Here is a 44,072-nt window from a genome sequence, read left to right as displayed (position 1 = left end):
TAAACCCTATTGAGAAAAAATGGGCTCAAGTAAAGTCTCTACGCCAAGGGTGGATGGAAAATGACTTATCCAAATTATTTTATGATGTTTGTCCTAGCCATAACACTTTTGTTTTGAACTGACTATACCTCGCATACTTGGATGTATAACTACCCTATCCCTATAAAAATTCCTAGCCAGCTATAAGCAACTGTCCCTTAGCGGCGCTCATAAAAGCGATACACAATGACCTAGTACGTAAAAAGGGATCTTACTGAGCTTTTTAAAAGGTATTTAAGGCTAATAAGTAATCAAAGTGACATACGAACATAGAAAGACCGCTCCAATCGAGCGGTCTTTTATTATCTTACCCATTATTTATGGTAAGTAGCCCTTTATAGGGCTGATATCAGCTGGCAAATCAGTTTCACCCAAGGCCTCTAACAAATTGATTTCAATCGTGCGCGATAAAGCCGTTAATGGCAGCTGATTGTCCGCCAAGCCAAATGGTGACTCTAACTCTTCACTTAGCGCATCAAGTCCAAAAAAGGTATAGGCAATCACGCTGCAGATTAAGGGTGTCACCCAGCCCAAAGAAGATACCAAACCAAACGGCAGCATAAAGCAATAAAGATAAGTGGTTCGATGTACAAGCAAAGTATAAGCAAATGGCAATGGCGTATTATGAATACGTTCACACGCTGCCAGTACCACCGTCATAGAGTTCAGACGCTCATCCATATTTTGTACCATCTGCTCTGATAGCAAATGCTGCTGTCGACAATATCCAAGCTCCTTACCCATCAAGCGCATCAGATAATCAGGCAGATTTTTTGCCTGCCGCATTTTGCTATGATATTTCGGATCAACAAAGCGCTCGATATCCTCCCAAGGCGAGGTGTTTCGCAGTCGATGACGCACCGCATGAGTAAAAGCAATACTCAGATGAATCAGACGGCGCTGAGTATCTCGCCCTATTGGATTGTCTTCGTCGATATAAGAGAGCGCTTGACGGCACAGGCTGCGCGCATCATAAACCAATTGTCCCCATAGCCCCCTTGCTTCCCACCAACGCTGATAGCTGGCATTATTACGAAAGCCCAAAAACAACGATAAGGCAATCCCAAGCAAGGTGAAAGGCGCAACGCCATAAGAAGAAAAAGAGCTTGGAAAGCCGTGCTGAATATTGGTAATAAGCGCACTGATAAGACCAATCAGCAAAATTTGAGGATATACTTTGGGAAGAATTGAGCCACGCAAGGTAAAGAATAGTTTGATGGCGCTTGGGTTTTGCTTGACGATCATATTGACTTCCTAACACTGATACTTTTGCAGAGCGAAATGATAACAGACTCACCATAATGAGGTGCAAAAAGATGCTTATCATTGAACTGTGAATAAGTATTTATCGTAAAAATACATCACTATTTTTATCACCTTGTTGTGCAATAGATGCCTAACAAATCATTGGTTGTTATAGTGATGTAATGATAGCAAAGACAAAGGTAGATAGCAGATGCCATCGCACAAAAATTCGATTATAGTAGACATAGATATGCTCATATAAACAAAATAAGGAATAAATGATGAAAAAATTAGGATTATGCGCCGCAGTGGCACTGAGCTTGAGCGCATGTGCTGGCGGGATAAACGGTGGCACCATTGGCAATAACAACCAAAATACTATCGTCACTCAATATCCTGTTGAAGCAGCGATGCTCAACATTTATACCAAAGCTCGCAGTCAAAGCTTGGTAGCGACCGTCGGCAATCAAACTGCCTCCGCTGATATTACAATTACCCCAAAAGGCAGTATGGTATTCAATAATAAACAAGTACAAGCTGCCGAAGTAAATACTATTAATAAAGTAAATAATCAAATCACTGATCAATCTGTTGCCATCAATTACTTTACGTTAAATCCATTAGTTTTCCATGGTTATACTGATAGCTCAGGCAAATACTCACTAGCGACCCAGAGCACGACGCTTCCTAAGCTGGCAACCGTTGGCTCCTCTAGTCAATTGATTGCAGAGGACGTATACGCCGATAGAAGTATGCGCAGAAAGATAGGTAGCTACAGACAAGGCTGGTCATTGACCAGAGACACCAACAACACTGCATGGTTTTGTGTCGACACCTCAGCCAATCTACTCGTCGCAAATGATCCCAATGGTGTCTCATCAGAATGCTATAAAATCAATGCGCGCGGTGATATCTTAGATAGCAAAGTGACGATTAGCCAACCGACAAACAACGGTACGAAAGCGATTGTATTTACCAGCCGCTAAATAATTCGTCACTAAATCACTTAACGTTGCACAAAAAAACGCCCCTTAAATTAAATAAGGGGCGTTTTTTTGGAATTTATTTATGCTGTTATAATATCTATTATATTAAACGGCAATTTTATAAGCTGATTTTTTAATACGCATATCACCCGTTTCAACATAACGCTGATGCCATGATAATGCTTCGTCTAAGATATGCGGCGTTTGCATACCAGCCGTATCTGAAGCACGATCAAAATAATCTTGTAGCATTGGGCGATAATCAGGATGGGCACAATTATCGATAATTGCTTTTGCACGTTGACGCGGCGATAGACCACGCAAATCTGCCAATCCTTGTTCGGTGACAATGACCATCACATCATGCTCAGTATGGTCGTGATGCGAGACCATCGGCGTGATACAAGAGATTGCGCCATCTTTTGCCACTGATGGCGATACAAAGAATGACGTATAAGCGTTACGAGCGAAATCACCTGAGCCGCCCAAGCCATTCATCATATTGGTGCCCATGACGTGGGTTGAGTTGACGTTACCATACAGGTCACATTCAATCATGGCATTAATGGCCAATACACCTAAGCGACGCGCGACTTCAGGATGGTTGGTGATTTCTTGTGGACGCAATACAATACGCGCACGCAGCTCTTCGATATTGGCATTAAAACGCTCTAGCGCATCTGGGCTTAATGACAGTGCAGTGGCAGATGCCATGGTCATTTTGCCAGACATAATTAGGTCTAACATACCGTCTTGCAATACTTCTGTGTAGCCGGTTAAATTCTCAAACGGGCTGTTTTGTAGTCCTGCCAATACTGCATTGGCTACGTTACCTACACCAGACTGGATCGGTAATAAATTTTCTGGCATGCGACCTTTTTTGACTTCATCATGGAAGAAATCAATGATATGGCTGGCTATTTTGTTTGAACATTCATCAGGATCAGCAAACTTGCTGTTGCGATCAGGCGAGTTCGTTAAGACAACGCCAACCACTTTATCCAAGTCACAATGTAGATACGGCACACCAATACGTCCGCCTGGGGTCACAAGTGGAATCGGCTTGCGGTTTGGCGGCATACCGATATCATTATAGACATCATGCATACCTTCTAACATCAAGCTTTGCTGCGCGTTCACTTCTAAGATGATTTTGTCTGCATTTTCTAACCAGGCATTGTTGTTACCGATAGAAGTCGATGGAATCAGGCGACCATCTGGCAAAATACCAGACACTTCAACGACCGCTATATGCATCTTGCCATAGAAACCGATGGTGCTCTGCTGCGCTACATGCGATAAATGCATGTCGAAATAATGCGCTTCACCTGCGTTGATTTGTTTACGTAAAGCAGGCTCTGATTGATATGGCGTGCGCCACTTGATGCCGTTCGCTTCTGCCAATACGCCATCACATTCGGTTGCGGTAGAGGCACCTGTCAATAAACCAATTTGAAAGTCTTCACCGCGAGCATGAGCCGCTTCCATGTGTTTGGCAAGCGCAGCGGGTATCGCTTTTGGGTAACCTGCACCAGTAAAGCCACTCATACCGACATTCATATCGTTTTTGATAAACGCTGCTGCTTGATCAGCAGACATAATTTTTTTGCTTAGACCGTCGTGAAGCACGCGACCTTCATGATTTAATGATGTCATACCTTTTTTCCTAGTAACTTCCATATTAAAATCAAACCACTTCGTGATGAAACGTTTGATACGAAACCAACAATAAAATGCATTGCTGCATATTAGCAACTTTCCCGCAAAAAACAAGTTGAATGACTTAAATTTACCTGTAGAGATTTTATCTGTCTCATATAAACTAACATTAGTTCGTTTTTTAATATCGTTTATATAACGTTCTTTTCCTCTTTAAATTGCAGTCATATCTATTTTTCTTTATCACAAATAGATATGCTTATTGTAAGGTATGATGGTTAAAAATCCTTATTATTTATTTTTCTCAGATAGGTATCAACGCATTTAAAAACTATACTTTGAAATATAGAATGGGATATTTTTGATTAATAGAAAAATATTAACGATAATATTTCTGGTTTTTTGTCTATAGACCCAAAAAAATTATAGTAAGATTATCAGTGTCATATTTTTAAAAGGACTCCACGCATGCTATATTTCAGAAACTGGCAAAATTTTTTAACTAAAGGTTATACTGATAAAAACTGGTGCTAAATTTGATATGAAAGCAGTTCATTATTAGCTGATTGACATAAAGTTGGTAGCGAAAAAATAAGCATTTAAGGATGAATGATGACAACTCAACAGCACGTTTTGGCTTGTATTGACGGCTCAGCAGTGACAGAGTCTGTTTGTGACTATGCAGCATGGTATGCAAGGCGACTCAATATTTCGGTAGGACTGTTGCATGTCAGCGATGTAGCAGCGTCTATTAGAAGAGACTTGTCTGGGGCGATTGGCATTAATAGCCGTCAATTCTTGCTAGATGAATTGTCTCAGCTTGACGAGCAAAGAGCCAAGGTAGTCAATAGCTATAGTAACGCCTTGGTGCAAGATGCCAAAAGCCATATCAAAAATCAGTTTGATGACGTAAATGTCCATGTTTATCAGCGCCGTGGCAAGCTACTGCCTGCTATTGAGCATTTTACAGCGCATAATCGTGCCATCGTTATGGGACGCCGCGGTGAAGACCATAAACATAGTCGCATCAACATCGGCAGCCAAATCGAGACAGTTGCACGAGCGTCAAGCATACCGGTGCTCATTTGCTCAGAGAAATTCAAAGAACCTCATTCATACATGGTAGCCTTTGACGCTAGTAAAACAGCGCTTAAGGCCATAACTATGCTGTCAGAGAGCAAATTATTAAAAGGCATGCAAGGTCATATCGTGATGGTCGGTAACGATAATGAAACCGCCAAACAAAGCCTTGCCGATGCCCGCGCGCAGATGGCAGCAGCAGGATTTTCAGTAGAGACTCATCATCTCCAAAAGCTTGACGCGGTCAATGGATTGTTAGCTTTTCAAATGGAGCATGCAATCGATATGATTGTGGTGGGGGCTTATGGCAGCTCAAAACTACAGCATCTGTTTCTTGGCAGCACTACAACAGAGATTATCGCCAGTACGCTGTCACCAGTTATTTTGGTGCGCTAATAGGTAACGAGCGTGATTATACTTTTAATCTGTTCTGTCGGTTTTTATATGTTGATAAATATCCATTAAAAAAGCAAGGCATCTGATGCCTTGCTTCTTGTATCTAACTAATGATTATGATTGTCATTTCGCTTAGATGTTTAGTCAAATAGGTGTTTAGTCAAAATGGAAACCTGCACCTATGGCTGCACCTACGTTGCCTTGAGTATCTGCAGTACCATTTAACTTCATGACCCAACGTCCATCAGCGGACAGTTTCGAAAAGCCGATAGCAACGGCACTCTCACCGTTATACGTTGCGATACCACCACCTATCATAGACTTACCGATGATGTAAGCTTGAGGCAATGAAGACATCGCCATGGCTGCTGAGATACCAGCGTTGGCGTCGTCCTCAACCTCGCCAATTCTATAACCCAGCTCATTGATGCTGTTGCCTAGGTTTCTATTGACTGCATCCAATTGACCGAAGTTCACAGCATCTCTAGGTTGCATGCCGTCCGCAACATTGGTTATCTTAGTGCCAGCAGCATTAATACCGGCTGCTGTCATACTAGGAGCAGTTTCACCATTACCTGCATATATACCGGCTTTAGTGATACTAGGGCCACCTGCAATGACAACTCCGTTTGTACTGACGGTTGTATCACCAGTCGTCACGCTGTCGACATTGATGTTGCCGTTTAAATCAAACTTAATGCTACTGCCTGCTGATGTCGTGGTGATATTATTGCCACCTTTAAACGTAAGTGGAGCAGAACCTGCTTTTTTGTTGATAACAGGACCACTATCTGCATCGAAGTTGAGTCCAGCACCCATCTCAGCGATCACAGTTGTCTGTGTATTGACAAGAGAGAGAAACTCAAATAATTGTCCACCATTGACGGCATCCTTACTCGCTACCTCAATGAAGCCATTAGCAACGTTGGTGATCTTGTTACTACCAGCATCAACACTAGTTTTAGTAAGTTTAGGACCGCCTACGATAGTTAGACCACTGCTATTCATCGTGGCATCACCCGTTTTTACGCTATCTATAGCGATGTCTTTACTTAAATTAAAGGTAACATTATTACTCTCTGCTGTTTTAGAGACGGTTATATTGTTATCTGTATTGTTTAAGTCGACTGTATCGCTTGGTTTCACTGTGCTAATATTCGCGCCTTGGGCACTAATATTCCAGCCTTTGTTGGCATCAGTAGCGCTTTGCTTGACTTCATTTAACTGTCCAACATTCACAGCGTCAGTAGTTGCTTCACCTCGTGCAACATTGGTAATAACATTACCACCGTTGTTAAGACCAGTGCTTGTTAAGCTGACAGTTTTAGCTGGAACAATATTAGTGATAGTGAAACCAGTACTGTTTAATTTTACTCCACTATTAATGAAACTAACACCGCCATTATCCATCACAGTATTACCAGTGGTGACGGAGGTTACATCTAAAGCATCAGCCATCTGAATCTCTAACTGACCGTTGTTTTCTACAGTTCGGATATTTTTTGCAGATGCTGTTTTAAGAGGATTTAAACTGCCTACAATTTTAAGTTGCGTACCAAGATCCTTATGGATGTTGATATTATCATTACCAGCGAAGTTTAGACCTTTAGTTACAATAGTAGTGTTTTGACCATTAAGCTGATCAACATTCACTGCATCAGTACCAGCAGCACCTGCTACAACATTGTGAACCTGGTTACCACCCATGCTGACGTTGGTGCCCAGAGCCACACTGACTTTATCGTCCTCGACAACAAAACGACCAGCATTAACATTAAGGGCTTTGCTGCTAATCGTACCTCTGTTAATAAAGGTTTGATTACTTGGGTCAGAACCCACAGTAACTGTGTCAAGATCCGTTAGGTTCTTAGCCATCACGACGTTCAGTTTGCCATTGAGGCTGTCAACACGTAGGTTTGCACCCGATGCATCAGCAGCATTCGCCAGCTTACCTTCGATGCTCAACGTTTCGTTCAACTTCTTATTAATGGTAGTGCCAGTGTTACCCGCAAACTTCAGGCCGTCTTCCATCGTGGCAACTTGGATATCGTCGATAACGATACGTGTGATACCATCACCACCATTAACACCTGGTACGCCGTTAATGACACCAACGGTACCTGATACACCAGTAGGACCCGTTAGACCGATTGTGCCGTTCGAACCATTGATAGCAACACCACTTGTGCCGTCTGCACCATTAACACCAACAAAGCCATCTACACCATCTGCACCGTTTTGACCTGGTCCACCAACGCTTAAGTTGTTACCAAGTGCAAAGTCAATTTCGTTATCTGAAACCGTAGTGATGATGCTTCCATCTGCACTGGTATAGTTAACCGTCTCGCCGAGTTTGACTTTATCTACTGTCTTAGAGTTGGCTAAATTAGATCGATCAGCAGTGATCTTAAAGCCTTTGTTGCTAAGATCTTTTTTAGCTTCGTTAAGCTGGCTACCGTTAACTGCATCAGTGCTATCTTGGTTCACATCGCCAGCAGCCACACCTGTGATTTTACCAGTGCCAGCATCATTGATGATTACATTACCAAATTTTGGTGAATCAGCCATTTGGATTTCAATACCACCATCTTGTGTTGCAACTGTCTTCATGTTGCTTGATGAGTAATTTCCAGCTACGCTTTGACCACCAACAATCTGTAACCTTTTATTAAGTCTGCGAGTTACATAGCCGATATTGGGGTTCTCGTTACCAGAGAATCGTAAACCATCATCTTCCAATGTCGCTACAGTATGGCTCTTACCCGCACTGTCTTCATAGCTCAAGCGAGTTACAGGTGTGTTATTTCTAAACACGTTACCAGGTCTGACTTCTGGACGCATGGTAAGCGTTGCCTCTCCAGCAGGCCCTGTTAGACCGATTGTGCCGTTCGAACCATTGATAGCAACACCACTTGTGCCGTCTGCACCATTAACACCAACAAAGCCATCTACACCATCTGCACCGTTTTGACCTGGTCCACCAACGCTTAAGTTGTTACCAAGTGCAAAGTCAATTTCGTTATCTGAAACCGTAGTGATGATGCTTCCATCTGCACTGGTATAGTTAACCGTCTCGCCGAGTTTGACTTTATCTACTGTCTTAGAGTTGGCTAAATTAGATCGATCAGCAGTGATCTTAAAGCCTTTGTTGCTAAGATCTTTTTTAGCTTCGTTAAGCTGGCTACCGTTAACTGCATCAGTGCTATCTTGGTTCACATCGCCAGCAGCCACACCTGTGATTTTTTTATTACCAGCATCGATACCAGATCTAAGGACGCTTGGACCATTACTAATGGTTAGACCACGGCTTGTTAAGCTAGCAGTTCTATCTGGACGATTAGGATTAGTGACAGTAATACCGCCAGTATCCATGACAGTATTACCTGTCGTGACACTATTGAGGTCGATATTATTAGCCAGTTTAAACTTGATGTCATTGCCAGTCTTAGCTACTTCAATATTGGTTTCGCCAGTAGCAGTACCTATGTCAATTGTGTCACCAGCTTTCACAGTGCTAATGTTGGCACCATTAGTCTTCAAATTAAAGCCTTTATCTAGCTCTTCGATAGCACCTGCAACGCCAGTCTGGTCATTACCATTAACTTGATAGACTGGAGTACTGACCGTACCATCAGTATTAACAACTGAACCACCGCCCAAGTTATTAGCAATAGACTGTGCAGTACTAAATAGCTGACGACCATTGATAGCTTGCTGACTAGTAGACGTCACATTACCATCTAAAATGTCAACGATTTTAGATTGATTGACGCTCAAACCTCTAGCATCCGTAGTCAATGTAGTATCATTGATTCCATCACTAATAGTCACACTAGTTAGCGTAATATCAGGAGCTAAGTCGTAATTGATGCCATTGTCTGAAACAGTGGCGACCAGATTACCATCAGCATTAGTAAAGTTAACAGTCTCACCAAGCTTGACGTTGTCTTCAACTTCACCTGGACCTAAGTCTTTATTATCAGCCGTGATGTTGAAACCAAGTTCAGTTAGAGCACCACTTGCCGCTGTTAGCTGTTCTTGAGTTGCCGCTTGTCCACCTGTATAAGTTGTAGCAGGATTAAAGGTGACGTTGCTTAGACCTGAGATAGTTCTTGCTGTTCCATCAATCTTGACAGGAGTTGCTCCACTACCCACATTGACGATATCTGCAAGCGCAAGCTTAATACCATCCCCACTTGGTAATGCGGTGGTGGTTAAGTTGCTGTCCGTATCAAACTTGATCTCTTCACCTAAAGCAAAGGTTCTTTGGAGACTGTTATTAACGTTGAATTTGATGCCTTCAGCAATAGCATTAGTATTGTTGCTGATATTAGTGGTGTTAGTCGTGACTCTACTATTGGTCGCATTAAGCTGACTGCCATTGATAGCGTCGGTGCTGTTAGCATCTACAACACCCGGAGCAACATTTTGAATTTGTCGTTCAGCACCGACAGTGCCTACAGATACCGTTCTAGCGCCACTAGTCAAACCAGCAACTGGTAAATTATTGATAGAAAAACTTCCGATGTGCTGGGCTGTAGTAACAGAGCTGTTTCCCAGAGCCACATTACCTGATTGCCCTGCAATAGCACTGCGACCTAATGCTGTAGCATTACTGGCTGCGCTAGAGCTCTGTCCAATAGCAGTACCGCCCATGGAAGCTTCAGCATTAAAGCCAACAGCTGATGCATTTTCACCTACGGCTTCAGAGAAACCACCTAAAGCCATGGCACCAGCACCGTCTGCTTTAGAGCGACGACCTAGCGCTACACTATCTTCGCCTCTAGCGTTTGCAGTAGGACCAACAGCTGTGGCACCTAAACCTTCCGCACTACTCCTGACACCTAGAGCAACTGATTCGCCACTTTTAGCTTTAGCTTTGAAACCTGATGCCAAACTGCTACGGGCTGTTGCTTCTGCACCTGCACCAAAGGCACTAGCCTGAATACCAATTGCCTTAGCATTCTCTCCAACAGCAGTTGAACGGTCGCCATTTGCTATAGCATTAGAGCCAACAGCAAGAGCATCAGTGCCTGTTACTGACGTGGTGTATGGTTGTGCACTGCTAGAGCGGATAGGGAAATCAATGTCAGACACGATAGTATCCAACGCTCTTAGCTGAGATACATTGACTGCATCAGTATCAGATGAACCAGCTGCGACATTAATAATACGACGCTCACTTGCAACAGCTCCTACAGCGACTGTACCATTATTTGCATTAGCAGCAATATTGGTTAAAAAAGAAGCGCCACTTTGTACAGTTGCAACAGAGCCTTGACCTAAAGCGACACTGTTTATAGCTGTGACACTAGCATTATTACCAATACCAACAGCACCATTTAAACCATTTGCAATCGTAACGTTATTACCGAGAACAAAGGCGTTGTTACCCGCGATGGTGTTGTTATTACCAATTGCATAGCTATTCATACCATTGACAGTATTAGGATCACCAAATGCACCTGAATTATTACCACTAACAATATGGCCAGTACCCACAGCGATTGAGTTAGCGCCGTTCACTGTATTCCCTTCACCTATAGCCACTGAACGGTCACCTAAGGCTTGAGCCCCACTACCAAAAGCAATGCTGTCCACACCTATTGCTTTAGTTTGGCCTATAGGATTATAAATAACGCCTGGTTGATCATCTGTAGGTCTTGCACTGACAATATCTGTAGAACCAATAGCAATTGAGCGATAACCTTCTGCTTTTGCAGAATGACCCATTGCCAATGAACCCACACCTGTAGCAGAAGCTACGTTACCAATCGCTTGTGCAAAATTCTCTGTTGCCGCAGATTGACGACCTAACGCTAGAGAAGTATTTCCAGTTGCTAAAGCAGCTGGACCAATCGCAACAGCTGCCACGTTATCAGATTTTGCCTGAACCCCTAAAGCGATACCTAAACTACGTGATGAAGCATTCATCCCTATAGAAGTACCGGCTTGATATGCTTTCGCATTAGTACCAACTGCTGTGGAATTAAATGGTGTATCTGTACTAAAATTAACAGGCGGTAAATTACTAGGGTTTTCTCTATTATAAAAAGTTATCGAAGGATCAGTTGATAAATCTGCAACAGAATTACAACCAACAGCTACACTATTAGCTAAGCCTGATGAAGCATTCGTAGTATTTGTAGTACTGTTATTAGCACAATTATTAGCTGTTCCAATAGAGATGCTATTACCGACTCCTTTTGCAGCAAAAACTTGCGGCGACATAGTAAGACCAGCCGCCATTAGACCCAGCCCGATAGCCGTGAGTTTAAAAGCACTGGTAGAAGAAAGATTGTCTGTTGTATTGATGGTAGCGTTTGCACTCACGCTAGATTTGGAAGATTTGCCACGTGCCTTTGCGTATTCACCAACTGCAGTGAAACAGTTTAAGGCTTCATTCCATATTACCTTATAGATGCGGTTCATGATGTATACTCCCTTATAGATTCGTCTGATTTAAAAAATCGAAGTTAAAATCCATTTTGTAGAGAGTTGATGTAACAAAAGAAAACAGTTATGAGGCAATAGGATTAGAAGTTAGGGTTAAAAAATTACTTAGATAATTATTTGAGACATAAAGCGTCTTATTTTGTAAATCATTATAACTCTCTATATATTATTATTAACGAATATAAACAGAGTCTCAATACCACCCATCGGTAATTTACTACCGTTCATCGGTTATATTCTTATTAGTGAATATATGTTGATGAAATACATTCTCATTTGAGGTTGTTTCTATTTAATAGGTAATATTACTTTTATCACAAGCCCTAATATGCCATCTTGGCGATTATGGACAGTGATCTGACCTCTATGTGCCATTACTACGGCATGAACGATTGCCAACCCCAGTCCATAACCGCCCGTTTCGCGATGGCGCGCCGTATCAAGCCTAACGAAAGGCTGAAAAATACGCTCCAGATCCTTTTCGGCAACACCGCCGCCCTCATCAGTGATACTTATTTCAATAGCTGCTGTTTTATTATTCATCTTCACTGCTTGTATCTCAGCCATCACTGCCGAATCAAAAGCAGTATGCATAAAGGCATTACGGATGATGTTTTCAAGGGCACTATGCAGCTGTTCTTGATTGCCCATTACTGTGCAAGAATCTGGCAATAAAGACGGATTCGCATGCCATTGCCAATATATATTTTTATGCTGAAACTCAAAACAGACATCTTGACCGATCTCATTGATAATTTCACAGATGTCTACTGCCTCATCTTCTAGAGTGTTGATAGTATATTGCTGCATTTGCAACGATTGAATACGGATAATTTGCTCAATCAGCTCATTCATCCGCGTTGACTCTTTATCGATACGGTCAAGATAACGACTGGCGTTGGGCGCAAAATCTCGTGTCAGCTCAGTAGCTACATCGAGACGGGCCAGCGGCGAGCGCAGCTCATGCGAGATATCACTTAACATCTGCTTGCGTGCCAGTTCACTGTCAGCAAGCCGCGTTGATAGTAAAGCGACATCTTTTGCTAATAACCCCAATTCGTCAGAACCCAGACTTGATAACTGCGGATTGACTTCATAGTTGCCATCTATCATCCGGTGTACGGTATCCTGCACACGCCCAATACGCTGAGTCAACGTACGACTGAGCCAAAAGCACACCAACACGCTAAAGAGTATAATCAGCAAGAGCCGCAGCATAAAATTGCCCCGCTGTAGCTCTAACACATCTTTAAATAACAGGTGCGGACGCAGCTGTACGATAACGCTGTCATTATTTGGCATGACCACCGTAACCTCAGCTAACTCAGGTCGGCTATCAATGTCAGCAATGGCTTTATGAGACGGTACCGGTTTTAAAATATCATCGAGGCTAAAAGGCTTATCATTCGGGCGCGCGCTTTTGACGCCATCCTTATCAAAGGAATACGCCTTATAAGGGTTCTTATCGACACGCTCTTTATCACTAATTTCACGATAATCAGATGTTTTATTGTCAGTACTGCTACTCACAGAATTGTGCATATTCGGTGGTACAGATGATTGCTCACCTTCTATCTGCAAATCTATTGCCTTTATACTTGCCACGTCACGTGCTTGACGCCGCTTGACTCGATTTTCTCGAAACCGATATCTTGGAAATATAATAGCGCCCTGCTCATCGTATATCCTGATTTGGCTCATGAGTCTTCGATCTTCATTATAAATCTGCTTTACAGCAGATAAATCACCCGCCTTCAAGGATATGACCAGCCGCTCACGCTGAATAAGCAGCTTATCAATTTGAGAATCCATACGAGTAGCAAGCTCTCGCTCATTAAGCCAGCGCTCTACTGCTATAGATAAGATAGAAGTGATCAGAATCATAGATAGCAAACTCAAAAACAGTCGCCAAAATAGCGACACAGGTATGCTCAGCTTCGGTTTGTTTATCGCTGTAGGATTTTGGGCAGCTTCTGTCATTAGAGTACCAACTGATAGCCTTTACCACGAATTGCCTTGATTGGCTCATCATGGAAAGGTTGAAGTTTTTTACGCAGGCGCGAGACATGGACATCAAGGCTACGGTCAAAAGGCTGTAATTCTCGCTGCAAGACATGCTGTGATAGCCACGATTTACTGACTACCTCGCCTTTTTGTCGTAATAAAGCCAGTAATAAATCAAACTCTGTACCTGTTAATTGCAGCTCAACGCCATCTATCTGGCAAAGCCTTTGCTGTTGGTCAAGATATAAGCGACTACTCGGCAGCGGTAATTGCTCGGTAAAACTGACCGCAATACTGGTGCGCTTAATCACCGCATTGATGCGTGCCAGCAGCTCACGTGGATTACAAGGCTTGGTAATATAATCATCAGCGCCAAGCTCCAGCCCGATGATACGGTCTATCTCCTCCCCTTTTGCGGTAAGCATAATGACAGGGATATCACTAATAGCAGGTAGCTGACGTAACACACTGAGCCCGTCTATTTTTGGCATCATGATATCGAGCACCAACAAATCATAAGGCGAATTATCTTGCATCGTCGTCTTTAATCGCTCTATGACCGCTTCGCCATCATGCACGCAGTCACAACGAACACCGTGATTATGCAGATACTCTTGCAGTAATTGAGTCAACTCTTCGTCATCGTCACCCAATAAAATATTTGACATCGTTATCACCTTATTATTGTACCTCTCAATCATCTTACGGCTCATATTATCAAGCAAGCGCTACCTATGCGCTATAAACGTTACCTTTCTTAATGTTTCATAAATGTTCGTAACCTCTGGCTGTCGTATGATAGTGGTTATCAAAAACAAGTTGATGCTAATTTACAATGTCGAGCAATGATTCATATTAGTGATCCATAGTGACTATCCGGGACGCTCGATCAAGACTAGAATTATCAGACATACCCTCACTTTTACAAAAATTAAGGTAACTCTTATGCAAATGACGCAAATGACGCAAATGAAAAAATTATTGATGGGTTCAGTATTAGCGATGTCTAGCGTATTGACCGTGACTGCCTGCAGTAGTGTCAATGCCGCTACTGAGGCGACGCCAACCACGAGCAAAATGCAGCATAAAGGCATGAAAGACGGCATGAGAGGTCCAATGGCGCAGCTAAATCTAACAGCGACGCAGCAGGCACAAATCAAAGCCATCATGCAAGAAAAACAGGGCGATCGCAAAAATGACCGTGCAAAACATCAAGCAGAACGTATGCAAATGCAGCAGCAGATGCAGGCATTGACGAACGCTAATACCTTGGATAACGCTGCCATCAATCGTCTTGCAGACCAGCAAGCAGCTAAAAACAAGCAGCGCTTTATTGAACGTGTTCAAACCCAACATGCCATTTCGCAAGTACTCACAGCTGAGCAGCGTGCAAAAATGGCACAGTTAAAATCAGAAAGAACAACCAAAGGTCATCATGGTTCAAAACAGCGTAAGATGCATAACCAAGCGCAGTAAGATATAAGCCATGGAATTAAAAAGCATTAGTTAGATAAAGTAAGAAAATTTAAAGAAGCGTATCGGCTTACCGATGCGCTTCTTTTCCTCTGTATTTTACATTTCCTAAATTCAATTACCTCATAACCGTTTTCTTATCTGAAAACGAAAGATGTCAAAGTCCTTTCTACTACTAGCAATATTCGTTACTATTTAACCTTATCAGTTAATCTTATTTATTAATCCTGTATTTTTAGCCCAATTTCTTTCATCCTCGTAAAAAGGACTTTGCGATGTCAGCTCCATATTCTTATTCTCATCAGACACAAGCGCCCACTTATAAGACTTTAAAATCTGCAACGTTAATTATTGGCAGCACGCTATTACTCTCTGTATCTGCCCATGCGGTAGACACAAATACTGCTGTCGCCTCAAAAACCATCAATCCAACCTCGATTAATACCAGTGCGATTAATCTAGCGGTTATGAAAGAAAATCCCACGGTATTGTCTGAGACGCAGCGCGTGACACGAGCGAAAAGTAACACGCTCACGCCTAAGGCTACGCAAGCCAAAACCGATCAAGCCATCTATTCTGTGGACGCTATCCACCATCCTGTTTGGGCAAAAAACGGCATGGTTGCTACCCAAGAAGCACTGGCTTCTGATATCGGCTTAAAGATTTTGAAAGATGGTGGCAATGCCGTTGATGCTGCTGTAGCTGTTGGCTTTGCGTTAGCTGTGACATTACCGCGAGCCGGTAATATCGGCGGTGGCGGATTTATGATGGTCTATGATGCCAAGCAAGGCAAAACAGTCGCACTCGATTATCGTGAAAAAGCCCCTAGTAGCGCCTCGCGTGATATGTATCTCGATAAGGAGGGCAATGCCGTCAGTGATTTATCTCGTTATCATGGCCTAGCAGTTGGTGTGCCGGGTACGGTCGCAGGCTTACTCAAAGCGTTAGAGGATCATGGCACCATGAGCCGCGGGCAAGTGCTGGCACCAGCGATTGCGCTGGCTGCAAACGGTATCGAAGTCACTGCTGGGTTATCAGAGTCCCTAGAAGCGTTAAGCGATCGCTTACAAAAATGGTCAAGTACCAAAAAGATATTCTTTAAAGCCGATGGCAGCACTTATCAACCGGGTGAGCGTTTAAAACAGCCGGAGCTGGCAAAGTCCCTTAAACTGATTGCGGCAGAAGGTAGTGATGGTTTTTATAAAGGAGAAACCGCCCGTAAATTGGTTAAAGCGGTCAATGAAGCAGGCGGTAAAATGAGCTTGCAGGACTTGGCAAATTATCAAGCTATTGCCCGTACGCCGGTCAAAGGCGATTATCGTGGTTATGAGATTGTCTCAATGCCACCACCGTCTTCTGGCGGTATTCATATCGTGCAGATTTTAAATATCTTAGAAGGTTATCCGCTAAAAGACTATGGTCAAAACAGCGCGCAAACCATTCATTTAATGGCTGAAGCTATGCAGTTGGCTTATGCAGATCGTTCTGAATATTTGGGGGATTCTGATTTTATTGACGTACCTGCCAGCGGTTTAACTGCCCAGCCTTATGCTGATAAGCTACGCACGTTAATCAACCCAAATAAGGCCACGCCAGCAGCAACTATTAAGGCAAATAACCCTCTACCTTATGAGAGTGATCAAACCACGCATTTTTCTATTGTCGATAAAGATGGCAATGCGGTAGCCAATACGTATACGCTGAACTTTTCTTATGGGACGGGGCTTGTTGCTGAAGGTACGGGGATACTGCTCAATAACGAGATGGATGATTTTTCTGCTAAGCCCGGTGTGCCAAATGGTTACGGCTTAATCGGCGGCGACGCCAATGCGGTTGAAGCCAATAAACGCCCGTTATCTTCTATGAGTCCAACAATCGTATTTAAAGACAGCAAACCTTATATCGTCACAGGCAGTCCGGGTGGTAGCCGCATTATTACTACCGTCACGCAGGTGATCTCAAATGTCATTGACCATGATATGAATATCGCTGAAGCGACGCATGCGCCACGTATTCATGACCAATGGCTACCGGATGAGATTCGTATCGAAAAAGCACTAAATATCGATACTATTAAGAAACTGGAGTCCATGGGACATAAGGTCAGTCAGCAGTCAGCTATGGGATCAACACAGTCTATTATGGTTACCCCAAATGGCGTGTATGGATCTTCAGATCCACGTATTGTCGATGCGGCAGTCGTTGGTTACTGATTTAACTTTTTCATGATAAATGCGTTTGGCGAAATTGGCTGGGTGACAAGCCCGTAAACTGTTTGAACTGGCGGCTAAAGGCACTATGATCGCTATAGCCGCAGTTCAACGATATTTGAGTGACTGACATCTCAGGCATGGCTAATAGCTTAACCGCATATTCTAATCTCAGCTTTTGTACAAACTGTAAAGGCGACATATTTAGCACTGCTTTAAAGGTGCGCTCTAACTGCGATAAGCTAAAATGTGCCAGCTCCGCCAATTCTGCTATATTGATTTTCTGATCCAGATTACCGCGTACGAACTGTGCTACGTCAGCCAGTCTCGCGTGCTTACGTAAAATGCGTTCGTTATCTTCATCAATATCGACGGATATCCCAACCATTGCGACCACTTGTTGACTGCTATTATAGATAGGCAGTTTATTGGTAATACACCAACCTAACTGACCAGATGCATAACTGTGCAGCTCTAAATTATCAACGATTGACTTCCCATCTCGCAACACTTTCATATCCTGCAAGATATAATCCTTACTCTGCTGATGAGAAAATACCTGCTCAGTGGTAAATCCCACAATGTCACTATGCTGACTTAACTTACAACGCTTTAATAATGTTTTGTTTGCCAGCTGATAGCGTGCCTGCTCATCTTTCACAAAAAACACCACATTCTTTAAAGTATCAAGTAGAGGCAGTAATAATGAGACATTACCAATAAATGCCTCACTACTTTCTGAATAATAAGTAGCCATGCTCTGCCGCAACGAGGCAGTAAAACCGACAAGCCCCGTCTCTTCTATTACATCCATCATCCTATGTCATCCCTGCCATCTCAATCCCAGTCATTAACAAGCAATACTATTTGCTCTTCCCTTGCTAAAGATAGTAAATCTCTATCAAAACACTACTTAATCAGAAGCTATCTCACGATGGATTTTTCTCATTAAAAACCATCATTATAGCCTCTAGTGTACACCGAGCCACTGTGCAGGAATGCGCATTTTTTCATCAGAAAACAGCAAGACGCTGTATCTAAAAAAGTTCATTCTATATACAGACCGCGTTAACACGATGGTTTTGACAAGGTCTAGCAAACAACAATGGAATGTTACTTTTTCACGGATGAATTAGGATGTCGGTCATGGCTTCTTCTCTATTTAATTTCAAAATTATTGACTCGCATACGGGCGGTGAGCCTACTCGCATGGTCTATGACGGCTTTCCTGACCTCGTCGGCGATACTATTCAAGACAAACTACAATCCTTCAAACAAAACTTCGATCATCTACGTCAAAGCATCATTTTAGAGCCCCGCGGTAATGATGTCCTTGTTGGCGCGCTACTCCTTCCTGCCAGCAATCCTAAAGCCACAGCAGGCGTTATATTTTTTAATAACGCTGGATATCTGGGCATGTGCGGTCATGGCACGATTGGCGTCATCGTCTCTTTAGCTTATCAACAAAAAATATCAGCAGGCATACATTGGCTAGAGACTCCCGTAGGTCTGGTTAAAGCAACCCTACGTGATGATGGCAGCTGCAGTGTACAAAACGTCCCTTCTTATCGTTATAAAAAACAAGTCGAAGTTCACGTTCCTGAGTTAGGGCTTATCCGCGGTGATATCGCTTGGGGTGGCAACTGGTTTTTCTTAGTGAGTGAGCATGGACAAAACATTCAAGCCAGCAACGTTAAACAGCTTACTCAAGTAACCATGCAAATTAAGCAAGCACTACTCAATGCCAACATCACTGGCGACAACGGCGGCGAGATTGACCATATTGAGTTATTTTCTGATAGCGATGATACACAAGTAGATAGTAAAAACTTTGTTTTGTGCCCAGGTTCAGCCTACGATCGCTCCCCTTGTGGTACCGGTACCAGCGCCAAACTTGCTTGCCTAGCGGCTGACAATAAACTCGCTCCTGAACAATTATGGCAGCAACAGGGCATAGTCGGCAGCGTATTCACTGGCAGTTATCAGCATGCAACTGAGCTTAATACTGAGTTGAATACCGATCTTAGTACTAAGCTCAATAATGCAGCTGGTACGGCTTATCCTGCACAGACCATTATCCCAACGATTCGTGGTCATGCTTATGTTTGTGCTGAGACCACACTCATTGTGCAACAAGACGATCCCTTTAAATGGGGACTCCCATCTTAATAAAATCACAGCATTATTTATGAAATGACAGGTTTATTGATAAACGCGTGAACACTCTTAAAACCGCTTAATCGACGAACGTAAGCGAGAAAAATTATGACTATCTCAAACGTCGACTTACATATCATTGGAGGCGGCATTATCGGTCTAGCGGCTGCGGTGACGTTGCAAGCGCGAGGCGTAAAAGTCGCACTGCTGGACGCCAATGAAGTGGGTCAAGGCGCATCATTAGGTAACGCCGGTCATATCGCTACCGAGCAAGTATTCCCCATTGCTGATGCCAGCATGCTCCGTCATGTACCCGCCATGCTATTGAATCCGACTGGACCGCTGCGCATAGACTGGCGCTATCTGCCGCGTTTGATGCCTTGGGCGATGCAGTTGCTGATGAATATGCGCCCTGAGCCATTTGAGCGGATTCATCACGCGTTGTTAAGCTTAAATAAAAACAGCCTGCAAGCGTGGCAAGGCTTTGCTGATCGGTGGCAATTGGGTGATTGGATACAAGTAAAGGGTTCGTTATTAACGGTTGAAAAGCCTAGTAGCCTTGAGCTATTAACAGCACACGGTAAGCGTCTCAATGACATTGATGTGAGCAATGAGCTGCTGAGCAAAGAGGATTTATTAGAGCGTGAGCCTGCCTTACAAGACAATCAGTTAGCAGCGTTATTTTTCCCAAATACAGGACATATCACCAATTTAAAAGCCGTTATCAATCAGCTTCACGATACCTTTAGACAATTGGGCGGTCATGTCATTGAACATTGTCGCGTCCTTGCAGCGACGAATGATGCAGATGGTATTCATTTGACCACCAGTCAAGGTGATATGACCGTGTCCAAAGTGATGCTAGCAGCAGGCGCCCACTCTAAAGCCTTGGCCAAGCAATTAACGGGCGTCAACATCCCTTTAGATACCGAACGTGGTTATCACTTAATGCTACCTCATGAAAGCGCGCGCTTACAGATTCCCGTATCGAGTTTGGATCGACGCTTTGTCATGACTCCGATGCAAGACGGCCTACGTTTGGCGGGTACGGTGGAGTACGCAGGACTGGACGCGCCTGCCAATATGCAGCGTGCACATATGCTATTACAACAAGCGCAGCCTATGTTAAAAGCGCCGTTAGATGCTAGCGATAGCGTGTCATGGATGGGGTTTCGTCCATCGACCGCAGACTCCTTACCAGTCATCGACAAAATCGAGCGTGTATTTTTAAGCTTTGGTCATCAGCATTTAGGGTTAACGCAAGCTGTCGTTAGTGCGCAAATGATTGCCGAATACTATTTTGATGAAGACCATACGATTGATCCAAAACCGTATCAACTTGCCCGCTTTCAATAAGCTATTTATTAAACGGTTATAAACCCAGCAAAAATCAACCGATTCATCATTGAATCATTACCCATTAAATCACCAACAATATCAACCCCAATAAGGATAGTCTCATGAACATAAATGGAATTTTAGTCCCAATCGTCACCCCTTTCGACAATAACGGCGACGTTGATGCGCAAAAATTAACGACACTGGTCGAAGCCTTTATTGAAAAAGGCGTTGCTGGTATCGTCGCTTGCGGTACTACAGGTGAGTACTATACGTTTTCGGCGGCAGAGCGCGAGCTCGTATTAACCACTATCGCTGAAGCCGCAAAAAATAAAGGCGCTGAGAATAAAGTCACTCTGATTGCTGGTATCAACAGCTTATCGACTGACCACTCTATTGAGCTTGCCGCACAAGCCAAAGCCTTAGGTTATGACGGCCTTATGCTGTCTGCCACCCCTTATAGCTTACCTGAGCAAGATGGCATTATCGCGCATTTTGAAAAAGTTGCGGATGCCAGTGAGCTGCCGATTATTATGTACAATTTCCCTGATCGTGTTGGCGTTGCCATTGAATTTGACACTGTTGCTCATCTAGCTAAGCATCCTAACATCGTCGGTGTAAAAGAAAGTAGCGGCGACTTTAGTCATGCGCTACGCATGCTGCAAGCTGATTTTGACAATTTTGAGGTGGTTTGTGGCTGTGATGATCAGCCCGTTGATTTCTTCTTTTGGGGTGCAAAGAGCTGGATTGCAGGCGCAGCGAACGTCTTCCCAGCAGAGCAAGTTTCATTATTTAATGCCACTCAGCAAGGGGACTGGGATAAAGCCAAGCAAATCATGAGTGAGATTTATCCTGCTATTCATTCTATGGAATCTGGCAACTATAACCAAAAGGCAAAAGCGGGCTGCTTAAAAGGCAGTATGGATGTTGGCTCAGTTCGTGTGCCATTAACTGACATGCCAGAAGATGAAAAAGCAGAGTTTTTAGCCTTACTATCTAAATAGCACTCACCTCAGCTTAGTAGAAATAATGTCAAGGATAACCCACGCTAAATTTGATGCCGTATTCAAATCTCGAATCGATGGCATCAAATTTAGCAGACAAGGATTAGAAAAATGAGCACTAAAGAACAAGCCACTAAAGAGCAAGTATTTGAGAAAGCAAAACAGCAGCAATTATGGGCGGGTCACTTAATAGCAGCAGATGGCTTATCAGAAGCTACTTTGGACAATTACACGCCGATTGATAACAGTATTATCGGTCAGATTGCTTCAGGTACTAGCGATGATGTCGATACTGCCGTACAAGTCGCTCGCGATGCTTTTGAAAACGGTGAATGGCGTCGTCTGGCTCCTGCTGAGCGCAAGGCTATTATGCAGCGCTGGTGTGCACTCATGCATGAGCACGTCGAGGAGCTGGCAGCATTAGATTGTGTGGATGCGGGTAAGCCGATTACTGAATGCTTAAATACCGATATCCCAGCAACTATCGAGACTTTTGAATGGTATGCCGAGGCCGCTGATAAGGTATTTGGCAAAATCGCGCCGACAGGTAGCACAGCTTTAGGACTTATTGTGCAAGAGCCCATTGGTGTCGTTGGTGCGGTATTACCTTGGAACTTCCCAGCCCAAATGTACGCTTGGAAAGTCGCCCCTGCTCTCATTATGGGCAACTCCGTTATTGTTAAACCTGCTGAGCTGACCTCTTTATCTGCCTACCGTTTAACTGAGCTTGCCTATGAAGCTGGCGTGCCCAGAGAAGCGCTGCAAATGGTCTGTGGCCTTGGTGAAAATGTCGGCGCGGCGCTTGGTCAACATATGGATGTTGACATGGTGTCGTTCACTGGCTCGACTGAGGTCGGACGTTTGTTCTTACAGTATTCGGCACAAAGCAATCTAAAAGAAATCGTCTTAGAATGCGGTGGTAAAAGCCCACAAATCGTCTTTGACGATGCCGTACTCGATGACGCTGCGATTAACGATATCTTATCGGCCGCGTTTTGGAATATGAGTGAAAACTGTAGCTGCGGCTCACGCTTATTAGTCCACAGCAGTCAAAAACGAGCGTTACTTGAGCAACTAAAAAACGGTCTGAAAGGTTGGAAAGTCGGCTTACCTTACGATGTCGACACGGCTATTGGTCCTATGATTGAAAAAGCGCATTTCGATAAGGTTTGTCATTACTTACAGACTGCAAAAGAGGAAGGCGCAACGATCGTTGCAGGTGGCAACATTCATGACGACATGGGCAGTGGCTGGTATATCGAGCCGACTATTTTTGATGATGTTACAGCCGATATGACTTTGTTCAAGGAAGAAGTCTTTGGACCCTTGCTTGCGGTGACAAGCTTTGAGACGGAAGAAGAAGCCATCAAATTAGCCAATGAAACCAATTATGGACTCGCCGCTTCTTTTTATACACAGAACATCAAGCGCGCTTATCGTGTGGCATCGTCCATCAAAGCAGGCACGGTCTCTATTAATGGTTTTTCAGAAGGTGATATCACCACACCATTTGGCGGTTATAAGCAATCAGGGTTTGGCGGTCGTGACAATGGTTTAGAAGCCTTAGCACAATACGCACAGACCAAAACCATTTGGCTGGTTAATTAACAAACGTATTCAGTCAGTACAGTCAGTACAGTCAGTACAGTCAGTACAGTCATCAATTAAAACAACAGCTTAAATGATTTAAGCCTTTAGTCACATACTTACAGGGAAGTAAGGCCATGGAAGCGATTATTAATACCATCGTCGGCTATATATGGAGCGATGCTTTAGTTTATTTGGCACTCGGTGTCGGCATTTATTTTACCGTGATGACCCGCGGCGTACAGTTTCGCTATCTTAAAGAGATGGTTAGGCTGTTGTTTGACAAGCAAACCTCAACCCAAGGTATTAGCTCATTTCAAGCCTTTAGTATGGCCTTATCAGGCCGAATCGGCGTCGGTAACATTGCAGGGGTTGCCACCGCTATCGCAGCTGGTGGACCTGGCGCAGTATTTTGGATGATAGTCATGGGTCTGCTTGGCGGTGCCAGTGCCTTTATCGAATCAACACTTGCACAGGTATATAAGCATACCGTTGATGACCAGTATCGTGGCGGCTCACCCTTTTATATCGAGCGTGGCCTAAAGATGAAACCCTTTGCTATTTTAGTAGCTACGGTGACTTGTCTTTCTTATGGTGTTTTGGTTCCTGGCGTACAGGCCAACACCATCGCTGATTCTTTTAATACCGCTTTTAACATCCCACCTGTTGCAACTGGTTTCATTATCGTTGCGCTGTTAGCATTTATCATATTTGGTGGCATAAAACGTATTGCAAACTTCGCTGGCAAGGTCGTGCCTATTATGGCGATCGGCTATGTTTTGATGATGGTTATCGTCTTAGCCTTTAATGCCTCAAACCTACCTGCTATGTTCGCCTTGATTTTCAAAAGCGCGTTTGGTATGGATGCTGTATTTGGCGGTATCGTCGGTCTAGCCATATCTTGGGGTGTCCGCCGTGCGGTATTCTCTAACGTTGCTGGTGCAGGCGAAGCAACTTTCAGCTCAGCAGCTGCAGAGGTTTCTCATCCTGCCAAGCAAGGCTTAGTACAGAGTTTTTCTATCTATATCGATACGGTTGTTGTCTGTACCGCTACTGCATTGATGATTTTATCTACTGGTATGTATAACGTCATTCCAGCAGAAGGCTTGGTACTAGTCGAAAACATGCCAGGCATTGAAGCTGGAACCGCATTTACCCAAGCAGCTGTATCGACAGTGTTTAACCAATATGGAAGTGGCTTTGTCGCTATCGCCATCTTCTTGTTTGCCTTTACCTGCTTGATTGCTTATTACTATATTGCTGAGACCACGCTAGTATACTTAGACAATAAATTGCGCTACCCTGTTTTAAAACCATTATTAAAAATAATGTTCTTAATAGTTTGCTTTACCGGTAGCATGCAGTCTGTTGGCGTGATGTGGGCGCTAGGTGATATTGGTTTTGGCAGCATGTGTTACCTTAACTTCATCGCTATCGTATTACTCAGTAAAACGGCGCTAAAAGTGTTAAAAGACTACGATGAGCAAATGAAGCTGGGAATTGACCCTGTCTTTGACCCTAGAAAAGCGGGCGTTGAAAATGCAGACTTTTGGATAGAATATAGTGATAGACATCATAAGCGTTAAATTCTAGCTAAATAATCGTAATTTTTCCCCATACAAGCCTCCTATATCATAATGATGTAGAAGGCTTTTTTCTATTATTAGACCCATTAGCAATAACACACTATGCTATTTGATAACTCCGAATGAGTGGCTGTTATGAGCAAATAATGCTATGATTAGCGGCTGAGATACAGCGTATAAAGTGTGGCTATTAACATGATAGTTTACTGAAAATATCAGTCAAACCATTGATATAGTATATTTTTTAAATACATTACCATCTGTTTTCACTTGCTTTATCTCTGACACTCATTCGCACCCTCTCCTTTTGTTTGCATTCGTAAGAGTCTTCTATGGCATTTGTACACCTTGGCATCCACAGCGAATATTCCATTACCGATTCTATCGTGCGTATTAAGTCGTTGGTTAAAGCGGCGGCGGCAGACAATCAAAGCGCCCTTGCCTTGACGGATTTATCCAACCTTTATGCCACGGTAAAGTTTTACCGTGCTTGCTTAGGTGCGGGTATCAAGCCCATCATCGGTAGTGAAGTCATCATGGAAAATGAGGACACGCGCTTAACTTTATTGGCGATGAACAACGAAGGCTATCAAAACATCACTCGTATCGTATCGCTTGGCTTTACCGAAGGACGTGCTGATCCTGTTAATCACGGTACTCCTGTTATTAAACGCAGCCATATTTTAGCGCATGCGACAGGTGTCATTGTCTTATTCACTGAAAAGTCAGACGTTGGGCAAGCATTGATTGGCTCAATGCCAGAAAAAGCCGATGAGCTACTGACAGAATGGCAAGCGCAGTTTGCTGATCGCTTATATTTTGCGATTAAACGCACCAATCGTACTGGCGAAGATGCCTTTATTAAAGCTGCTATTCATTCAGGTGCTAAGCAAAACATCCCCATCATTGCCCATAATGACGTGCGCTTCTTAAAGCAAGATGATTTTGATGCTCATGAAGCGCGAGTTTGTATTGCTGGCTCTTATGTACTTGCCGACCAAAATCGCCCACAGACTTATTCAGATGAGCAGTACCTCAAGACCCAAGCGCAGATGGAACAGCTATTTGCTGATATTCCGCAGGTGATTGATAATACCTTGCGCTTAGCAACTCGCTGTAATGTGACCTTAACGCTAGGTATTAATGTCCTACCAGAGTTTCCAGTACCTGAGGGCGAGACCACTGAATCTTTCTTTCGCTTAGAATCGCAGCGTGGGCTTAATAATCGATTAGACAAGCTCTTTCCAGTTGACGCGCGCAGTGATAATTGGAGTGATATCCGCCAAAGATACGATGACCGCTTAGAGTATGAGCTCAAGGTTATCTTATCAATGGGATTCCCCGGTTACTTCCTGATCGTGATGGACTTTATCCGTTGGGCAAAAGCCAATGGTGTACCAGTCGGTCCCGGTCGTGGTTCTGGTGCAGGCTCGCTCGTGGCTTATGCGTTAAACATTACCGACCTCGACCCTATCCATTACGACTTATTATTTGAGCGCTTTTTAAACCCTGAGCGTGTCTCAATGCCCGATTTCGATATTGACTTTTGTATTGAAGGTCGTGACCGTGTTATTGATTATGTCGCGCAAACTTATGGGCGTGAAGCGGTTTCGCAGATTATCACTTTTGGTACCATGGCGGCAAAAGCAGTGGTACGAGATGTGGCGCGCGCGCAAAGTAAATCCTATTTTCTTGCCAGTAAAATGTCTAAACTTATTCCCAAAACACCGGGGATCACACTCAGTCAAGCGCTTGAGCAAGAGCCGCAGCTGAAAGACTTAATTTCCAATCCTGATAATATGGATTATGAAGATGCCATCGAAGTATGGGAGATGGCTATCAAGCTTGAAGGTATTTGCCGGAACGTGGGTAAACATGCCGGCGGCGTATTGATTGCACCGCACAGAATCACAGATTTTAGCGCCATTTATTGTGATGATGAAGGTCACCGCGTCAGCCAATTTGATAAAGATGACGTTGAAGCCGTTGGGCTGGTAAAGTTTGACTTTTTGGGTCTACGTAACTTGACCGTGATTGATGCTGCTGTCAGAAATATCAACCTGCGCCGTGCAAAAGAAGGCAAAGATGCGTTGGTGTTAGAAGACCTGCCGTTAGATGATGCTAAAGCCTACAAGCTCTTGCAAGATGCCAAGACCACTGCTGTCTTTCAGTTAGAAAGTATGGGTATGAAAAAGTATCTGGCGAAATTACAACCGACCAACATCGAAGATGTGATCGCCATGTGTGCGCTCTATCGTCCGGGTCCACTCGATGCAGGCATGGTAGAGATGTATATCGACCGTAAGCATGGTCGTGAGGAAGTCATTTATGACCATCCCAACCTTGAGCCAATTTTAGAAAACACCAATGGCGTTATTGTCTACCAAGAACAGGTCATGCAAATCTCACAGGTGATGGCAGGCTATAGCTTGGGCGGTGCAGATATGCTACGCCGCGCCATGGGTAAAAAGAAACCTGAAGAGATGGCTAAGCAGCGCGACATTTTCGTCACAGGTGCTACGGCACAAGGTATCGATGAAGTTACCTCGGGCGGTGTGTTTGACTTGATGGAAAAATTCGCCGGTTATGGTTTTAACCGCTCGCATTCTGCCGCTTATGGTGTGCTTGCTTATCAGACCGCGTATCTAAAACAGTACTACCCTGCTGAGTTTATGGCGGCGGTATTGACCTCAGATATGAACAACACTGATAACGTCGTGTTCTTTATCAATGACTGCCGTGAAAACTTTGAGTTAACCGTCGTTAATCCATCGGTGAATCGCAGTGAATGGCATTTCGTCGCTGATACCCCGACCAATATCATTTATGGTTTGGGGGCGATTAAAGGGGTCGGTGAAGGCGCGGTCGAGTCTATTGTCGATGCACGAAGACGTGAAGGTCCGTTTAAAGATCTATATGATTTTTGCCGTCGCGTTGATATTAAAAAGGTCAATAAACGCACGCTTGAAGCCTTGGTCAGTGCTGGCTGTTTTGATGACTTTGCGGCGACTTTACGTCCAGACTTGCCAGCCGATGAAGCCTACGAGATTCGCGGTGCGTTAATGAGTCAGTTGCCAAGCGCCGTGCAAGCCGCCGAGCAAGATCGTCAAAATCGTGAAATCGGTATGATGGATTTGTTTGGTGAAATGGATGGTGTCGTCGCTGCCCCGCCACTCGTTATGACGCCAGAGCTAATTTGGGGTGACAAACACCGCCTAAAAGCAGAGAAAAATACTCTAGGGCTTTATTTGACCGGACATCCTATCGATGAATATCGAGACGAGCTCAAACGCTATACCTCAGGTGCTCGTCTCGATAAATTGACTGATACGGGCTATAACGGCAGCTGCTATTTTGCCGGTCTTATCATTGATATCGCCAACTTTGGTACTCGTAACGTTATTACCTTGGACGATGGGACATCAAGGTTAGAGGTCAGTTGTTATGCTGAGCGCTTTAACCGTGTCAAAGAACAGTTAAAAATAGATGAAGTCGTCATAATTAAAGGCAGCATCCGTGAGCGTGATGGGCGTTTATTTGCTCGTCTTGATAATGCCATGAGTATGGTCGATGCTCGCCTAAGATGGCTCAAAAAGATCAGTATTAAAATTCATGGTAGTGATATCGAGCTGCTGACACGCATGCAGCCTTTACTGAAATCGGCACAAGCTGACATCATACCAACACCGCGCTTGTCTTATAACGATGATCAGGACGAACAAGGTAATAATAGTAACAATAGCGTCTACGATCCTGCTATGGGTGGCAGCTTATATGACGAAGACGGTAATGATTTGTTGGCACTAGAAAGTAATAGGAGTCAAAGCGCCTCTAATCAAAGCTACGCCAATAATGCTCTAAGCAATACCGACGTCTCTATTAGAGATAATTGCCTACCCCTTGGACTCAGTATTTATGAAGAATATGGCATTGCTAATGTAGGACTGTCTGAGCATTGGCGCATCTATCCAAATGATGATAATTTACAGCAGCTAAAAAGCATGATTAGAGAAGATAACTTACATTTTCACTACAGCTAACGAATGTATTATCGTTAGCATATTCATTAGTAGGAAAATATTTATTATAATAATTCTTTCTGCGCTAACTTTAATCCTATTGGAACATGACTATGGCTACTATTACGAACAAGGATATGACCGCCATAACTGATGACGAGATTATCAATACTGAGCAGTTTGAAGATATGCGCGACTTATTAGAAGAAGACTTTGTCGATTTGATACAAGTCTATTTTACTGATTGTCGTCACCGTATCACAAAACTCAGACAAGCTCAGCAAGAAGAAGATAATGCCAATGGCTTTGAGCTTGCTCATGCACTAAAAGGAGCCAGTGTCAATTTGGGCGCAACCCAAATGACGCGTCTTGGCAGTCAATTGCAAGAGCTTTGCCGTGAGCGTCTTATCAGCGAACAAGCCCCTCTTATCGAGGACATTGCAGTTGCATTGCAACGTGCTGAGCAAGACATCAACCAGCGACTAGGACAACAATGAGTAACAATGCACCCTTATCTTTAGCAACAGCAGTACCAAACGTCAGCAATTATTTGTCTTGTGTTCAAGTAGTGATGGTCAATACGACATTGCCTGCCAATATTGGTTCAGCAGCACGCGCCATGCACACCATGGGTTTATCGAGATTGACGGTGGTTGATCCAAAATTACCGATTGATGACACTAGCGTTTCTCATGCTGCTGGTGGCAGTGATTTGCTATCATCAGCAATCATCGCACCAACGCTTGAGTCTGCTATCGCTGATTGCCAGTTGGTATTTGCGGCCAGTAGTCGTAGCCGTCATTTACCGCGTCCTGTGGTCACGCCGACACAAGCTGCCAAAATCATGCTGGATTTTATTGATAAGCAAAGCACGATTGACGGGCACGACAGTAATACAGCGCCCAATATTGCCATCCTGTTTGGGCGTGAAGATCGCGGCTTGACCAATGAAGAATTGGCTTATGCTGACTATCATGTTCAAATTGATGCCAATCCTGCTTATCCAGTGCTCAATGTCGCTTCAGCCGTTCAAGTGATCGCAAGCTTCATTTATGCTTATGCACAAACTCATATCCAAGCTGACAGCGAAGTTAATGATATAGCACAGGTAACTGACAACCTAGAGACGCTTGAACAAGGGATGCTTAATACCTATGTGCGCCAGCAATGGGATGAGCCAGCGATTACTCAACAGCAATTGCAACTGCTTACTGAGCGTACCACCGCATTAATGGTTCAACGCAAACTGGCAGATAGTGAAAACTTAAAATCGCTGCCATCGCGCTTATCTAGACTCGGTTCACGTATTCAACTCGACCAAAAAGAGTATCAATTACTCAGTGCTCTGCTGGCAAAACTTTTAAAAGACTAACATTTAATAAGTTAATTTTCTTGCCACTATGGGCATTATTAGTAGTACAGGTAGTCATATCATTTAACAATAAAAAGGGATTTACGATGAATTGGACTGTTTACTTATCCGGAGAAATACACACTGACTGGCGACAGAAAATTATGCAAGGCGCGAAAGACCATGGTCTTGTTATTAAATTTACATCAGCAGTGACTGAGCATGAAGCCAGCGATGCGGCAGGTGATGTACTCGGTAAAGATGACAATGGATTCTGGCGCGATCATAAATCGTCCAAAGTTAATGCGATTCGCACCAAAAATATGATCCAAAAGTGTGACATTGCTATTATTCGTTTCGGTGATAAATATAAGCAGTGGAACGCCGCATTCGATGCCGGTTATTGCGCCGCGTTGGGCAAACCGTATATCACATTGCATGCGGAGGATATTATTCATCCGTTAAAAGAAGTGGATGCCGCGGCAATGGCATGGGCGCAAACGCCTGAGCAGATTGTTGAATTGCTCAAATATGTTGTCAGTGATAGCTAAAGGATAAGAGTAATCGTCTGGAGATGAATCGCTAATTATTGGCGTTTTATCTACAGACGATTTTTTATTTAAAGTACATTGCTATATTTTTTGCTATAAAACTGCTATAACTAAAGAGATTGTAACCAAAAATACGATAGGACGATTTATGTCATTGCCAACTGCTTTATTCAAATCGCTCGTCCGCATCAAAAGAGACCTAAAAGAAGATATTGATGCGGTATTCAATCGCGACCCTGCTGCGCGTAATAGTCTAGAGGTAATCTTAACTTACCCTGGCATCCACGCGCTTATTCTACATCGCGGCGCGCATTGTCTTTGGCAAAATGAGCAAAAGCTTGCTGCTCGAGTGGTTTCTTATGGCTCGCGTATCATTACTGGTATCGAGATTCATCCTGCTGCTAAGATCGGTCGTCGGTTTTTTATTGACCATGGCATGGGTATCGTCATTGGCGAGACAGCAGAGATTGGTAATGATGTGACCCTTTATCATGGCGTCACGCTTGGCGGCGTTTCTTGGAATAACGGCAAACGCCACCCTACTTTGGAAGATGGCGTCATCGTCGGTGCCGGTGCTAAAGTATTAGGACCATTCACTGTTGGTAAAGGCGCTAAAATTGGCTCAAATGCTGTCGTGGTTAAAGCAGTGCCAGCAGGCGCAACCATGGTCGGTAATGCTGCTCGTATGATATCAGAGCATCATGACGAAAAAGGCAATCCTATTACGACCAAAGTCAATGATGCCAATCAACAAGAAAAAGCAGTGCAAGCTGCTTCTACCGAGAACCCCGCAGATAAAAAAACAACGAATCACACAGCGCGCGAAACCACTTTTCAAGCTTATGGCATTGATCCCATGTCACAAGACCCTGTTGCTGAAGCCTTTGCTAAAATGCTTGAACACATTCAACAATCAGAAAATCGCTTAGATCAATTACAAACTGCCATGTGCAAAATCGATCCTAACTTTTGCAAAAAAGAATATGACAAATTGTGCTTAGAAGATTTGGACGTGATTGGCAAAAGTGACATGAATGAGATAGGTGCTGAATCGTAATAACTTTTTATTCTTGGGCTGGGTTTAATATTAAGCTCAGCTTAGAGCTTTCGTTTTACAACTGTCAACTATCTATCCCCGCTACCAATTCTTTTATCCCTGCCCTCTCATGCGCTTTAAATGGATAGCGATTTGCCATTATTATCCATTCAGAATCATTTTTTTTGCTTAGGCTATTATCTTTATCCAATTTAACAAGCAATATATCAATATCCATCGTGACTTTTTTTATTGGTGCCTGTGTTTCCGTTAAACGCTGCCGATTACAGTCACATTCAAACTGTTTGAAAATTTGCTGCAACTGTTGTAATGTCATCGGTGACATTAACAAAATATGGACACATTGATTGGTATAGTCAGGTTTTGGTAATTCTATAGTGGCAGTGAAGTCAGGATTTTGAAAGGCTGTTGACAATGTTATAGCACCAATACTTGTCAATCGCTCTCGGACACGCGGTAAGTGTATCTGCGCATCATGGTTGCTACCTAAGGCCAGTAGCACAGCTTTTACAGGCTGTGCTTGCAGCGTTTCAGGATCGCAGCTTATCAGTGATTCAAATAAATCAGCCAAGGCTTTATGCATCATTAGACAAGCTAGGATTAACTTGATTGGTAGATACGCTAGATGCGGCTTTGGCATAGCGGGTGATTTGGACACCAACTGCATCTGCTTGTTGAATAGCGGTAGGCTTAGCAATACTTAAGGAAATTTTATCGCAGCTATACTTTTCAAGCAGTTTATCAGCGATTTGCCCAGCCAGATGTTCAAGTAACTGAGCCTTAATAGCTTGGCACCACGCACTGACATCATCACAGACTTCTTTGTAATTTAGCGCATCGTTTACATCATCTGACACCGCAGCACGACTGATATCGGTTTCAAGCGCGATATCAATCAATAACGGCTGTGTAATGGCGCGCTCCCATTCATAAACGCCAATCACCGCCTCTACTTTTAAGCCTTTTACAAACACGACATCAGACTGGGTATGAAACATACAAGCATCCTTGTTAATGATATTTTTACTATCTATTTTAGTTTGATAATTTATTTAGACGTTAATGCTTCTTCAGGTAGACGTGCCGCTTTTAGCTGCTTGCTTGGGCGATGACGCCATAAATCGATACTGAATAATAGCAGACCCAGCCAAATTAAACCAAAGACTGCCAAACGATGTAAATCAAAAGGCTCATTGTAATAGAATACCGCCAAGAAGAAAATAAAGGTCGGCGTCAGATAATTCATAAAACTGAGGATACTATAAGCGACCAGCTTGGTGGATTTGTTAAACATCAATAGCGGTATCAAAGTAATAGGTCCTGCCAACATAAGCAGCCAAATAGAAGGCGTAAACCAAAAGCTGATATTACTACTCGCCACATCAGACTGCCAGAACCATGCGATAAAAATAGGCAGTAGCATTGCTGTCTCGACAAACATTGCATCGACTGCTGTCAGAGGGGTTTGGCGCTGAATAGTGCCGTAAGTACTAAAGCTAAACGCCAATATTAACGATACCCACGGCAGGCTACCCAGCATGACCACTTGAATAACGACTGATAATAGCGCAAAACCAATTGCCACCCATTGCAAAGTACGCAGGCGCTCTTTGAACAGTAGCATCGACAACCCTACGCCAACCAGTGGTCCAATAAAGTACCCCAAACTGGCTTCTAAAATCTGATTGTTATTGACCGCCCATACATAAGTGAGCCAGTTTATCGCGATGATAATACCTGACACAAAGGTATAGGCTATCCACCTCGGGTTTTTCTTTAGCGTGTCAATCCACTGCCAGCGCTTGGTCACTACTAACACGATTAAAAGACAAGCAAAGGTCCAAACAATGCGATGACCAATAATTTCGGTGGCATTATAGTCCGATAATTGCTTAAAGTATAAAGGAAAAGCGCCCCAGATAGAAAAAGCTATCAGCGCAGTGACAATACCACGTCTGGTTGTTTTAATGGGAGCAGCAGGTTTTTTGATGACATTTTGGGTAGTCATAAGATAGGACAACTTTTTAGAGCAAAGCGCACCCTCACCCAATTATTATCATTGATGGTAATTTGGTGTTAAGAGTACAGGGTCACTACAGATAGAATAAAAGGTAAAAAGCAATGAGTTGATACTAGAAATCGTATCAACCCATTGCTGCCGAAAACCATAATTAAAATAATAAAATCAACAATAAAATTAATAGCTCATTTTATTGCTAAGCTATTATCATTGGCTCAAATTAAAGTTACTGCGTTAAGCACTCACAACGTCAATAGACATGCCAATTTGGTTGGCAAGTTCTGCAAATCCTGGGAAGCTGGTATTGACGGTTTCAACGCCTTCAATGGTAATCTGCTTAGAGGCGCGTAAGCTTGCCACCGCAAAGCTCATGGCGATACGATGGTCATGATGCGAGACGATATGTCCACCACCAAATACCGCATGGCTATTATTCACGTCACGACTATCAGCCTTACCCTTACCTTCGATAATTAGACCATCTTCGGTAACAGTGCAATCAACGCCTAATGTCTGCAAGCCTTCTGCCATTACTGCAATGCGATCTGATTCTTTAACACGCAGCTCTTTTGCACCGGTCAAAACGGTACGACCTTGGGCACAGCTGGCTGCGATAAATAATACAGGAAATTCGTCAATGGCAAGTGGTACTAGATACTCTGGTATTTCAATACCGACCAAGTTTGAGCTTCGAATAGTAATATCCGCTACTGGCTCACCGCCAACATGAGTCTCATTATTTAAGCTGATATCCGCTTGCATCAGCTTAAGAATATCAATAATGCCAGTACGCGTAGGATTGATACCGACTTGCTTCAAAGTCAATTCGCTACCTTGGCTGATGGCCGCAGCAACCATAAAAAATGCTGCCGATGAGATATCAGCAGGTACTGCGATATTACCGCCTGTGAGCGTGCCGCCGCCTTCAACACTGATACGATTGCCATCGACCGTTACTGGATAACCAAAAGCTGAAAGCATACGCTCGGTATGATCGCGGCTAACTTCAGGTTGAGTAACGGTAGTGGTGCCTTCCGCCCAAAGTCCAGCCAGCAATAAGCAAGATTTAATCTGTGCAGAAGCAACTGGCATATCGTATTCAACCCCTTGTAGAGGTTTGCCAACACTATCTCGACCAGTAATACTCAGTGGCGCTGTACCTTTTTGACCGGTGCTTTGAATCACTGCACCCATCTCACGTAATGGTGCTGCCACACGCTCCATTGGACGCTTATTTAGGCTAGTGTCACCCGTCAATACGCTATCAAATGCTTGCGCTGCTAAGATGCCTGAAAGCAGACGCATACTGGTGCCAGAATTGCCCATATATAAAGGTGTTTTGCTTGGCTTTAAGCCATTCATACCAACGCCATGAATGGTTAAATTGCCATTATCAGGACCTTCAATGGTCACGCCCATATCGCGAAACGCTTGCAAAGTGGCAAGCGCATCTTCCCCTTCCAAAAATCCAGTCACTTTAGTTACGCCAGTAGCAAGGCTACCGAGCATAATACTACGATGCGAGATAGACTTATCCCCAGGAATGGCAATAGTACCAGAGACGGTGTTGCTTGGGGTGATATAATAAGAAGCTGACATAGCAGAAGTATCCGTATAAGGGGTGCTGGCTAACATATGGCCAAAATGTCGCCGTGCGGCTTGCGCGCGGCCCAAAAGTCCCATCAGGGCGGTTGAATCTTTATCAATAATAAGCTGACGAATATCATTTAAATAACCGCTGTACTCATCAAGGGCGCTTACAATCGCGTTTTGGTTGGCAAAAAATATATCATGCCACATTTTAGGGTCGCTGGCAGCAATGCGGGTAAAATCACGAAAACCACCTGCAGCATAGCGGAAAATATCTAAATTATCATCATGGCTTGCCAGCTGTTCAACCAAATTAAAGGCGAGCAAATGCGGTAAATGACTGGTATGTGCCAATATAGAATCATGATGAGCGGCATCCATCGGCATGACGCTTGCACCCACTGCTTCCCATAACTGGCTTAATTTGGCAATTGCTACATGGCTAGTCGTTGGGAGCTCACAGACAATAACGCTATGATTGACAAACAATGTAGCGCGGCGAGCATGATACCCTGAATTCTCGGCACCAGCAATTGGATGTGCAGGCACAAGCCCGACAGGCAATGTCTCGAACACAGTCTTGGCAGCATCAATAATATTAACTTTGGTACTGCATACATCGGTAATAATACAATCAGTAGCAAGTAGACCACTATCCATTGCATTTTTGATATCTATAAATACCGCTTGTGCCGCTTGTACTGGTACCGCAATCACTATCAAGTCACTATCAGATATCACGTCATTGAGTACTGAGCTACCAGCGTCTAGTAAACCGTGTTGAATAGCTTCCTCTAGACTTGGCTCGTGTCTATCGACTGCAACGATACGCTCAGCTAAACCATTGTCTTTAATCGCTTGCGCAAGACTTGCACCAATTAAACCCAAACCTATCACACACACTTGCTGGAATAGCGGCTGCGTAGAGGATGGAGTCAGTTTAGTTACTGTTTGAAGATTTACGGCGTGATTTATTTTTTGCATATTGTTTTAATTATTAGGTGGCTTATTAAATTACTTATTAGTTATTGATTTAATCATCGGTCAAAATAGATCGCAAAGTATCAATCAGACGCATATTATCTTCTGCGACCCCTACACTAATACGCAGCCAATTATGCAAACCATAAACCTCTAGTTGTCGCACAATAACGCCTTGCTCAAGCAATGCCTGATAAATAACAGCAGCGTTTGTATCTTCCATTTCAACTTCGATTTCGACCATAATGAAGTTGGCATGTGACTTTATAAAGCCCAGTCCCAGTGCATCAAACTGTTTTTCCAACCAGCGCATCTGCTCGTTATTCATCAGACGAGTTTTTTCAATAAAGTCTTGATCCGCAAGTGCCGCTGCCGCTGCCGCCAGTCCAATGCGGCTCACATTAAATGGCTGACGAATGCGATTGAGTAAATCTGCCACAGCTACCGAGCTTAACGCATAGCCAACACGCAGACCTGCCAGCCCATAGGCTTTAGAAAAGGTGCGAACAATAACCACATTATCAAATTCATCTAACAGCGCCCGATTATTGCTCTCAGGGCTATATTCAATATAAGCTTCATCTAACACCACCAGTACTGAGCTTGGCACACTAGCGACAAACTCTCTCAACTCAGCATGTTCAAGCTGTGTACCGGTTGGATTGTTCGGATTGGCAATAAAGACAATTTTGGTATTAGAGTTATCCTGAACCGCTTGGCTCATGGCTTTTAGGTCATGACCAAAGCGCTGAGCAGGCACTTCAATATCCATAGCACCCTGCATTTTAGCGAGCATCGAATAGACCACAAAGGCATACTGGCTATAAACGATTGCATCATCTGCACCTACAAAACTACGCGCCAAGATATCGAGCAAATCATCAGAGCCATTGCCCAAAGTAATCTGATCAGCATTGACATCATTAAAATCAGCCAATGCTTGCTTTAGATAATAACCATTGCCATCAGGATAACGTGACAGCTGACCTAGCTGTTCAGTAATCGCTAGCGTAACGTGCGGTGAGCAGCCGATCGGATTCTCATTACTGGCAATTTTTACCACATCTGAGACGCCATACTCTCGCGTTAGCTCTTCAATAGGCTTACCAGTTTGATACGGTGCCAACGCCAAAATACTCTCGTAAGCAGGTACGAGCGGTAATAAATTTGACTCTGTCGATTGCGCAGACTGCATGATTAATCCTTAGATGTGATAACGCACCTATCATTGGCTAAGCCCATTAATGTCACTGGTGACCGCTATTTATGACAAGGCAATTTATAAACGCTTACGGCTAATACTAATAAAACAATAACTCATAGAAACCAGTAAATTTATAGTACTGCTTTTGGATAAGAGCCTAAGACACGTAAGTCTTTGACCAATGGACGAATATCAGCGATAGCAGCGCTCACATTTGGGTCTTCAATGTGCCCATTCATATCAATAAAGAAGACGTAAGCCCATTTATTAGGACGCTCAGGGCGCGTTTCAATGCTGGTCATAGACACGCCATGATAAGACAAAGGCTTTAATATTTCGATCAGAGCGCCCGCTTTGTCATGCGCTGAAACCATAATTGAGGTTTTATCTTGACCTGATGGTGCAATTGCTTCATGACCAATAATCAAGAAACGGGTCGTATTGCTTGGATTGTCTTCGATATTTGAATAAAGCTTATGCAAATCATATTCTGCTGCTGCCACGTCACCCGCAATTGCTGCCGAATGCCACTCATTCTTCAAGCGACGTGCCGCTTCACCATTACTCGATACCGCAACACGCTCGACATTGGGATAATTCACATCAAGCCAATGACGACACTGCGCCAATGATTGCTGGTGCGAGTAAATACGGCTTAACCCATCAAGTTTGGTATGTTCAGCGACCAAAAAGTTTTGATGAATCGGCAGCTCGACTTCACCGATTATTTTTAATGTAGAAGATAAAAAGCCATCTAGTGTATGGTTGACTACGCCTTCAGATGAGTTTTCAACGGGCACGACACCGTACATTGCGGTGCCCGCTTCAACTTCACGAAACACATCAGTAATGGTATTCAGCGGTACAGTATCCGCCGCTTTACCAAAGTGCTTTAATGCAGCCGCATGAGTAAAAGTGCCCAGTGGACCCAAAAACGCAATGCGCTGCGGCGCTTCTAAATCAAGGCATACCGACATAATCTCTCGAAACAAGCGTGCCATTTTTTCATCGGCGATAGGTCCTTCATTGCGCTCCATGACGGCTTTTAGCACTTGCGCCTCACGCTCTGGACGATAAAAGATAGGGTTGGCATTTTCAGCAGCAGAATCATTGGCAATGTGGTTCTTTTTCACGCTCGCCACTTGCTGAGCCAATTTGCCACGATTGTTAATCAGCGTCTGAATTTCGCAGTCTACCGCATCGATACTGCCGCGCAATGTATTCAAAAACTCTTTATCCGTTGCGGTAGTACTGATGCTTGCGGTGGTTTGGTTTAGATTATCATTGTTTTGTTCTGGTGACTGCTCACTCATTACCGCCCATCCTTTTTAGATTTTATTACTGTTAGGTATAAATACTTGTCAATGATGACCATAAATACTTCGTTAAAAGACATGAAGACTTTTTTAAAGGGCATAAATATTTTTGCTATTTGTTGCTCTTATATCGCCAATTTATCATTATTGGTTTTTTAAAGCAGCGCTATGTTCTTGGTAAAGTTCGTAGTATTCGTAAAGCTCAACCACTGACCGGCTCTACTATAACAAAAACTACGGACAGTGCCCATTCGTAAATGAACGTAAAGTGGCAAATCGCCATAAATCTTAGCATAGTTAAGCGATATACGGGCTTAGCCTGCTAAAACTATCAGGTAACATGTGCCTAAATCTATGTTACAGTTTAAACGGACACAGGATTTTATCCATAATAGACCACAACCATCCATAAGAAAATAACACCATTAATGAATAATACCAAGGATATCTGATGAGCGCATTACAACAGCTTCGCACTATGACCACCATTGTCGCTGATACAGGCGATCTTGCCGCCATTGAGCGTCTAAAACCTATCGATGCGACCACCAATCCAAGTCTAATTACCAAAGCACTGATCCATCCTGATAATGAAGCGGTATTATCAGAAACCATGAGCCGCCATCGAGATGATATCGATGCAGTAATTGATGAGCTAACCATTCAAATCGGCTGTAATATTTTATCTTTAATTGAAGGACGTGTTTCAACTGAGGTCGATGCCCGCTTGTCCTATGACACACAAGCGACCATTGATAAGGCATTGGCATTCATGGAAGCCTATCAAAAAGCGGGTATAGACTCAGAGCGTGTGTTGATCAAGATGGCAGCGACTTGGCAAGGTATTGAGGCGGCACGCTACCTTGAAACTCAAGGTATACACTGCAATCTCACCTTGCTCTTTGGGCAACATCAAGCCATCGCTTGTGCCGATGCTGGTGTGACCTTGATATCCCCTTTTGTTGGACGTATTTTGGATTGGCAAAAACGCCAGCAAAACCGTCAAAACATACCCGTCTCTGATGACATGGGCGTACAATCGGTTAAGCTCATTTATCAATACTACAAGCAGCATGGCTACAAAACGCAGGTGATGGGCGCAAGTTTCCGCTCAACTGAGCAGATATTGGCGCTGGCAGGCTGTGATTTACTGACCATTGCACCTGACCTAATTGATGAGCTAGCAGCAATGGATATCGAAGTTACACGTCAATTATCAGAAAGCATGTCGATGGACATGACAGATATGACACGAGTGAGCTTAAGCGCTGAAGAATTCAGTAGCGCTTATCAACAAGATACCATTACTCAAGATCTTTTACCAAAAGGCATTGACGGCTTTATTGGTGCGCGTGATGAGCTTGCCCACATGCTAGCGAGTATGCGCAGCTAAGCTGTATATATGATTAATATGGGCGTATAACCAAGCCTATCTGGCTTGAGAGTTACTTACTAAAGCACTATAAAACAATGGAAATATTACATAGTTATACGCAGCAGGTAATAAAAGAAATTTGCCTGCTCATAGTAAGTTGGCTATTATGAGCGACCTAAAATGACTACAAGCAAGGCTTCATTATGAAACGGCTAGCAGTGATATTAGCAAGCGGTACGCTTGCGATTGGTGCTCATGCAGTAAACTGGTCGAAAGTAACAGAAAGTCAGACCGGTTCCATTTTTAGCTTAGATTTGGATTCTATCGAACGCTCTGACATCAATATTCTTGATGAAAAGCGGGTCGAAAATATTACCGTCTCCATTCGTAGAACCTACCCTGCATTAAAAAGTACAACGAGTGATAGTAAAGAAAGCGGCATTCATCATAGCGACCAGCAATGGCTTATCTCTTGTAAGGACGCCAGCTATTACAGACGGGCATACGTTTATTATACCGCTGACGACAAGGTAATAAAGTCTTGGCAATCAGAAAAACCTCTCCTGACCACCAAAGATTTTAAAATTACTGCCCCAAAAACGGTCAGTCGTATGCTAGTCGAGCAAGCGTGCAAAAACCACGAACAAGCCAAATAGCACAAATAAAATAGGCAAAGGCAATCTAAAAAAGCATCATTAAAAAAGCGCGCTTTTTTAATGATGCTTTAGTTATATCATCTCAAAGCCATAGAAAACTGGCTTTGAACGCATTTTACTTATAATTAAGGTACTCTAAAAACACTACGGTACTGCTGGTATAAATTTTTTGCAGCCTCTGTCTGCGTAGGCACAGCAAGCAAGAAAAATTAATACCAGCAGTACATAATGTATCGATATTACTTTTTATTTTTACCCACTATAAGTAAAAATGCCCGTCATTTACGCCTTTAATACCGTATAAACAGGCACGGGGAAATCGCCATGTAAATCCACCAAATCTAATAAGACTAATGCACCAACGACCGTATGATCGGCTGATTGACATAGCTCATAGGCGGTGGTCAATGTGCCGCCCGTTGCCAAGATATCATCAACCAATAGCACACGCTCTGGTGGCAGATTGTTCTGCATCTCAAGAGTATCTTTACCGTACTCTAACGCGTAGGCTTTATTGGCAACAGGCGGTGGTAACTTGCCGGGTTTACGTAGCAAAATCATACCTTTACCCAGACGTCCTGCCAGCAAACTTGCAAACACGAATCCACGGGCTTCAACAGCACCCAAACAATCCACCTCATCCATTATGCCTTCAGGTAGGACAGCCAGCAGTGCATCAATGACTTCATTAATGTGACTGCGTAGTAACGGTGTAATATCATAAAAATCAATGCCGACTTTAGGGAAGTCTGGTACTGTGCGAATGATGTTCCAAAATGGATGATCGGTATTGAGCGTATTCGATGACTCGATTGCAGTATCAACTGCTGTAACAGCGGTGTTTGCGCTCATAGTAACCCTTAACGTCTATAACTTAGATAATGATGTAACAATAGCAAATAATCTATGCATCAGAAAATTAACGGCGGCTATTATAGCATAATTGCCTTTAATATTGCGCGGCAATGGGGAAAACACCACTTATTAAGTCAATAAAATCAGGCATAGTACTTGATAAACGTTTATCAATCTCAATATACAAGTGTAAACTTAACTATGAAAACAACGGTTATATGCTAAACTAGCTGCGTTTTTACAGTCTAGATATTGACGGTAATCATTCTTGATGTGCCATCAATGTCACCTTAAAAACGTATAGTAACACTGGTAATAATCGATAGGACTCTTTATGAAACGTTATGAATGTATTGTCTGCGGCTGGATATATGATGAAGCACTGGGCTGCCCTGAAGAAGGTATCGCACCGGGCACCAAATGGGATGATATCCCTGATGATTGGACATGCCCAGAATGCGGCGTTGGCAAGCTTGATTTTGAGATGCTAGAACTTTAAGCCAATGACCTTTTAGATAGGACCGTTCATGACAGAAAAAAACAACATTGATAATGCTGCTAAGTTGCCTGATTCATTGGATAGCAGCTCGAGTTACCCGACGCCTGAATGGCAAAAATTTGGTGAGCACCTGTGGGGCGCATCAGACCTCAGTGAGCATCTTTATCAAGCCATGATAGATATCGGCGACGGCATCGAGCTGTGTGTTGAGGCTGGTGGTAATCCTAATCATCCGCCACTGCTTATGATTATGGGACTTGGCTCACAAATGATATTTTGGCCAAATCATTTTATTAAGCGCCTTATTGATGCCGGTTTTTTTGTGATTCGTTTTGACAATCGTGATATCGGTTTGTCCTCTAAAGTACAAATCGATGGTCTACCGCGTATTAGTCAGCTTAAAATGATGATGCGCCTGCAAACGGGACTGTCTAATAAAGGTGCACAGGTTGCCTACAATTTAACCGACATGGCAGAAGATACGGCGCGTTTAATCAAGGCTTTGCAGCTTGGCAAAACACATTTGCTGGGTGCTTCTATGGGTGGCATGATTGCCCAAATCGTAGCGGCACGTTATCCAAGCCTAGTACAGCGGATGGCATTGATGTTTACCACCACCAACCGTGCCTTTTTAAAACCACCAAAGCCTAGACAGCTATATACGCTGATTAATCGCCCTGAGAGCCACTCTGAGCGTGATATCGTGCGCCATAGCGTTTGGTTTATGAAGACTGTTGGTACGCCAGGGCATGTAAATGTGCGCATGGTACGTGATATTGCCAAGATACGGTATCAGCGTAACTTTCATCCGCTCGGTACGGTGCAGCAGCTCAATGCTATCTTGGCATCAGGTTCTATCAGTCGATTTAGCAAACAAGTCAAAGCACCTACTATCGTATTACATGGCAGCGCTGATGGCTTAATTCCTGCCTCACAAGGTCGCGTGGTTGCCAAAACCATCCCTAATGCCAAATTTCATTTGATTGAAGGCATGGCGCACGATATTCCTGAGTACTATCAGCCGTATATGGTTGATTTAATTAGCAATCACTTATTAGAAAAATAGTTTTAATGAGTTAGCTTGTGAAATTTTCCGGCTACAAAAAAGAGCCTATAGCAATCATGAATCGCTATAGGCTCTTTTTTTGGTCAAAATAAAATATGCTGTTAGGATTTAATCACAGGCGATAGCCGCGCCTTCTTTGTCGATACACATTTTAGTGCCGTTCTCTAAGCTGCCAATCCAAGCCTTATCCGCTACAAACACAAAAGAAGGTTTGTCCTTATAGCGGCTATCAAGACTGAGGCTCTTATTATTGGAATCATTAAAGTTATTAGAGCCGTCAAAATCCTTAAAGTTAAAAGGAATCACAAGCTC

At 43.4% G+C, this 44,072-nt stretch carries 32 protein-coding genes (1 of these 32 running past the window's edge); 18 read left to right on the top strand and 14 right to left on the bottom strand.

The genetic code is table 11. From position 1 onward, the window contains the following. Positions 1 to 357: 357 nt before the first annotated feature. Entirely contained in the window at positions 358 to 1,284 is a 927-nt protein-coding gene (locus tag JMX75_RS05880; RefSeq protein ID WP_201531454.1) for a bestrophin family protein, read from the bottom strand. 281 nt (positions 1,285 to 1,565) lie between these two features. On the opposite strand from JMX75_RS05880, the gene JMX75_RS05875 reads away from it, so the two are divergent. Then, positions 1,566 to 2,270 (top strand): hypothetical protein, encoded by a 705-nt coding sequence (locus JMX75_RS05875; RefSeq protein WP_020443426.1) that lies wholly within the window; start codon positions 1,566 to 1,568, stop codon positions 2,268 to 2,270. A gap of 105 nt (positions 2,271 to 2,375) precedes the next feature. Here the strand turns inward: JMX75_RS05875 and JMX75_RS05870 are convergent, their stop codons facing one another. Beyond that, a complete protein-coding gene (locus JMX75_RS05870) occupies positions 2,376 to 3,926 on the bottom strand; it encodes an acetyl-CoA hydrolase/transferase family protein (protein WP_149491552.1) in 1,551 nt (516 codons plus the stop codon). Between the two features lie 615 nt (positions 3,927 to 4,541). Here JMX75_RS05870 and JMX75_RS05865 point away from each other — a divergent pair. Next, the gene (locus tag JMX75_RS05865) at positions 4,542 to 5,405 is read left to right on the top strand and encodes a universal stress protein (RefSeq protein WP_201531452.1); all 864 of its coding nucleotides are present in this window, start codon (positions 4,542 to 4,544) and stop codon (positions 5,403 to 5,405) included. Between the two features lie 156 nt (positions 5,406 to 5,561). Here the strand turns inward: JMX75_RS05865 and JMX75_RS05860 are convergent, their stop codons facing one another. From JMX75_RS05860 to JMX75_RS05850, 3 genes are all read right to left on the bottom strand, one after another. Continuing rightward, on the bottom strand, positions 5,562 to 11,837 hold the full coding sequence (locus JMX75_RS05860; protein WP_201531450.1) for a YadA-like family protein: 6,276 nt from the start codon (positions 11,835 to 11,837) through the stop codon (positions 5,562 to 5,564). 312 nt (positions 11,838 to 12,149) lie between these two features. Beyond that, positions 12,150 to 13,841, bottom strand: coding sequence for a sensor histidine kinase (locus JMX75_RS05855; RefSeq protein ID WP_201531448.1), 1,692 nt, complete (start codon positions 13,839 to 13,841; stop codon positions 12,150 to 12,152). After that, positions 13,841 to 14,533, bottom strand: a complete 693-nt coding sequence (locus JMX75_RS05850; RefSeq protein WP_020443421.1) for a response regulator transcription factor — start codon at positions 14,531 to 14,533, stop codon at positions 13,841 to 13,843. Before JMX75_RS05850 ends, JMX75_RS05855 begins: the two co-directional genes overlap by 1 nt. A gap of 277 nt (positions 14,534 to 14,810) precedes the next feature. Between JMX75_RS05850 and JMX75_RS05845 the strand changes: the two genes are divergently transcribed. Together JMX75_RS05845 and ggt are read left to right on the top strand one after the other, a co-directional pair. Next, on the top strand, positions 14,811 to 15,341 hold the full coding sequence (locus tag JMX75_RS05845) for a Spy/CpxP family protein refolding chaperone (RefSeq protein ID WP_201531446.1): 531 nt from the start codon (positions 14,811 to 14,813) through the stop codon (positions 15,339 to 15,341). 272 nt (positions 15,342 to 15,613) lie between these two features. Continuing rightward, entirely contained in the window at positions 15,614 to 17,551 is a 1,938-nt protein-coding gene (gene ggt / locus JMX75_RS05840; protein WP_201531444.1) for a gamma-glutamyltransferase, read from the top strand. A 10-nt stretch (positions 17,552 to 17,561) separates the two neighbouring features. Here the strand turns inward: ggt and JMX75_RS05835 are convergent, their stop codons facing one another. Next, on the bottom strand, positions 17,562 to 18,365 hold the full coding sequence (locus JMX75_RS05835) for a helix-turn-helix domain-containing protein (protein WP_201531442.1): 804 nt from the start codon (positions 18,363 to 18,365) through the stop codon (positions 17,562 to 17,564). A 329-nt stretch (positions 18,366 to 18,694) separates the two neighbouring features. Between JMX75_RS05835 and JMX75_RS05830 the strand changes: the two genes are divergently transcribed. From JMX75_RS05830 to cysE, 10 genes are all read left to right on the top strand, one after another. Then, on the top strand, positions 18,695 to 19,717 hold the full coding sequence (locus JMX75_RS05830; RefSeq protein WP_201531440.1) for a proline racemase family protein: 1,023 nt from the start codon (positions 18,695 to 18,697) through the stop codon (positions 19,715 to 19,717). A gap of 96 nt (positions 19,718 to 19,813) precedes the next feature. Continuing rightward, positions 19,814 to 21,061: an NAD(P)/FAD-dependent oxidoreductase gene (locus JMX75_RS05825; protein WP_133104273.1), complete on the top strand. Its 1,248-nt coding sequence runs from the start codon at positions 19,814 to 19,816 to the stop codon at positions 21,059 to 21,061. Positions 21,062 to 21,165: 104 nt separating this feature from the next. Further along, on the top strand, positions 21,166 to 22,047 hold the full coding sequence (dapA, locus tag JMX75_RS05820) for a 4-hydroxy-tetrahydrodipicolinate synthase (protein ID WP_133104272.1): 882 nt from the start codon (positions 21,166 to 21,168) through the stop codon (positions 22,045 to 22,047). A 111-nt stretch (positions 22,048 to 22,158) separates the two neighbouring features. Beyond that, complete coding sequence (locus JMX75_RS05815) at positions 22,159 to 23,655, top strand: aldehyde dehydrogenase (RefSeq protein WP_201531439.1); 1,497 nt, start codon at positions 22,159 to 22,161, stop codon at positions 23,653 to 23,655. Positions 23,656 to 23,771: 116 nt separating this feature from the next. Further along, the gene (locus tag JMX75_RS05810; RefSeq protein WP_201531437.1) at positions 23,772 to 25,220 is read left to right on the top strand and encodes an alanine/glycine:cation symporter family protein; all 1,449 of its coding nucleotides are present in this window, start codon (positions 23,772 to 23,774) and stop codon (positions 25,218 to 25,220) included. Between the two features lie 332 nt (positions 25,221 to 25,552). Further along, the gene (dnaE, locus tag JMX75_RS05805) at positions 25,553 to 29,260 is read left to right on the top strand and encodes a DNA polymerase III subunit alpha (RefSeq protein ID WP_201531435.1); all 3,708 of its coding nucleotides are present in this window, start codon (positions 25,553 to 25,555) and stop codon (positions 29,258 to 29,260) included. A gap of 92 nt (positions 29,261 to 29,352) precedes the next feature. After that, the gene (locus tag JMX75_RS05800) at positions 29,353 to 29,736 is read left to right on the top strand and encodes an Hpt domain-containing protein (RefSeq protein ID WP_201531433.1); all 384 of its coding nucleotides are present in this window, start codon (positions 29,353 to 29,355) and stop codon (positions 29,734 to 29,736) included. After that, the gene (locus JMX75_RS05795) at positions 29,733 to 30,611 is read left to right on the top strand and encodes an RNA methyltransferase (protein ID WP_201531431.1); all 879 of its coding nucleotides are present in this window, start codon (positions 29,733 to 29,735) and stop codon (positions 30,609 to 30,611) included. The genes JMX75_RS05800 and JMX75_RS05795 overlap by 4 nt, the downstream gene beginning before the upstream one ends. Before the next feature lie 86 nt (positions 30,612 to 30,697). Continuing rightward, a complete protein-coding gene (locus tag JMX75_RS05790; protein WP_201531429.1) occupies positions 30,698 to 31,141 on the top strand; it encodes a YtoQ family protein in 444 nt (147 codons plus the stop codon). Positions 31,142 to 31,328: 187 nt separating this feature from the next. Then, positions 31,329 to 32,198: a serine O-acetyltransferase gene (gene cysE / locus JMX75_RS05785; RefSeq protein ID WP_413786634.1), complete on the top strand. Its 870-nt coding sequence runs from the start codon at positions 31,329 to 31,331 to the stop codon at positions 32,196 to 32,198. Positions 32,199 to 32,262: 64 nt separating this feature from the next. Here cysE and JMX75_RS05780 read toward each other — a convergent pair whose 3' ends face one another. The 6 genes from JMX75_RS05780 to pheA form a co-directional block, all read right to left on the bottom strand. Continuing rightward, positions 32,263 to 32,784 (bottom strand): 2-amino-4-hydroxy-6-hydroxymethyldihydropteridine diphosphokinase, encoded by a 522-nt coding sequence (locus JMX75_RS05780; RefSeq protein ID WP_133104264.1) that lies wholly within the window; start codon positions 32,782 to 32,784, stop codon positions 32,263 to 32,265. Continuing rightward, positions 32,774 to 33,196 carry a dihydroneopterin aldolase gene (folB, locus tag JMX75_RS05775; RefSeq protein ID WP_201531427.1) on the bottom strand — a complete coding sequence of 141 codons (423 nt, stop codon included), beginning with the start codon at positions 33,194 to 33,196 and terminating at the stop codon, positions 32,774 to 32,776. The genes JMX75_RS05780 and folB overlap by 11 nt, the downstream gene beginning before the upstream one ends. A 50-nt stretch (positions 33,197 to 33,246) precedes the next feature. Then, a complete protein-coding gene (rarD, locus tag JMX75_RS05770; protein ID WP_201531426.1) occupies positions 33,247 to 34,206 on the bottom strand; it encodes an EamA family transporter RarD in 960 nt (319 codons plus the stop codon). A 246-nt stretch (positions 34,207 to 34,452) separates the two neighbouring features. Then, positions 34,453 to 36,792: a bifunctional prephenate dehydrogenase/3-phosphoshikimate 1-carboxyvinyltransferase gene (locus JMX75_RS05765; RefSeq protein ID WP_201531424.1), complete on the bottom strand. Its 2,340-nt coding sequence runs from the start codon at positions 36,790 to 36,792 to the stop codon at positions 34,453 to 34,455. Between the two features lie 49 nt (positions 36,793 to 36,841). After that, positions 36,842 to 37,984, bottom strand: coding sequence for a histidinol-phosphate transaminase (hisC, locus tag JMX75_RS05760; protein WP_133104260.1), 1,143 nt, complete (start codon positions 37,982 to 37,984; stop codon positions 36,842 to 36,844). A gap of 140 nt (positions 37,985 to 38,124) precedes the next feature. Next, positions 38,125 to 39,306 carry a prephenate dehydratase gene (pheA, locus tag JMX75_RS05755; protein WP_201531422.1) on the bottom strand — a complete coding sequence of 394 codons (1,182 nt, stop codon included), beginning with the start codon at positions 39,304 to 39,306 and terminating at the stop codon, positions 38,125 to 38,127. 454 nt (positions 39,307 to 39,760) lie between these two features. Between pheA and JMX75_RS05750 the strand changes: the two genes are divergently transcribed. Both JMX75_RS05750 and JMX75_RS05745 read left to right on the top strand, forming a co-directional pair. Then, the gene (locus JMX75_RS05750; RefSeq protein WP_133104259.1) at positions 39,761 to 40,702 is read left to right on the top strand and encodes a transaldolase; all 942 of its coding nucleotides are present in this window, start codon (positions 39,761 to 39,763) and stop codon (positions 40,700 to 40,702) included. Positions 40,703 to 40,887: 185 nt separating this feature from the next. Then, positions 40,888 to 41,340: a hypothetical protein gene (locus JMX75_RS05745; protein WP_201531420.1), complete on the top strand. Its 453-nt coding sequence runs from the start codon at positions 40,888 to 40,890 to the stop codon at positions 41,338 to 41,340. Between the two features lie 282 nt (positions 41,341 to 41,622). On the opposite strand, the gene JMX75_RS05740 is transcribed toward JMX75_RS05745, so the two are convergent. Beyond that, a complete protein-coding gene (locus tag JMX75_RS05740; protein WP_201531418.1) occupies positions 41,623 to 42,192 on the bottom strand; it encodes an adenine phosphoribosyltransferase in 570 nt (189 codons plus the stop codon). A 337-nt stretch (positions 42,193 to 42,529) separates the two neighbouring features. Here JMX75_RS05740 and JMX75_RS05735 point away from each other — a divergent pair, with 337 nt between their 5' ends. Together JMX75_RS05735 and JMX75_RS05730 are read left to right on the top strand one after the other, a co-directional pair. Further along, on the top strand, positions 42,530 to 42,694 hold the full coding sequence (locus tag JMX75_RS05735) for a rubredoxin (protein ID WP_011280463.1): 165 nt from the start codon (positions 42,530 to 42,532) through the stop codon (positions 42,692 to 42,694). Between the two features lie 28 nt (positions 42,695 to 42,722). Continuing rightward, on the top strand, positions 42,723 to 43,760 hold the full coding sequence (locus tag JMX75_RS05730) for an alpha/beta fold hydrolase (RefSeq protein WP_020443400.1): 1,038 nt from the start codon (positions 42,723 to 42,725) through the stop codon (positions 43,758 to 43,760). A 108-nt stretch (positions 43,761 to 43,868) separates the two neighbouring features. Here the strand turns inward: JMX75_RS05730 and JMX75_RS05725 are convergent, their stop codons facing one another. Next, positions 43,869 to 44,072, bottom strand: partial view of a WG repeat-containing protein gene (locus JMX75_RS05725; protein ID WP_201531416.1) — the final stretch only. Its footprint extends 954 nt past the window's final position; the window shows 204 of its 1,158 coding nt (coding positions 955-1,158); the start codon falls outside the window, past its right edge; the stop codon is at positions 43,869 to 43,871.

It is taken from the genome of Psychrobacter sp. LFX-11D (assembly GCF_904846475.1).
In the GTDB taxonomy this organism is placed as follows: domain Bacteria; phylum Pseudomonadota; class Gammaproteobacteria; order Pseudomonadales; family Moraxellaceae; genus Psychrobacter; species Psychrobacter cryohalolentis.
This window is presented reverse-complemented; position numbering and strand designations above follow the sequence as displayed.

Bases quoted from the DNA above. Each gene is read 5' to 3' on its own strand.
- JMX75_RS05730 (WP_020443400.1), top strand. From the start codon at position 42,723: ATGACAGAAAAAAACAACATTGATAATGCTGCTAAGTTGCCTGATTCA.
- JMX75_RS05825 (WP_133104273.1), top strand. From the start codon at position 19,814: ATGACTATCTCAAACGTCGACTTACATATCATTGGAGGCGGCATTATC.
- JMX75_RS05875 (WP_020443426.1), top strand. From the start codon at position 1,566: ATGAAAAAATTAGGATTATGCGCCGCAGTGGCACTGAGCTTGAGCGCA.
- dnaE (WP_201531435.1), top strand. From the start codon at position 25,553: ATGGCATTTGTACACCTTGGCATCCACAGCGAATATTCCATTACCGAT.
- JMX75_RS05830 (WP_201531440.1), top strand. From the start codon at position 18,695: ATGGCTTCTTCTCTATTTAATTTCAAAATTATTGACTCGCATACGGGC.
- JMX75_RS05880 (WP_201531454.1), bottom strand. From the start codon at position 1,284: ATGATCGTCAAGCAAAACCCAAGCGCCATCAAACTATTCTTTACCTTG.
- JMX75_RS05790 (WP_201531429.1), top strand. From the start codon at position 30,698: ATGAATTGGACTGTTTACTTATCCGGAGAAATACACACTGACTGGCGA.
- JMX75_RS05745 (WP_201531420.1), top strand. From the start codon at position 40,888: ATGAAACGGCTAGCAGTGATATTAGCAAGCGGTACGCTTGCGATTGGT.
- JMX75_RS05850 (WP_020443421.1), bottom strand. From the start codon at position 14,533: ATGTCAAATATTTTATTGGGTGACGATGACGAAGAGTTGACTCAATTA.
- JMX75_RS05855 (WP_201531448.1), bottom strand. From the start codon at position 13,841: ATGACAGAAGCTGCCCAAAATCCTACAGCGATAAACAAACCGAAGCTG.
- JMX75_RS05845 (WP_201531446.1), top strand. From the start codon at position 14,811: ATGCAAATGACGCAAATGACGCAAATGAAAAAATTATTGATGGGTTCA.
- hisC (WP_133104260.1), bottom strand. From the start codon at position 37,984: ATGCAGTCTGCGCAATCGACAGAGTCAAATTTATTACCGCTCGTACCT.
- JMX75_RS05750 (WP_133104259.1), top strand. From the start codon at position 39,761: ATGAGCGCATTACAACAGCTTCGCACTATGACCACCATTGTCGCTGAT.
- JMX75_RS05860 (WP_201531450.1), bottom strand. From the start codon at position 11,837: ATGAACCGCATCTATAAGGTAATATGGAATGAAGCCTTAAACTGTTTC.
- JMX75_RS05735 (WP_011280463.1), top strand. From the start codon at position 42,530: ATGAAACGTTATGAATGTATTGTCTGCGGCTGGATATATGATGAAGCA.
- JMX75_RS05765 (WP_201531424.1), bottom strand. From the start codon at position 36,792: ATGCAAAAAATAAATCACGCCGTAAATCTTCAAACAGTAACTAAACTG.
- JMX75_RS05740 (WP_201531418.1), bottom strand. From the start codon at position 42,192: ATGAGCGCAAACACCGCTGTTACAGCAGTTGATACTGCAATCGAGTCA.
- JMX75_RS05815 (WP_201531439.1), top strand. From the start codon at position 22,159: ATGAGCACTAAAGAACAAGCCACTAAAGAGCAAGTATTTGAGAAAGCA.
- folB (WP_201531427.1), bottom strand. From the start codon at position 33,196: ATGTTTCATACCCAGTCTGATGTCGTGTTTGTAAAAGGCTTAAAAGTA.
- JMX75_RS05870 (WP_149491552.1), bottom strand. From the start codon at position 3,926: ATGACATCATTAAATCATGAAGGTCGCGTGCTTCACGACGGTCTAAGC.
- JMX75_RS05780 (WP_133104264.1), bottom strand. From the start codon at position 32,784: ATGATGCATAAAGCCTTGGCTGATTTATTTGAATCACTGATAAGCTGC.
- rarD (WP_201531426.1), bottom strand. From the start codon at position 34,206: ATGACTACCCAAAATGTCATCAAAAAACCTGCTGCTCCCATTAAAACA.
- JMX75_RS05810 (WP_201531437.1), top strand. From the start codon at position 23,772: ATGGAAGCGATTATTAATACCATCGTCGGCTATATATGGAGCGATGCT.
- JMX75_RS05865 (WP_201531452.1), top strand. From the start codon at position 4,542: ATGACAACTCAACAGCACGTTTTGGCTTGTATTGACGGCTCAGCAGTG.
- pheA (WP_201531422.1), bottom strand. From the start codon at position 39,306: ATGAGTGAGCAGTCACCAGAACAAAACAATGATAATCTAAACCAAACC.
- ggt (WP_201531444.1), top strand. From the start codon at position 15,614: ATGTCAGCTCCATATTCTTATTCTCATCAGACACAAGCGCCCACTTAT.
- dapA (WP_133104272.1), top strand. From the start codon at position 21,166: ATGAACATAAATGGAATTTTAGTCCCAATCGTCACCCCTTTCGACAAT.
- JMX75_RS05835 (WP_201531442.1), bottom strand. From the start codon at position 18,365: ATGATGGATGTAATAGAAGAGACGGGGCTTGTCGGTTTTACTGCCTCG.
- JMX75_RS05800 (WP_201531433.1), top strand. From the start codon at position 29,353: ATGGCTACTATTACGAACAAGGATATGACCGCCATAACTGATGACGAG.
- JMX75_RS05795 (WP_201531431.1), top strand. From the start codon at position 29,733: ATGAGTAACAATGCACCCTTATCTTTAGCAACAGCAGTACCAAACGTC.